At 70.6% G+C, this 44,153-nt stretch carries 39 protein-coding genes, 1 tRNA gene and 2 pseudogenes; 25 read left to right on the forward strand and 17 right to left on the reverse strand.

What is annotated here, in order from left to right:
• Nucleotides 1-59 precede the first annotated feature (59 nt).
• Nucleotides 60-545 (reverse strand): hypothetical protein, encoded by a 486-nt coding sequence (locus tag AB0F56_RS34920; protein ID WP_362017257.1) that lies wholly within the window; start codon nucleotides 543-545, stop codon nucleotides 60-62.
• Nucleotides 546-723: 178 nt separating this feature from the next.
• On the opposite strand from AB0F56_RS34920, the gene AB0F56_RS34925 reads away from it, so the two are divergent.
• Nucleotides 724-1,809, forward strand: coding sequence for an S-(hydroxymethyl)mycothiol dehydrogenase (locus tag AB0F56_RS34925; protein WP_362017188.1), 1,086 nt, complete (start codon nucleotides 724-726; stop codon nucleotides 1,807-1,809).
• On the forward strand, nucleotides 1,809-2,438 hold the full coding sequence (locus tag AB0F56_RS34930) for an MBL fold metallo-hydrolase (RefSeq protein WP_362017190.1): 630 nt from the start codon (nucleotides 1,809-1,811) through the stop codon (nucleotides 2,436-2,438). Before AB0F56_RS34925 ends, AB0F56_RS34930 begins: the two co-directional genes overlap by 1 nt.
• A gap of 269 nt (nucleotides 2,439-2,707) precedes the next feature.
• On the opposite strand, the gene AB0F56_RS34935 is transcribed toward AB0F56_RS34930, so the two are convergent.
• Both AB0F56_RS34935 and AB0F56_RS34940 read right to left on the reverse strand, forming a co-directional pair.
• Nucleotides 2,708-5,068 (reverse strand): FtsX-like permease family protein, encoded by a 2,361-nt coding sequence (locus tag AB0F56_RS34935; protein ID WP_362017192.1) that lies wholly within the window; start codon nucleotides 5,066-5,068, stop codon nucleotides 2,708-2,710.
• Nucleotides 5,065-5,772: an ABC transporter ATP-binding protein gene (locus AB0F56_RS34940; RefSeq protein ID WP_362017194.1), complete on the reverse strand. Its 708-nt coding sequence runs from the start codon at nucleotides 5,770-5,772 to the stop codon at nucleotides 5,065-5,067. Before AB0F56_RS34940 ends, AB0F56_RS34935 begins: the two co-directional genes overlap by 4 nt.
• A gap of 215 nt (nucleotides 5,773-5,987) precedes the next feature.
• Here AB0F56_RS34940 and AB0F56_RS34945 point away from each other — a divergent pair, with 215 nt between their 5' ends.
• From AB0F56_RS34945 to AB0F56_RS34970, 6 genes are all read left to right on the forward strand, one after another.
• A complete protein-coding gene (locus AB0F56_RS34945) occupies nucleotides 5,988-7,298 on the forward strand; it encodes a histidine kinase (protein WP_362017196.1) in 1,311 nt (436 codons plus the stop codon).
• Nucleotides 7,295-7,993 carry a response regulator transcription factor gene (locus tag AB0F56_RS34950; RefSeq protein WP_362017198.1) on the forward strand — a complete coding sequence of 233 codons (699 nt, stop codon included), beginning with the start codon at nucleotides 7,295-7,297 and terminating at the stop codon, nucleotides 7,991-7,993. The genes AB0F56_RS34945 and AB0F56_RS34950 overlap by 4 nt, the downstream gene beginning before the upstream one ends.
• A gap of 114 nt (nucleotides 7,994-8,107) precedes the next feature.
• On the forward strand, nucleotides 8,108-8,632 hold the full coding sequence (locus AB0F56_RS34955; protein WP_362017200.1) for a hypothetical protein: 525 nt from the start codon (nucleotides 8,108-8,110) through the stop codon (nucleotides 8,630-8,632).
• Nucleotides 8,633-8,650: 18 nt separating this feature from the next.
• Entirely contained in the window at nucleotides 8,651-8,779 is a 129-nt protein-coding gene (locus AB0F56_RS34960; protein ID WP_362017202.1) for a hypothetical protein, read from the forward strand.
• A gap of 313 nt (nucleotides 8,780-9,092) precedes the next feature.
• The gene (locus tag AB0F56_RS34965; protein ID WP_362017204.1) at nucleotides 9,093-9,356 is read left to right on the forward strand and encodes a hypothetical protein; all 264 of its coding nucleotides are present in this window, start codon (nucleotides 9,093-9,095) and stop codon (nucleotides 9,354-9,356) included.
• 50 nt (nucleotides 9,357-9,406) lie between these two features.
• A tRNA-Arg gene (locus AB0F56_RS34970) sits at nucleotides 9,407-9,487 on the forward strand.
• Nucleotides 9,488-9,591: 104 nt separating this feature from the next.
• Here AB0F56_RS34970 and AB0F56_RS34975 read toward each other — a convergent pair.
• Nucleotides 9,592-10,750 (reverse strand): annotated as a pseudogene (locus AB0F56_RS34975) (MFS transporter).
• A 38-nt stretch (nucleotides 10,751-10,788) separates the two neighbouring features.
• Complete coding sequence (locus tag AB0F56_RS34980) at nucleotides 10,789-11,367, reverse strand: Chromate resistance protein ChrB (RefSeq protein WP_362017259.1); 579 nt, start codon at nucleotides 11,365-11,367, stop codon at nucleotides 10,789-10,791.
• A gap of 302 nt (nucleotides 11,368-11,669) precedes the next feature.
• Between AB0F56_RS34980 and AB0F56_RS34985 the strand changes: the two genes are divergently transcribed.
• The gene (locus AB0F56_RS34985; protein WP_362017206.1) at nucleotides 11,670-13,130 is read left to right on the forward strand and encodes a lamin tail domain-containing protein; all 1,461 of its coding nucleotides are present in this window, start codon (nucleotides 11,670-11,672) and stop codon (nucleotides 13,128-13,130) included.
• A 203-nt stretch (nucleotides 13,131-13,333) separates the two neighbouring features.
• Here the strand turns inward: AB0F56_RS34985 and AB0F56_RS34990 are convergent, their stop codons facing one another.
• Both AB0F56_RS34990 and AB0F56_RS34995 read right to left on the reverse strand, forming a co-directional pair.
• Nucleotides 13,334-13,930 carry an NAD(P)-binding domain-containing protein gene (locus AB0F56_RS34990; RefSeq protein ID WP_362017208.1) on the reverse strand — a complete coding sequence of 199 codons (597 nt, stop codon included), beginning with the start codon at nucleotides 13,928-13,930 and terminating at the stop codon, nucleotides 13,334-13,336.
• Nucleotides 13,931-13,971: 41 nt separating this feature from the next.
• Nucleotides 13,972-14,790, reverse strand: coding sequence for a 3'(2'),5'-bisphosphate nucleotidase CysQ (locus tag AB0F56_RS34995; RefSeq protein ID WP_362017210.1), 819 nt, complete (start codon nucleotides 14,788-14,790; stop codon nucleotides 13,972-13,974).
• Nucleotides 14,791-14,927: 137 nt separating this feature from the next.
• On the opposite strand from AB0F56_RS34995, the gene AB0F56_RS35000 reads away from it, so the two are divergent.
• Complete coding sequence (locus AB0F56_RS35000; RefSeq protein ID WP_362017212.1) at nucleotides 14,928-15,833, forward strand: LysR family transcriptional regulator; 906 nt, start codon at nucleotides 14,928-14,930, stop codon at nucleotides 15,831-15,833.
• Nucleotides 15,834-16,252: 419 nt separating this feature from the next.
• Here AB0F56_RS35000 and AB0F56_RS35005 read toward each other — a convergent pair whose 3' ends face one another.
• The 5 genes from AB0F56_RS35005 to AB0F56_RS35025 all read right to left on the reverse strand — a co-directional run bounded on the left by AB0F56_RS35005 (nucleotide 16,253) and on the right by AB0F56_RS35025 (nucleotide 20,715).
• The gene (locus AB0F56_RS35005; RefSeq protein WP_362017214.1) at nucleotides 16,253-17,020 is read right to left on the reverse strand and encodes a hypothetical protein; all 768 of its coding nucleotides are present in this window, start codon (nucleotides 17,018-17,020) and stop codon (nucleotides 16,253-16,255) included.
• Between the two features lie 838 nt (nucleotides 17,021-17,858).
• Nucleotides 17,859-18,668, reverse strand: coding sequence for a hypothetical protein (locus AB0F56_RS35010; RefSeq protein WP_362017216.1), 810 nt, complete (start codon nucleotides 18,666-18,668; stop codon nucleotides 17,859-17,861).
• 36 nt (nucleotides 18,669-18,704) lie between these two features.
• Nucleotides 18,705-19,439 (reverse strand): SOS response-associated peptidase, encoded by a 735-nt coding sequence (locus AB0F56_RS35015; RefSeq protein WP_362017218.1) that lies wholly within the window; start codon nucleotides 19,437-19,439, stop codon nucleotides 18,705-18,707.
• The gene (locus tag AB0F56_RS35020) at nucleotides 19,397-20,119 is read right to left on the reverse strand and encodes a hypothetical protein (RefSeq protein ID WP_362017220.1); all 723 of its coding nucleotides are present in this window, start codon (nucleotides 20,117-20,119) and stop codon (nucleotides 19,397-19,399) included. The genes AB0F56_RS35015 and AB0F56_RS35020 overlap by 43 nt, the downstream gene beginning before the upstream one ends.
• A gap of 311 nt (nucleotides 20,120-20,430) precedes the next feature.
• A complete protein-coding gene (locus AB0F56_RS35025; RefSeq protein WP_362017222.1) occupies nucleotides 20,431-20,715 on the reverse strand; it encodes a cupin domain-containing protein in 285 nt (94 codons plus the stop codon).
• A 628-nt stretch (nucleotides 20,716-21,343) separates the two neighbouring features.
• On the opposite strand from AB0F56_RS35025, the gene AB0F56_RS35030 reads away from it, so the two are divergent.
• A complete protein-coding gene (locus AB0F56_RS35030; RefSeq protein ID WP_362017224.1) occupies nucleotides 21,344-22,705 on the forward strand; it encodes a hypothetical protein in 1,362 nt (453 codons plus the stop codon).
• A gap of 4 nt (nucleotides 22,706-22,709) precedes the next feature.
• On the opposite strand, the gene AB0F56_RS35035 is transcribed toward AB0F56_RS35030, so the two are convergent.
• Nucleotides 22,710-23,204, reverse strand: coding sequence for a MarR family winged helix-turn-helix transcriptional regulator (locus AB0F56_RS35035; RefSeq protein WP_362017261.1), 495 nt, complete (start codon nucleotides 23,202-23,204; stop codon nucleotides 22,710-22,712).
• Between the two features lie 307 nt (nucleotides 23,205-23,511).
• Here AB0F56_RS35035 and AB0F56_RS35040 point away from each other — a divergent pair, with 307 nt between their 5' ends.
• Entirely contained in the window at nucleotides 23,512-24,591 is a 1,080-nt protein-coding gene (locus AB0F56_RS35040) for an alkene reductase (protein ID WP_362017226.1), read from the forward strand.
• Nucleotides 24,592-24,651: 60 nt separating this feature from the next.
• Complete coding sequence (locus AB0F56_RS35045; protein WP_362017228.1) at nucleotides 24,652-25,650, forward strand: NADP-dependent oxidoreductase; 999 nt, start codon at nucleotides 24,652-24,654, stop codon at nucleotides 25,648-25,650.
• A 369-nt stretch (nucleotides 25,651-26,019) separates the two neighbouring features.
• Here the strand turns inward: AB0F56_RS35045 and AB0F56_RS35050 are convergent.
• A pseudogene (locus tag AB0F56_RS35050) lies at nucleotides 26,020-26,557 on the reverse strand (carboxylesterase family protein); the annotation flags it as partial.
• Between the two features lie 202 nt (nucleotides 26,558-26,759).
• Between AB0F56_RS35050 and AB0F56_RS35055 the strand changes: the two are divergent.
• From AB0F56_RS35055 to AB0F56_RS35065, 3 genes are all read left to right on the forward strand, one after another.
• The gene (locus tag AB0F56_RS35055) at nucleotides 26,760-27,608 is read left to right on the forward strand and encodes an MBL fold metallo-hydrolase (protein WP_362017230.1); all 849 of its coding nucleotides are present in this window, start codon (nucleotides 26,760-26,762) and stop codon (nucleotides 27,606-27,608) included.
• 3 nt (nucleotides 27,609-27,611) lie between these two features.
• The gene (locus AB0F56_RS35060; protein WP_362017232.1) at nucleotides 27,612-28,496 is read left to right on the forward strand and encodes a LysR family transcriptional regulator; all 885 of its coding nucleotides are present in this window, start codon (nucleotides 27,612-27,614) and stop codon (nucleotides 28,494-28,496) included.
• A 70-nt stretch (nucleotides 28,497-28,566) separates the two neighbouring features.
• On the forward strand, nucleotides 28,567-29,622 hold the full coding sequence (locus AB0F56_RS35065; protein ID WP_362017234.1) for a tartrate dehydrogenase: 1,056 nt from the start codon (nucleotides 28,567-28,569) through the stop codon (nucleotides 29,620-29,622).
• A gap of 46 nt (nucleotides 29,623-29,668) precedes the next feature.
• On the opposite strand, the gene AB0F56_RS35070 is transcribed toward AB0F56_RS35065, so the two are convergent.
• Nucleotides 29,669-31,102: a cytochrome P450 gene (locus AB0F56_RS35070; RefSeq protein WP_362017236.1), complete on the reverse strand. Its 1,434-nt coding sequence runs from the start codon at nucleotides 31,100-31,102 to the stop codon at nucleotides 29,669-29,671.
• Between the two features lie 94 nt (nucleotides 31,103-31,196).
• On the opposite strand from AB0F56_RS35070, the gene AB0F56_RS35075 reads away from it, so the two are divergent.
• A complete protein-coding gene (locus AB0F56_RS35075; protein ID WP_362017238.1) occupies nucleotides 31,197-32,204 on the forward strand; it encodes a LacI family DNA-binding transcriptional regulator in 1,008 nt (335 codons plus the stop codon).
• A gap of 7 nt (nucleotides 32,205-32,211) precedes the next feature.
• On the opposite strand, the gene AB0F56_RS35080 is transcribed toward AB0F56_RS35075, so the two are convergent.
• Nucleotides 32,212-32,907, reverse strand: a complete 696-nt coding sequence (locus AB0F56_RS35080; RefSeq protein ID WP_362017240.1) for a phosphatase PAP2 family protein — start codon at nucleotides 32,905-32,907, stop codon at nucleotides 32,212-32,214.
• A 257-nt stretch (nucleotides 32,908-33,164) separates the two neighbouring features.
• Here AB0F56_RS35080 and AB0F56_RS35085 point away from each other — a divergent pair, with 257 nt between their 5' ends.
• From AB0F56_RS35085 to AB0F56_RS35120, 8 genes are all read left to right on the forward strand, one after another.
• On the forward strand, nucleotides 33,165-34,859 hold the full coding sequence (locus AB0F56_RS35085) for an AMP-binding protein (RefSeq protein WP_362017242.1): 1,695 nt from the start codon (nucleotides 33,165-33,167) through the stop codon (nucleotides 34,857-34,859).
• A gap of 22 nt (nucleotides 34,860-34,881) precedes the next feature.
• Complete coding sequence (locus AB0F56_RS35090; protein ID WP_362017244.1) at nucleotides 34,882-35,379, forward strand: thioesterase family protein; 498 nt, start codon at nucleotides 34,882-34,884, stop codon at nucleotides 35,377-35,379.
• A gap of 103 nt (nucleotides 35,380-35,482) precedes the next feature.
• The gene (locus tag AB0F56_RS35095; RefSeq protein WP_362017245.1) at nucleotides 35,483-37,951 is read left to right on the forward strand and encodes a bifunctional salicylyl-CoA 5-hydroxylase/oxidoreductase; all 2,469 of its coding nucleotides are present in this window, start codon (nucleotides 35,483-35,485) and stop codon (nucleotides 37,949-37,951) included.
• A gap of 12 nt (nucleotides 37,952-37,963) precedes the next feature.
• The gene (locus AB0F56_RS35100; protein WP_362017247.1) at nucleotides 37,964-39,004 is read left to right on the forward strand and encodes a carbon-nitrogen hydrolase family protein; all 1,041 of its coding nucleotides are present in this window, start codon (nucleotides 37,964-37,966) and stop codon (nucleotides 39,002-39,004) included.
• Nucleotides 39,001-40,113 (forward strand): cupin domain-containing protein, encoded by a 1,113-nt coding sequence (locus AB0F56_RS35105; RefSeq protein ID WP_362017249.1) that lies wholly within the window; start codon nucleotides 39,001-39,003, stop codon nucleotides 40,111-40,113. The genes AB0F56_RS35100 and AB0F56_RS35105 overlap by 4 nt, the downstream gene beginning before the upstream one ends.
• 175 nt (nucleotides 40,114-40,288) lie before the next feature.
• Nucleotides 40,289-41,194 (forward strand): fumarylacetoacetate hydrolase family protein, encoded by a 906-nt coding sequence (locus AB0F56_RS35110; RefSeq protein ID WP_362017251.1) that lies wholly within the window; start codon nucleotides 40,289-40,291, stop codon nucleotides 41,192-41,194.
• Between the two features lie 72 nt (nucleotides 41,195-41,266).
• Nucleotides 41,267-41,974, forward strand: coding sequence for an Asp/Glu racemase (locus tag AB0F56_RS35115; RefSeq protein WP_362017263.1), 708 nt, complete (start codon nucleotides 41,267-41,269; stop codon nucleotides 41,972-41,974).
• 109 nt (nucleotides 41,975-42,083) lie between these two features.
• On the forward strand, nucleotides 42,084-42,914 hold the full coding sequence (locus AB0F56_RS35120) for a PaaX family transcriptional regulator C-terminal domain-containing protein (protein WP_362017253.1): 831 nt from the start codon (nucleotides 42,084-42,086) through the stop codon (nucleotides 42,912-42,914).
• 33 nt (nucleotides 42,915-42,947) lie between these two features.
• Here AB0F56_RS35120 and AB0F56_RS35125 read toward each other — a convergent pair whose 3' ends face one another.
• The gene (locus AB0F56_RS35125; RefSeq protein ID WP_362017255.1) at nucleotides 42,948-44,060 is read right to left on the reverse strand and encodes a M20/M25/M40 family metallo-hydrolase; all 1,113 of its coding nucleotides are present in this window, start codon (nucleotides 44,058-44,060) and stop codon (nucleotides 42,948-42,950) included.
• Between the last annotated feature and the right edge of the window lie 93 nt (nucleotides 44,061-44,153).

Below are 44,153 nucleotides of genomic sequence, written 5' to 3' on the forward strand. Positions count from 1 at the left end.
ATAGCTCCGCTATCGAGACGCTCCGGCGCCTTGCGATGCACCGCACCAGACGCCGCGGCCTATCCGACCCTGATCCGCCGGACAGGCCCTAGCCCGTCGTCCACGACGGAGAGCATCTGTACGCGGTGCCCGTGTTCGACGAAGCGCAGCATCTCCACGCCCTCGGTTCGCTCCAACGGTCCGTGCGGGAGTTGTCGGAACAGTCTGAGGGCCGTTCCGGTAAAGCCGTAGAGCCCGAATTGCCGCAGGTATCTCGGTCGGTCGCCCCGCGGGTAGGGGATGGGCTGGCGGGAGAACATCAGGGCGTTGCGATCTGCATCGACGACGACCTTCACGACGTTGTGGTCCAGGACCGCGCCGACGTCTGTCAACTCCGTGTACGCGTTCACCGCGAGTGTGTCCGGTGCCAGGTGCTCCAGGGCTTCGGAGACCGAATCGATCGCGGCGGGGGAGATGAACGGTTCGTCGCCCTGCACGTTGATGTATGCGTCGGCGTGCAGGCGCTGCGCGCACTCAGCGACGCGGTCCGTGCGAAGGTCGGCCAGGGTGCCCGGTCCCGCGGTGGTTCAGGCCGGCGGAGCCCATGTCACCGTGACGGGCAGCCCGATCAGCAGCGAGGATGGTCTCGCTGCGGATCGGGCGCAGTCCTGCGCGGTCGGAGTCGCTGCCTGCGACACGGCTTTGGCGCGCAGGCCCATTCACGACAACGGCAAGGTGGACAGGGTGTCCCAGCAAGTTCAAGCAGTGATCGCACCGGGCAGGAACGAGCCTGTCAGGGTGGAGACGATCATCGTTCCGGACCCCGGCCCCGGCGAGGCGGTGGTGAAGATCCAGGCGTGCGGGGTGTGCCACACCGATCTCCACTACAAGCAGGGCGGCATCAACGATGACTTCCCGTTCCTGCTCGGCCACGAGGCCGCGGGCGTCGTGGAGTCCATCGGTGAGGGCGTCACCGACATCGCGCCTGGGGACTTCGTGATTCTCAACTGGCGTGCGGTGTGCGGCCAGTGCCGCGCCTGTCTGCGCGGGCGCCCCTGGTACTGCTTCGACACGCACAACGCCAAGCGGAAGATGACTCTGCTGGACGGCACCGAGCTCGCTCCGGCCCTGGGTATCGGTGCCTTCGCCGAGAAGACCCTCGTGGCCGCGGGCCAATGCACGAAGGTCGACGCCGGGGTCTCCCCGGCCGTCGCCGGTCTTCTCGGCTGCGGTGTGATGGCGGGTATCGGCGCCGCCATCAACACCGGCCAGGTCGGCCGAGGCGACTCCGTCGCGGTCATCGGCTGCGGCGGCGTCGGGGACGCTGCGATCGCAGGGGCCCGGTTGGCGGGCGCGGCGAAGATCATCGCGGTGGACATCGAGGACCGCAAGCTGGAGATGGCCAAGACGATCGGCGCCACTCACACCGTCAACTCCCGCTCCACGGATCCCGTCGAGGCGATTCGCGCCCTCACCGGCGGCCATGGTGCCGATGTCGTCATCGAGGCGGTCGGCCGCCCCGAGACGTACCAGCAGGCGTTCTACGCCCGCGATCTGGCCGGCACGGTCGTCCTGGTCGGTGTTCCCACCCCGGACATGAAGCTGGACCTTCCGCTCCTGGACGTCTTCGGCCGCGGCGGCGCGCTGAAGTCCTCCTGGTACGGCGACTGCCTCCCTTCCCGTGACTTCCCGATGCTCATCGACCTGCACCAGCAGGGCCGCCTCGACCTCGCGGCCTTCGTCAGCGAGACCATCGGCCTCGGCGACATCGAGCAGGCGTTCAACCGGATGCACGAGGGCGACGTCCTGCGCTCGGTGGTGGTCTTCTGATGGCGACCCGCATCGACCGACTCGTCACCTCCGGCACCTTCGCCCTCGACGGCGGCGAGTGGAAGGTCGACAACAACGTCTGGATCGTCGGCGACGACACCGAGGCCATCGTCATCGACGCCGCCCACGACGCCGACGCCATCGAGGCCGCACTCGGCGGGCGTACGCTGCGTGCGATCATCTCCACCCACGCGCACAACGACCACGTCGACAACGCCCCCACCCTGGCCGACGCCACCTCCGCACCGATCCTGTTGCACCGCGACGACCTCCCGCTGTGGCAGCAGACCCACCCGGCCCGGCTGCCCGACGGCTACCTCGACGACGGTCAGATGCTGGAGATCGCCGGAGTCGCCCTCCAGGTCCTGCACACGCCCGGTCACACCCCCGGCTCGGTCTGCCTGTACGCCCCGGCGCTGAACACCGTCTTCACCGGCGACACGCTCTTCCAAGGCGGGCCCGGCGCTACCGGACGGTCCTTCTCCCACTTCCCGACCATCATCGACTCCATCCGGCACAAGCTGCTCACCCTCCCGCCGGCCGTCGTCGTACGCACCGGTCACGGTGACTCCACCACCATCGGCGCGGAGAGCCCGCACCTGGACGACTGGATCGCCCGCGGTCACTGATGACCGCGCAGCCGCCTGCTGTGCCAAGGACCTGCGGATCCCATCCTTGCGGTTCACCTGCGCATGACCGCCCTCTCCCCGCCGCGCACACATCCAGCGGGGAGGGGGCGGCCGGCTCTCCCGCCGCAAGGCCGGCGGCTTCGCCAGCTGCCCGTGGCGGATGAGGATGTTGCTGCCGAGGCCGCTGCCGACCAGGAAAGCGTCCTTGTACGGAGCGTACGCGTTGTGCAGGACCACGATCGCGAGGACTCGCTCCGGGGCCAGGGCTCCTATTCGGTGCGCAGGGCCGTGGCCGTTCGGGCCCTGGCGGCCCAGCCGGCGGGCAGGAGCGCACCGAGGACGGCGATGAGCAGGCCGCCGAGGGCGAGCGGGAGCAGTTCGACTCCTTGGTGGACGGCGATGACGGAATCGGGGAGACGGAGCCCGACGCTGTCGCCCATAGCGGGGACGACCCAGCCGTGCAGGGCTACGCCGAGCGGCACGCCCAGAGCTCCCGCGACCAGTCCGGTCAGGGCGACCGAGGTGAGGACCATGGAGATGGTCTGCCGGGGAGTCATGCCGAGCGCCTTGTGCACACCGATCTCCCGGACTCGCTCGCGGGTGTCGAGCAACACTCCGTTGAGGACGCCGAGCGCGGCGACGGCGACGAGCATCAGCGTGAGGATCGCGGAGAGTGCGTTGAGCGTGACGACCATGTCGCCGCCTGCGTCGAGCCCGCCGGCCCGGGCACTGACCCCCAGGGGTGCCAGCTTTTTGTTCAGCTCGTCTACGTAGGCGGTGACGTCGGTGCCTGACGTGACCGCGATGTGATGGCTCGTTTCCGTCGGTTCGGGATGGGCGGCCGTGAGGGTCGAGGCGTCGGTGAAGACCTGCATGCCGTCGTTGCGGGGGTCGAGGACCTCGCCGACGATCCGGACCGCGACCGGCTCGGCCAGGCCGTCCAGGGTGACGGTGTCGCCGATGCGGGTGCCGGTGGAGGCCAGGAAGGGGGTCGGGACCACGGCTTCGCCGGGGTTGTCGATCCAGCGGCCCGAGACCATCGTGTAGCCGCCCCAGGAAGCGTCGCCGGTGAAGGCGATCACGTCGACGGTGCCGGTCAGGCCGGACACGGCCACCCGTACCGTCGCGGCGCTGTAGTGCTTTCCGGTTCCGGCGGTGGCCTCGATCGACGCGGCGACCGCAGCCGGATCGGCCTTGGGTTGATTGTCGGGACCGGGACCCGGGCCAGGGCCTTGGGGTCCGAAGTCCGGCAAGGGCGCGGGCACGACGACATCGGCGGCGTCGTGGGCCTTGGCCTTCATCACCCCGCCGAGCGAGGCGCTCATTCCCCCGGTGAACGTGACGGCGATGGCGCCGAACACGATCGCCGTGCCCATGGCCAGCGCGCGGGCCGGCCGTGCGAACGGTCGGGTCAGACCCAGGGCGACCGGCTGCGGCAACGGCAGCCGTCCGGCCAGGCGGGCAGCCCACCGGCCGCGCCCCGCCGAAGCGGTGCGCCCGACGGCCAGCGCGTCGACCGTACGCAATCGGCCGGCCCGCCACGCACTCGCCCACGCGCTCGCCGCCACCAGGCCGAGCACCCCGGCGATCACCGCCAGGTCGACCCAGCCGGCGATGGCCAGGGACGAGGTGCCGTAGACCTCCTGGGTCTCGGCCAGTACGGGGACGGCGAGCAGGTGGCCGGCGAAGACGCCGAGGGCCGTGCCGACCCCGGCCGGGATCAGCGCCTGGCCGACGTAGGCGCGTACGACCTGGGCCGGGGTGAAACCGATGGCCTTGAGAATGCCGATGCGGCGCGTCCCCAGGCCGACCGCCGATGCGACGACGTTGCCGACGATGAGTACCGACATGGCCATGCCGAGGGCCCCGAACGCGGTGAGGAACGGGACGTAGACGGCGGTGTCGCGCTCGGCGGCCTTCTTGACGGTGAGCCACGACTGTTCGCCGACGGCCGCTCCCGGCGGCAGGGATTGGATCACGGCCTTGCCGCCCGCGGCGATCTGCGCGGCGGTGCCCGCGTCGGTGAAGCGGTAGAGCATCTGGTAGCCGCCGCTGCCGGGCGCGGTGAGCGCGGGCATCTGGGACGGAACCACCCAGGCGTCGGCGGTCCGCGTGACCGACCGGGCCACGCCGACCACCGTCAGTGTCGGACCGCCGGACAGACTGGGGAAGTCGATCTTCATGCCCATGGTCGGGATGAGGGAGGAGTCCGCGGACAGCACGATCTCACCGGAGCGCGTGGGCCACCGCCCGTCGAGCAGCACCACCTCGTCCACGTCCCGGCCGGGATCGCCCCGGCCGACGACGGTCATCGGCCACCCCGGGGTGGCCGAGCCCGGCCGCGGGGAGACCGTCGCCGTACGGAACGGCCCCGCCGCGCTGCTCACCCCTTCGGCGTCCTTGGACTTCGACAACTGCCCGGCACTCACCTCGCCCGCGTCGAACTGCACGGACAGGTGCGCGCCGTGCTGCCGGGCGAAGGCGTCGTCGAAGGGCGCGCCGGAGACGACAAGCAGCGATCCGCCGAGGACGGAGGCGGCCACCGCCATCATCGTGGCGAGCCCGATCACCAGCGTCTGCACCCGGCGTCGTCCCACGCCAGAGCGCACCACCTTGCCGAGCGCGCTCATCGGACGGCCTCCGAAGAGACGGTGTGCGACCGGTTGTCCTCGGTGATCCGGCCGTCGGCGATCCGGACCGTACGGTTCGTGCAGGACCGGGCCAAAGCCAGGTCATGGGTGACGACGACGATGGTCTGGCCCTCGGCATGGAGATCGGCGAGCAGCCTGCTGACGTCCTCTCCAGCAGCCGTGTCCAGGGCCCCGGTCGGTTCGTCGGCGAGGAGCAGAGCCGGCCGGTTCATCAACGCGCGGGCCACCGCGACGCGTTGCCGCTCGCCGCCGGACAGCCGTCCCGGGTAGGCGCGGGCGTGCCGGTCGATGCAGAGGACCTCCAGGAGCTCCGCCGCCCGACGGTCGGCCTCGCCACGTGCCACACCCGCGAGCCGCGCGGGCAGGACGACGTTGTCCGCCACAGTCAGATCGTCGAGCAGGTTGAAGAACTGGAAGACCATGCCGATCTTCGATCGCCGGTAGCGCGCCGATCCGGCTTCGCCCAGCTGGTCCACCCGCACCCCGTCCACGGTGACGGTCCCCGTATCCGGCCGGTCCAGGCCTGCGATCAGATTCAGCAGCGTGGACTTGCCGCTGCCGGAAGGGCCGAGGATCGCGACGGCCTCGCCGGGCCGCACGGTCAGCGACGCCTCGTGCAGAGCGGGCGGGCCGTCGTCGTATCGGCGGCTCACTCCGCGCAGTTCGATCACCGGCATGGTCATGGGAGGCTCCTTGGGCAGGGGCAGTTGGCTGCGTGAACGCTAGGAGCGGACCCGGCCCGCACGCGTCGCCCGCCCGAACCCCTTGCGGTACCGCGCTGGGACGAGCCCCGGAATCGTCATCCTTCCGATGTAGGCGAGTGATGTATCCGGTGCCGTGCGAAATGACCACCGGGACGGATTCCGCGGATCCGCGCGGCGGCGACAATGAACCGGTGATGGACGTACGTACGACGCTGGAGCGGCTGCGTGAAGTCGCCCGCCGGACGGTCCGCGACGCCAGGCTTCCGAGCGGTCCACCGCTGCGGCCCACCCGGCGCGCCTGGCAGTTCGACGCGCTGGTGGCACTGGCACTCGGAATCGCCACGGTCTACTACGGCATCGACAACGTCGACAACGTCGTTGTGCGTGAGATCGCACCCGGCGTGCAGCACGTCGTGCCGCGCCCGTCCGGTGCCGGTGGCCTGGCCCTCATGGTGACCCTCGCGGCCACCGCCTCGGGCGCCCTCGCGCTGCGTCGCCGCTACCCGCTCGCCGTGCTGTGCGTCGTGACGGCCGCGACACTGGCGACACCGCACAGCGTCATGCGGCTCACCTTCTACGCGTTCGTCATCGCCGTCTACAGCGCCGCCGTCTACAGCCCGTACCGGGTGGCGACCCTGGCGGCGCTGCCGGTGTCGGTCGTCCTGGTCGGCACCTCGGGGAACTCGGTGACACCGATCGTCCCCAACGAGTACATCGCCCTGCTGATCCTGGCCCCGATGGCCGTGGCCGCCGTCGGCCTGCGTACCTGGAAGCTCCGCACCGACGACGGCCGCACCCGACTGTCCGCCCTGGAACGCGAACAGGCCGAGGCCCTGCGCCGGGCCGTGGAGCACGAGCGGGCCAGGATCGCCCGCGAACTGCACGACGTCGTCACCCACAACGTCAGCGTGATGATCATCCAGGCGGGCGCCGCCCGCAAGATCATGAAGACCTCACCCGAGCAGGCCGGCGAGGCACTGCTCGCCGTCGAGGCGGGCGGACGGGCAGCCATGACCGAGCTGCGCCACGTCATGGGCCTGCTCACGATGGCTGACGAGGGCGAGGGGACGGACGGAGATGCGGACCTGGCCGACACGGCGGGGGAGTTGGCCCCGCAACCCGGCCTGGGCCAGCTGCAGGCGCTGGTCGGACGGGTCCGGGACGCCGGGCTGCCCGTCGACCTGACCGTGACCGGTCCGCCCCGTCCCCTCCCGCCAGGCCTCGAACTCGCCGCCTACCGCGTGGTCCAGGAAGCCCTGACCAACACCGTGAAGCACGCGTCCGGTGCCACCGCAGCGGTGACCGTCGCATACGGCCCGGAGCGGCTCCTGGTGGAAGTCACCGACACCGGTGGACGCCCGGGCGCGGGCACGCCCGCCGGAAACGGCCGGGGCCTGATCGGACTGCGGGAGCGCCTCGCCGTCTACGACGGAACCCTGCGCACCGGCCGACGCCTGTCCGGCGGCTACCGTGTGGAAGCGCTGATCCCCCTGGAGGCATCGTGACCGAGCCGCTGCGTGTGCTCCTCGCCGACGACCAGACCCTGGTCCGCACCGGATTCCGGATGATCCTCAGCGCCGACGGCATCGATGTCGTCGCCGAGGCGACCAACGGAGCTGAAGCCGTCGAAGCGGTCCGCCGCACCCGGCCCGATGTGGTTCTGATGGACATCCGGATGCCCGAGATGGACGGCCTGGAGGCCACCCGCCGCATCCTCACCGGCGCGCCTGGCGATCCTCGCGTCATCATCCTGACCACCTTCGACCTCGACCGCTACGTCTACGCGGCGCTGTCCGCGGGCGCCAGCGGCTTCCTCCTCAAGGACGTCACCCCCGAGTACCTGGCCGCGGCCGTCCGCACCGTCCGTACCGGCGACGCTCTCCTGGCGCCGGCCATCACCCGCCGCCTCGTGCAGCGGTTCGCCCAGCGCGGCAGCGACACCGCCGCCCTCCACCGCGACCTCGCCTCGCTCACCCCTCGCGAACTGGAGGTCCTCGGCCTGCTGGCCCGAGGACTGAGCAACGCCGAACTCGCCACCCGCCTCCACCTGGCCGAGGCGACGGTCAAGACCCACGTCGCCCGCATCCTCGCCAAGCTCGGACTCCGTGACCGTGTCCAGGCCGTCATCGTCGCCTACGAGACGGGGCTGGTCAGCGCCGGCGACCGCGAGGCCGCCCAGGAGTCCGCAGAGCGGACGTAGTTCAGTACGGTCCTGACGAAGGTCGCCCCGGACGAACCCACACCGGGTGAGTGGCGAGCGGATCGCCGCCCCTGGGCAACACTCCTAGGGAACGGTGCTGGCATCGTACGAGTCATGAGAACAGCAGGCGCGACACCGGAACCGGAATCCTCAACCCGGAGTGGTCTCACGTCTCTGGGTGAGGTGGCGTGCCGGTATCGGGTGGATGAGATCCGCCCGGAGGACCTGCCGATGATTGCTGCCGAGGCACTCGCGGCCGGCCTTGACACCCCGACGTTGTGCGAGCTCGCCGGTTTGCCTCGCAACGCGGATGCCCGCGATATCCGCGACGCGTTCGAACAAGCACTCTCCGATGCCGGAATCGAGTTGCCTGATCCGGGCCTGGCACGGCGTCACGGGCTGCGTCGGCTGGCGGCGAGGCTGATCCGTGGGGACATCGCTCCCGCTGATCTGGCGACAGATGACTGGTGGGAGACGGAGCCCGAAACCGTTGAGGAGCGATCGTTCGTATCGCTGATCCCGCCATGCGGGTGCTGCATCGAGTACTCGTTGGGGCTTGACCAGCGGACGTGGGCGGCCGAGCTACGGATCGCCGCGCTCGCCCTGACATCGTCTCCGGCGATCGGCCCTGGCTGCTGACTCTGCCCCTTCTCGTCCATGCCGAAGACGAGGGCGGGCGGCGGGGCCGCGTGTTCTCACCTGGAACGGCCCCCCGTGACGTTCAAGAAGCATTACGGCAACGACTGCGAGCTGCACGCACGCACCGGCGCCACCTTCCAGTTCTAGAGGCAACGCACCGGGCGGGGCGCTTCGCATATGCCGAAGGTTCTTTCATGCACGACCCTGTTGCCCACCCGGGGCGCGGTGGCAGGGTGTGCGCACGCGGTTCTCGCAGACCACCCCCGGAGAAGGATCGCGTACCTGGTCGGCCCCGCCTGCCGTCGAGCGGGCGGGGCCGCGCCGCCCCTTCCCGGCTCCCCACGGGAAGGGTCCAGGCGCACGCCCTGGTCACCGCTCGGAACGGCCGGACTGTCAGACCCCCCTCGTAGCGTCGTGAGCACAGGCCGGACGTGCCGGCCGCCGGAGCACGGGAGCGGTCATGGGCGAGATCAGGGTCGACAGGCAGCACCTGGACCACCTGCTGGCCGACAGCGCCAGCGCGTACGGCGCGCCCTATCAGGAAGCGTTCACCGAACTCGCCGCCACGCACCGCGGCCGGCCCACCGGTGAGATCCTCCCCCTGCTCCGTGCGGCCGCCGACCGTGCACTGCTCGGCTTCACCACGGCGGACCTCCGTGAACAGGCAGAGGCGATCAGCAACGGGCGGCCCTACGTTCTCCGTGTCCGCGTCGCCGGCCGCTGACCGATAGTCGGGTGTGGCCACGAGCTGCACCTTTGTACGCTGCGCGGGCAGCCGTCGTCGTCTAGCGGCCCAGGACGCCGGACGCCGGTTCGCCCGGCTTCGCAACCCAGGTTCGAATCCTGGCGACGGCTGCACCCAGCCACCCCCTGGTCACAAGCGCCAGGCTCCCAGCCGCAGGCCACCTCCTGGGCCGACCCCGTCGCGGCCCAGGAGGTGGCCGAGCTCGGCGTGGCTCTCAGTCTCGGGCCTGCGCGCCCGCCTCGGATACGGACGGGGAACGGTGTGCGAAGGCGAGGATGGCGCCGAGTGCGGTGAGGAGGGCCAGGGCCGCGTAGCCGTAGGTGAGCGTGGCGGCGGTCGCGACGGCGGCAACCAGGAGGCCCGCCGGCGTCGCCGAGTTCCCGGCCGAGTTCGGCGGCGCCCATGGTCTGCCCCATGCGCTCCTCAGGAGTGCGGGTCGCGAGGGCGGCGAAGCCGAGGGGGGTGATGAGTCCGGTGCCGGCGCCGATCAGGGTGGCCGCGGTCAGGACGCCCGCCAGTCCGGGCAGCATGGCGCAGGCGAGGCCGCCGGCGGTGAGGGCCAGGCCGGCCGCGAGGCCGGTGCCGGTGGTCAGGCGCCCGTTGTCGAGGGCGCGGCCCGCGGCGGGCTGGACGAAGGCGGCGGTGGCGGCGAGGACGGAGACCGCGGCGCCGGTGGCGATGGTGCCGAGTCCGGCCTCGGCGCCGGTGGCGGGCAGGAAGCCGACGCCGACGGAGAGGGCTGCGGTGGCCGCGGCGAGGGCGGCGGTGGGGCCGAGGAAGAGCGGGTCCGCCAGGCGTCGCCCGAGGTCGAGGACGGTCTGCCGCTGCTTGGGCAGGGGAGGCGCGGCCGGGACGGAGAGGGCGGCCCACAGGGCGACTGCGGCGCCGAGTGCGGCGAGCACGACGAAGAGGAGGCGCAGTCCGCCGGCCCAGACCAGGAGTCCGCCGAGGAGGGGTCCGAGGGTGTAGCCGATGGACTTGTAGAAACCGTAACTGCCGAAGGCCCGGCCTCGCTTGGCCGCCGGGTTGAGGCGGGCGACGAGCGCGGAGGCGGAGGGAGAGAAGGCGGAGGCGGCGGCGCCCTGGCCGAGGCGGGCGGCCCAGAGCCAGCCGGGACTGTCGGCTATGACGTAGAGGGCGGAGGCGCCGGCGAAGGCGACGACGCCGCCGACGAGGACGGGCTTGGCGCCGATCCGGTCGGCAAGGGTGCCGAAGACGGGCTTGAGGATGACCTCGGCGCCGTCGTACAGGGCGAGCAGTCCGCCCAGGACAAGCAGGGAAGTGACGGCATCGTCGGAGAAGCCGCCGAGGTTGGCGGCGATTCCGTGTGCCCCGAACGCGGTGGTGAACCCGGCTGCGTACAGAGGCCACATGCGGCGCGCGGGCGGCACTTCGGTGGGCGTGGTGGCGGTCATCGGGGGTCCTCCGCGGTCTCGTGCAGGGCGGCGAAGACGCGCTCGGCGTAGTCCTCACAGACTGCGGCGCAGGTCTTGAGCCGGGCCGCGGCCTCGGCGGCCTCCGGGGCGCCGAAGACGTCGCGCGCGGTCAGGTCGCGGTGCCAGCGGCGCAGCCGCTCCAGGGACTGCTCCTCTTCCTCCAGCTCGGCCAGGGTGAACGTGGCGTTGCGGATCTCCTTGGCGATCTCCTCCTCGAACTTCCCACAGTCGGCGCGGAACTCGGCCCAGTCCGCCGACCGGGCGGCGTTGAAGAGCTCCCGGAATCGGGCGGCGTCGCCCGGACCGCGCCCTGCGGCGTTGAGGGTGAGGGACTGCCCGCCTGCCTTCTCGGTCAGCTCCAGGGCTCGGGCGACCCCGTCGGCGAAGACGGGCACGTCGGGCACGGCCCACACGCCCTGCCCGATCGAGAGGGCTCCGATGCGGCGCAGTTCGCGCCAGACGGCGACCCGGTGGCGGGACGGTTCTGCGGGGATCTTGACGACAAGCACGAGCCACCGCTCGCCCGGCGCCGGTTCACTGTTCGACACGCACAGAAATGTAGCGGCCGTTACATCGGATGATGTGTTCCGGGGATGGGCCGGTATCCGAGGCCGTGGGGACAGGACGTGGGGAGCGCCCCTCAACAGCTGGGCCCCGTCGGAGGTATGGCGCCGCATAGACGCCCGGTGCACACTGCGCAACGCGCGTAGAAGTGACATGCGGAGGAAACCTTCCGGTCCCCCGCGTGCAACCCGGCCCGCCTAGAACTGCCCTGCCGCCACGGCGTGTCCCCCACACACACACACCCGGTGCGGTGCACCGCGACCGTCCGCAACCGCTCGCGAAAGGCACCCTCATGTCACCTCGTCACCTACCTGTCAGACGCCCCCGCCGCACCACCACGCTTGGCGCCGCCTGCCTGGCCGCCGCCGTGACGCTGGCCATGCTCACCACCGCCCCCGCGTCGAATGCCGCCGCCTCGGTTCCGTCGCAGGGATCGCCGACACAGCTCGACGTCGGCAACTGGAACGTCGAGTGGTTCGGTGCGCCGGACTTCGGCCCGACCGACGAGGCGCTTCAACAGCGGAACGTCCGCGACGTCATGGCGGGCGCCGACATGGACGTGTGGGGCCTCTCCGAGGTCGTCAGCACTTCGGCGTTCGACACGCTCGTGGCCGGCATGCCCGGGTACACCGGGGTCGTGGCCAACGACCCGATCGTGACGAACGGCGCGCAGTACTACTCGGACTTCGGCAACACCGAGCAGAAGGTCGCCCTCGTCTGGCGCTCCAGCATGGCCACCCTGGTGAGCGCGAAGGTCATCCTGACCAACCAGAACAGCAACTTCGCCGGCCGCCCGCCGGTGGAGTTCACGTTGCGCGGCACATTCGACGGTGTCACCCGTGACCTCGTCTTCGTCGTCCTGCACGCGAAGGCCGGGTCCACCCAGGATGCGTGGAACCTGCGCAACCCCGCGTCGCAGGCCCTCAAGTCCTACCTCGACACGACCTACCCCACACAGAACGTCTTCGTCATCGGTGACTGGAACGACGACGTCGACACCTCCATCACTCCCGAGAAGGCTTCGCCCTACGCCAACTTCGTGAACGACGCGGCCCGTTACACCTTCCCGACGCGGGCCCTGTCGCTGGCGGGCGTGCCGTCGACGGCGGGCTACCCGGACTTCATCGACCACCAGCTCACCACCAACGAGGTGCAGGCGAAGTACGTCGCCGGCTCGGCGACCGCCTTCCAGCCCCAGCCTTATGTCCCGAACTACCCGACGACGACCAGCGACCACTACCCGGTGCTGGCTCGCTACGACTTCGTCATCGGCGGTGGCGGCGGACCCGCCAACGTCATCATCAACGAGGTGCTGGCCAACGAACCGGGCAGCAGCACCGCCGGCGAGGCCATCGAGATCGCGAACACCGGTGGCACGGCAATCAGCATCGCCGGCTGGACCGTCCAGGACGGGTCGGCGGTGCGGCACACGTTCGCGGCCGGTACGACGCTGCAGCCCGGCAAGGCGATCACCGTGTTCGGTGCGGGCTCCTCGATCCCCGGTGGCATCGCGGCGGCGGCAGCCAGTACTGGCGGCCTCAACCTGTCCAACAGCGGTGACCAGGTGATCCTGCGGGATTCGGCCGGAGCGACGGTCCAGTCGATGAGCTACTCCTCGAGCCAGGCGAACTCCGACGGGGTGTCCATCAACCGAAGCCCAGACGGCTCGGCGACCGGCGGCTGGGTCAAGCACGACACCATCAGCTCCCTGTCCAGCTCGCCCGGCAAGCGCGCCAACGGAACGGTGTACTGAGCCCCGGTCCACCGGCGTGATTTCGAAGTGATGGATTGGCGGGGGCCCGGGCTGGTCGGCTGGTGGACGTCGCGCGGTCGTGGTTGGTCTGCCCGGCTCTTCCACATGTGCACAGACCTCGGGCCCTCGCGGGCGGGTCCACGAATCCGCCCGGGGAGGGCTCGGTGATCCACGTAGAGCGGGGGCGGTGCACCGTGTGCGGATCAGCGGGTGATCGAGATCGCGAAGGGCGTGAATCCGCTGGACCGGATCACGTGCGGTACGAACAGAATCGCGGCCTCCGTGGCGCGGGCGGTCTGGATCCCGCCGAGATCAGTGATCCACTCCTTGCGCCAGCCGAGGTTGACGAGCAGTTCGCGGACGATCTGCTTGGCCTGCGGGTCCTCGCCGGAGAGGAAGGCGTCGGGCGTCTGGGTGAGCGTGGCCGGCGCGGTCATCACCGGGAAGAGCATGGTGTTGAGTGTCTTGACGACGCGCGTTTCGGGGAGCGCTTCCTGGAGTTGCTCGGCGAGGCTCGAGCCGGGGTAGATCAGTTCGGCGGGCAGTCCGTCCGGTCCGTCGACGGTGGCGTTGGAGACGTCGACGAGGATCTTGTCGCGCAGTTCCTCGCGCAGGGCGACGAGCCGGTCCAGCGAGCCGGCGCCTGGGGTGGCGTTGATGACGATCTGGGCTGTCCGGGCAGCGTCGGCGGCGGCGCCCGGCGCGCGGTCCGCGACGGTCACCTCATGCCCTGCGCGGGTGAGGGCTCTGGCCAGGTTGCCGCCGACGCGGCCGTTTCCGAGAACTGCGATCGTGGTCATGATGATCTGGTCCTTCCGTGCGTGCGGGTTGTCGTGCGCGGTCAGCGTGAGAGCGTGGCGACGGCTTCGGCGTGGACACCGGGCGCGGCGGCCAGGAAGCTCTCGCTCTGCGGGGTCCACGGGCGGCCCTCGGCGTCGGAGATCTGTCCGCCGGCCTCGGTGACGAGCAGCGCCCCGGGCAGCAGGTCCGCGCGGGCGCCGGCGAACTGCCAGAAGGCGTCCATCCGGCCGGCTGCCACGTTCAGCAGGTGCAGGGTCGCGGGCACGGCGGTGCGGACGACGAGCGCGTCGAAGAGCATCGCGGTGATCGAGGAGCCGACGCGCCGCACGACCTTCTCGTCCTCGTCCGGCCGGGCCTGGCTGGTGGCCACGATGCTCAGGCCGAGGTCCTCGGCCCCGGAGACCTGCAGCGGCCGACCGTCGAGGAAGGCGCCCGCGCCGGTGAGCGCGGTGTAGGTCTCGCCGGTCATCGGCAGGTGGACCGCGGTGAGCACCGGCTGGTTCTCACGCACGAGGGTGGCGGTCACCGCCCACTCCGGCAGGGCGTGCAGGTGGTTGACGTTGCCTTCGGCCGGATCCACGACCCACCATTCGCCGGGCGGCAGCGCCCCGCCGTCCAGCTCGTCCTCCACCCAGCCGGCGTCCGGGCGCAGGCGCGTGAGGCGGGGGCGCAGGATGTCGAGGGCCGTGTCGTCGTTGGCGGCGAGCGCGCGCATCAGCTCTTCGCGGGTCTGGTAGCGGACCACGTTGCCGAAGCGCTCGCGCAGCGCCGAACCTGCCGCGCGCACGGCGATCGCGGTCTGGTCGAGCAGGTCGGCGTCGGAGGTGGCGACGTCAGTGGTCTGAAGTATTTCGGACATGGCGAACTCCCTTTTAAAGAGGCGGTGATGGGGCCGTTCGGGCCGAACTGTGCGCTCTGTTCAGCGCTCTGCTCTCGAAGGTACGCAGCCCCCGGATTAACTTCAAATGCATGTGAAGCACGGCTAGGATTACTCACATGCAATTGGACTTGAACCTGCTGGCCGCGCTCGACGCGCTGCTGGAGGAGGGCAGCGTGGCCGGGGCGGCCGCACGCCTGCACGTCACCGCTCCCGCGATGAGCCGGAGTTTGGGCCGGATCCGGCGCACGACCGGGGATCAGATCCTGGTGCGCACCGGGCGCACGATGACCCCGACGCCGTACGCGATCGCCGTCCGGGAGCAGGTGCACGAGCTGCTGCACCAGGTCCAAGGCGTGCTGGCACCGAGCCGTGAACTCGATCTGGCAACGTTGGAGCGCACCTTCACACTCCGCTGGCACGATTCCCTGGTCGCCTTGAGCGGTCCCGCACTGCTCTCGGCCGTGCGTGAAGAGGCGCCTGGCGTGCGATTGCGCTTCGTCGCGGAATCGAGCATCGACACCCCCGAGTTGCGGCGCGGCGACGTCGACCTGGAGGCGAACGCCAACGGCCCGAGCGCACCGGACATCCGTGCCGAGAAGGTGGGTGAGACCCGCCTCGTCATCGTCGCGAGGCAGGGGCACCCCCTCACCCGCGTCAGGACCGTCACCACAGAGCAGTACGCCGCCGCTGAGCACGTCACCGTCTCGCGACGTGGAAACCTCGGCAATGGCCTCGACGACGCCCTCGCGCGGCTCGGCCTCACCCGCCGCGTCGTGGCGACCGCGCCCACGGAAGCGGCCGCGCTGGAGTTCGCGCGCGGCTCCGATCTCCTGATCAGCGTCCCCGAAGCCACCACGAGGTCCGCGGTCGCCGACCTCGGCCTGGTCGTGCTCCCCCTCCCGCTCGAACTGCCGTCAGCACCGATCTACCTGTCGTGGCATCAGCGCTACGACACCGACCACGCCCACGCCTGGCTGCGCGAGCTCGCGCGAACCGCGCTGGCCACGTGCGGAGCGTCGTAGTCGGCGCCGTCCGGGCGCCTCACTCATACGTCCACGCGACCACCTTGATGCTGCACGGTCGGTCGCTGTGAGGACCCGCATCAGAACACCGGCCCCCGGCGGTAGGCGTACGACCAATCTGAATCTGGTCGCGAAGCCCGAGTGCGATCCGTACGGCCGTCGCCCACCTCATGCCCGACGGCCCGCCATCCAGCAGGAGGACGCCCCGGCCCCGGAACTGCCCGGTCGCCCTCGACATGCCGGGCAAGGTCACCGACTTCCCACGCCCCACGGGCTGCGCGAGTCGATTGCCCGGAGGGCGACTCGCCGCTGTGGAGCCCGCCCCCTCGTCCTCTCGTCGAACCGTCTCGGAATCGCCTTCCGGAAGCCGGACGCGGTGAGTCCGAGACGCCCGCTCGTTGGGCCTCCCCATCCCGCTCCTACGAGCGACCGCGTACCTTCCGGAGGATCTCCTCACGAAGCCTCGCGCGGTCTGAGTCTCTTCGGAAGCGGACACCCCTCTGGCTCTCCACTGTTTCAGCCAGCCTCCTGGCCTGGCCTCCGTCGAGTCCGTCGACCATCTGCACCGCGAGCCGCATCGCGTGGTACTGCTCGAAGGGGGTGCGCGGGTGCCTGATGGCGGCGAGGGTGGCTTCGAAGTTCTGGAGTTCAGGCTTGGCCTGCATCATCGCCAAGGCCGTGATGCGCTCTTCCTCCGTACCTTCCCGCAACCAGCGCGAGACTTCGGCCGACTCGAAGGACTGCTCCTGCGCCAAGCGGCGCGCGCGGGCAATCACGTCTTCCAGAGCCTGGGTGCGCGCGGCACCGGGGCGCATCGATCCACGCACTGAGCCGTAGTCGGCGGCGATGGGCCCCGCAGCGTCCAGCAGCGTCCTCGCCTCCGCACGCAACTGATGAGCCGTGGCAACGTCGCCCAGACGTTCGGACTCCTCCGCCAGTGCGAACCTCTCCGCTGCGGCGGCCCGAAGCCTCAGGGTGGCCCCTCCGAACTCGAGGCTCTCGACGCGACTGCCCAGTAGAGCGAGGAGAAGGAGGACGCCCCCGAAGACGATCAACGCTGCGGCGCCGGTCCCGTTCTGGGTCGCGAAGACCGCATGTGCCCCTAGTCCGAATGACCCCGCGCCGAGGAGAACTGTGAGCGTGCGCAACGCCGGCGTGAACCACACGGTCGCGGTTCTCGTCTTCACGGCCTCTCCGCCTCTGTTGGGATGGGATGGAAACTATCGGCGAACCAGGGCATACCAACCTGTAGAGGACTCGTGTTGGGGCTGCGCTACGCGCAACCTGGACCGGCCACCAGTGCCTGCTGCTGACTGTCCATCGGGCGGCCCTCTCCTGGGCCGACTCCGCAGGCCGCTATCCAGCAGCCACGACCGTGCCGGCCGTGACCTGAGGACGGTTGGGGAGCAGCGACGCGAGGTTGTCCCTCACGAAGTCCGCCGCCCGCTCGATCGACTCTTCGGCCCCGGATCGGTCTTCAAAGACGCTGGTGGAGACCATCACTCCGTCTCCGGCATCCACCCAGTAGTAGGCCACGAAGCCGGGGACTCGGCGGAGGAGAGGTACGAATCCCTCGTCCACTCGCCGTCCCGCCTCGGCAGAGTCGGTCACTCCTTCGTAACGTCGAATCACTGCATACATAGCTGATCTCCTCCTGGATCCCAAGGTCACCTTGTGCGAATCGACTTCCCCCACTTCGCGTCTCTCGCTCGGGGGACGTCCGGACGTGACCCGGATAGGCGCACCGGTGAACCAGACCGGGCTTCCGCTGTGGCCAGGGGCTGGGCGAACCTGGGCTTCACGGAAATCCGGTCAGAGCCGCGGAGCCCGGCGGCCCGGTCGGGCCCCCGGACACGGCCGCTTCGTCGTCGCGGAGAACCTCCGGCGGTTCGGGTGCCGTGCGCGGCACCGAACGTGCGTCGTGCCGCCGCCAGGAGAGGCTCCCGGGCGTCGGTGGCCAGGATGCCCCGGCTGACCGCCGAACAGGTCACGCCCACTCGCAGCGGATACCAGGCGTCTGCCGGCTCAGACCAGCCGTGCGATGAGGTACGCGAGGGCGGCCGCGGCGCCGAGACAGCCGAGGACGAACACAGTGCGCCACGAGATGCCGCCCTGACCGTGGGTGTCTCCACCGCCGGCCGGCGCGGGGGCCGGGGCCGGCGGCGGCTGAGCAGGCGGGTTGAGCGGCCCTGAAGGCGGGGCCTCAGGCCGCAGGACGGCGCCGCCGCCGGTGTGGCTGTGTCCGGCTTCCGGAAGGGGGTTCCGATAGGGTTCGACGAGCGGGACGATGGGCGGGCCCCACAGCGGCGGGTCGCTCTCGGGGGAAACCCGCTCGCGGAGCCTTCCATCGGCGGTGCGCCGCCAGGCACGGCCCGCCACATCGGTGAACTCCACGGCCATCCCTGCGGGATCGAACTCGCGGCCCGTGCCCTCCGGGAGAAGGGCGAACGTCGAGCATCCGCCCGGCATCAGCAGCCGGACGCGGTCCGGTCGAAGTGCAACCTCCCCGGCGAAGACACGAACATCTCCGACAGGCTGGCTACTGCCGTTGCACACCGTGACACGATCGCCGTCGGCCTCGATGTAACTCGAGATCCAGCTCGCCTGCCGGATCCGTTCCGTCCGCGCCGCCTCCTCCTCGCGCCGTCTCCGAGTCCGCTCCTCACGCTCATCGCGCATCCGCTGAGCTCTCTCGGTGCGGTGGCCGTGGCGGTAGCCGACAACAGCGGTTGCCACCGACACGACCAGGCCGAGGATCGCGATGACGGTCCCGATCATGCCCCCCACCATGCAGTCTGCGGCGCCGTCCAGTCGGTTGCAGCGCCCGACCTCCACAGCCCAATCGCCCTATTGGGGGACTGCGTGAGCGTGTCAGGTGACTTGGTCCAGGAGGTGCGGGCCGTTGTTGCGGACGTTGTTCACGGCCATGGAGACGGGCCGGGCGTCGAGTTGGCCGTTCGCGGGCTGGGAGAGGAGGGCGCGGAGGTCTTCGGTGTTCTGGTGGTGGGGGTCGAGCCAGGCGTCGTAGTGGTCGGGGGTGAGGGCCAGTGGCATGCGCGGGTGGACGCGGCCTGCTGCGTCGGTTGCCTCGGTGGTGATGATCGTGCAGGTCATGAGCCAGGCGGTGGGGTCGTCGTTGCTGGTGACGTCGGGGTTGCGCCAGTACTCGTAGAGACCGGCCATGGCCATCAGCCGGCCGTCGCTGGGGTGGATGAAGTACGGCTGCTTGCGGGTCTTGCCCGTCTGCTCGTCCTTCACCGGCTCCCATTCGTAGAAGCCGTCGGCCGGCAGTACGCAGCGGCGCCTGGCGAAGGCACGCCGGTAGGCGGGCTTCTCATGGATCGTCTCGACCCGTGCGTTGATCATCCGGGAGCCGACTTTCGGGTCCTTCGCCCACGACGGCACCAGACCCCACTTGAGCGCCCGCAGTTCACGGTGCACTTCGTCACCGTCATCCCGCGCGGCGCGTTCGAGGACCGCGTAGACCTCGTCGGTCGGCGCGACGTTCCAGCTGGGCTGCAGTGCTTCGTCGGGGCGCCAGTCGGTGACCTGGAAGAGCCGGGTCAGGTCCTCAGGACTGCGGGTGGAGGTGTAGCGGCCGCACATGGTGCCACTGTGCCACGGCACCGGTGCTGGGGAACGGTGGACGAGGTCAGGCGGCAGCCGCGGCGTGCCGCTCCTGGACGCGCCGTACTCGGCCCGTGTGGCCAGGTACGGCGCTCAGAGTCCTGGCTGTGCCCGGTTCGGGGAGTGTGGCTGACCGGGGCGGTGCGGGTGGTGCGGGAGACGTTGGAGTCGAAGGCCTCGTCGGACTCCAGGAGCCGGCCGTACTGGTTGTTGCCCCAGCCCCAGACGTGGCTGTCGCTGGTGGTGACGTAGTTGTGGAAGGCGCCGGCCTCGATGTCCGAGACGCCTTCCACCCAGTCGACGTCGACGGGTTCGGTGGCGGACTCGGTGGAGGAGTTGCCGAGCTGGCCGGAGGAGTTGTGGCCCCAGGACTTGACCGTCGTACCGGTACGGGCGAGGGCGAAGGAGTCGGCCGAGGAGGTGCCGCCGGCCCACATCTGGTCGACGTCACTGCGCACGAGGTCGGTGACCGAGGACGGGGAGAGGCTGTCGGCCAGAGTGCCGTTGCCGAGTTGCCCGGTACGGCCTGCCCCCCCCCAGCTCGGCACGGCCGGATCGCCCGCATGGGCCGACGCGGCCACCGGGGCCGCGGCAAGGGCAGCGGCCGCCACCACAAGGACGGACGAGCGACGCAGCGAGCGCCAACCGGATCGGGGCATGCTGAAGACCTTCCTGAACAGAGGGATGGGCCGACTGACACCACAGAGGGGACATACAGCCCAAAGGCGCCGAAAGGCGGCCGCGCATGTGCCCCGACCTAGATCATTTACGGGCGAGCGGGACGGCCACTTCACTCATCAGGGGGACCCTCAAACGGGTGCCGGACGAAACACCGTGTTCTGCATTGGCCGGGCTACGCCCACCTGCAGCCGGGCCTGCCGGGGCCAACAGCAGCACACACCCCCCGGCCCAATCAGACCGCCAACCGGCCGGCTGACGCCCTTCCGGTGGGTGAGTGCGGAGTCGTCGGCTACTTCTGTTCGATCTCGACGAAGGTCAGCGGGCCGGTGCCGCTGTTGACGACTTCGTGTTCGCCGCCGGCCGGGCGGGCGTAGGACTCGCCCGACCGCAGTTGTGAGGAGGTGGCGGTGCCGTCGGGAGTGATCACGTCGATCGTCCCGTCGGTGACGGGTACGACGACATAGGCGTACTCGTGCACATGGCGGCCGGTGCTCTCCTGCGGCGCGAAGTCCCAGCGGGTGACGCGTACCCGCTCGTCCTCGTGCTGCAAGGTGGCGCGGGCGGTGGTCGTCATCGGTGTCTCCTCGTCGTCGGTTGCCCAGGTGGCAGGCTAGCTCCCGCGTGCGCGGTGGCGCGGTAGCGCTGCCCAGGGATGTGAGCGTGGATCGCGGGGGATCGGATCGGCGATCAGGGCGGGCGAGAGCCAGGCGATCCGGCTGGGGCGTGCGACTGCGTCGGCCGGCGCCGCCGGAGGAATGTGCGTGCCCGGCTTCTCGGCCGCTAGCGACCGCCGGCGGAGGTCACCAGAGCGACCAGCACGAGAAGGCTCACGGTGAGCGTGATGACATGCTGCGCATCCCACCCTTGCTGGACGGCCACGACCACGACGGCCGTCACCACGTACGGCCACGAGCGAGACTGCGGCTGAGGCGAGTTGGAACCAGGCACGGTGAACCCCTTGGATCGACTGATCGGCTGGAGGTCCACGTTCACCCGTGGTGTCATTGTTCGCTGTGAGTGGTCGGCGTTCCCACAGGCCGTCGCCATAGATCTGGGACAACTCGTCATTGTCTGCGGACAAGTTGCGCGTCAGGGGGCAGCAAATGGGGCGACCGCTGGGGCCCTTGAAGGGACGCACGGAGCAGGCTGACGCATTCGCCAGGTGGCTGCGGAAGGTCACGGCCGGCGTTGCTGTACGCACCTTGGAGACCGACTTCCGCTACGGCAAGTCCTCTTGGAGCGAGTTCCGCGACGGCAGCAGGCTTCCGCCCGTCGGCCTCGTCGAACGGGTGGCGGAACGCTATGTGCGCGAGCCGACCCAGCGTGCGAGGTGTCTGGTCGACGGGTTACGCCTGCTGGAGGCCGCGCAGGAGGCGGCCAGAGCTCTGGACAACGAGCGGCAGCACGAGCTCTCGGTCCGGTCATCTGCGCCGGGGCGGGCCGACGACCCTGCCTTGGCCGCCTATCTGCGGCTCGACGATGCGCGTGTCCAGCAGATCGAGGCCATGGAGAGGCTCGCCGCATCTGAACGTCAGCGCCGGGAGTTGGAGGACACCGTGTCGTTCCTGCAGGAGCGATGCACCCTGTTGGAGAGTGAGCGAGACCGGGCCCGGGAAGACGTCCACGCGGAACTCCAGCAGGAGTTGCAGATGTCGCTGGAGTACAAGCGGCAGGCGGATGAGAAGCTCGAACAGGCTCGTCGGGCTGAGGAGAAGGCGTACGTACTCCGCCTGGCTGCCGAGAAGCAGGTGACCGTCGAGCGCGTGGCTCTCAGGGAGATCTCCGAGCAGGACCGCCTGCAGGGCGGTGCCCCGCAGGATTCTGCCGGGGCCTCGATCATCGATGAACTGAAGCTGCCGCCGTTGAACCAGATCCACGCGTTCCTCGAGGCCAAGCAGGAACAGCTCGACGCTCAGGACCACGACCTGGCGCACCTCGACGAAAGAATCGGCCGTAGCGGCGGCCCTGCCGACCCCTCTTCCCCGTCCACCCGCCTCGTGCGGGGTCACGTGGTGCGCGACGCTCTGCATGAGGGCGGGTTCGATGTCCAGGACCCCGAACAGGACATCACCGGAGAACCGCTGACCAGCCACAATGCTGACAGGATCGCAGGCGGCGTCCAGCCCGACGGCACCCGGCACACGCCGGCGAAGCGGGGCGGGGAGGAATTGGTCCCCGGCCTCGAAGCCGTCAGAACCCCAGCGGCACTGTCCACCGCGCTCTCGCAGCTTCTGCAGAGGGCAGGGAGGCAGTCGATCATGAACCTGACCAAGGAGGCGTTCCCCGGAAGCCTCCGGGACGACCTGCTCCTCATGACCGTCATGCGCTGGATCGACGGGAACGTCCTGCCCGACACGTGGCCTCATCTGGAGTCCCTCGTCCGTGTCATGGGGGCGACAGACCGCGAGGTAGCGGCCTTCCATCAGGCCTACACCCGCATCGTCGGGAACTTTCCCACCAGTCCTGAGGCCTCGCCCGACCTCTCCGAGCTCCCACCGCCCACCGGCAGGCTGGCTCGCACCATCGACCGGTTGCGTCGCATGGCGGGTAGAACGCCCGACTGACTCGCTAAGCGGAGGCGTCCGCCGGGGGAGTCTGTGCTGGGGTGTCCGCCGGGGCAGTCTGCGCGGCGGTGCGGGCGAGGCTGTCCTCGATGCGGCGCAGGATGTGCAGAGCCTCGGCTTGCTGATCGGGGGCGAGGTCGCCCGTGGTGGCGGCTTCGAGTTCGGACCAGATGCGTTCGACCTCACGCCGCAGCGCTTGGCTGGCCGTGGTGGGTTCGATGATGACGGCGCGTTTGTCGTCGGGGCAGGGGCGGCGGCGGACGAAGCCGGCGTTCTCCAGGCGCTTGATGCTGCGGGTCATCGTGGCGGCGTCGGAGTCGAGCAGGCGTACCAGGTCGGTCTGCCGCTGGGGGCCGAGCTCCCACAGGTGCATCATCACGAGCTCCTGGCCGAGGTGGAGGCCGACGCGGCGCAGGAGCTGTCCGGCGATCATGCGGTGCAGGCGGGCCACTCGGAAGATCGCGTGACTGACGGGCCCCGCCTGTGCGGAGGCCGGCACTGTCACGGTGGAGGGCCGCGCCGTTTCGAGTGACTCGTTTTGCGTGTCCCGGTGTGTCGCCCGGCTCATCGTTTCCGTCCCTTTCTCGGCCGATCACTGGCCGGACAGTAACCAGGATAGCCGCCCCTGTCGTCCTGTGGTACCGGGCATGGAGGACCGCTTTCCCAGCGTGAGAGCCCCTGGTGTGACGTGGATCACATGGCGACGAGGGAAGGGTTCGCGGTGATTTACTTGTTCGGACAGGTAAGTCTGGTGCAGTCGGTATCGCACACCGATGGAATGCCTCTCCCTGAACAAGGAAATGATCATGACGACCGCTTTTGACCCGATCGAGCTGGGCGGCAAGCGCCTGGCCAACCGCATCGCCATGGCACCGATGACCCGCAGCCGCGCCTACGGGCCGGGTGCGAGCGTGACGGAGCTGACGGCGACCTACTACGCGCAGCGAGCGAGCGCCGGGCTGATCGTCACCGAGGGCATCCAGCCGTCGGTGATCGGCCAGGGCTACCCCGACACCCCGGGCCTGCACTCCGCCGAGCAGGTCGCCGCCTGGCGGCGGGTGACCGACGCGGTCCACCGCGAGGGCGGGGTGATCTTCGCGCAACTGATGCACACCGGCCGCATCGGTCACCCCAGCCTGCTGCCCGACGGTCTGATCCCGGTGGGTCCCTCCGCCGTCGCGGCGAAGGGCCAGGTGTTCACCCACCAGGGCCCCAAGGACTTCGTCACGCCCAAGGAGCTGGAGCACGACGAGATCGTCCGGACGATCGTCGACTTCGCCGACGCGGCGCGCAACGCGATCGCCGCCGGCTTCGACGGGGTCGAGGTCCACGGGGCGAACGGTTACCTGATCCACCAGTTCCTCGCCCCCAACGCCAACCAGCGCAACGACGCCTGGGGAGGCGATGTCGCGGGCCGGGTGCGCTTCGCTGTCGAGATAGCCGAGGCTGTCGCGGAGGCGATCGGCGCCCACCGCACCGGTATCCGCATTTCGCCCGGCACCCCCTTCAACGACGTCTCCGAGACCGACCAGGCAGACCTGGAGGAGACCTACACGGCCCTGGTGGCCGCTCTCGCCCCGCTGGAGCTGTCCTATCTGCACGTGCTCGAAGGCCCCAACCGCAGTCTGACCGAGCGCCTTCGCAAGGACTGGCCCGGCGCGTTCGTCCTCAACCCGTTCACGCACCCCGAACCCACGGGTCAAGCCTCCCTCGGTCTGATCGAGGACGGCGCGGCGGACATGATCGCCTTCGGCGCGCTGTTCCTGGCCAACCCCGACCTTCCCCGCCGCCTCGCGGCCGGCGGCCCGTACAACACGCCGGACGCGGCCACCTACTACGGCGGCGACGAGGGCGGCTACACCGACTACCCGGCCCTGACCGCCTGAGCAGCCGCACTCCTCACCCCTCTCCAACCTCTCCCACACGCGCCAGAAGGAGATCCCCTCATGACTGCCACGATCGCCCGCAGGCTCCAGCACGCCGCCTACGGCGGCCCCGAGGTGCTCGAACTCGCCGAGGTGCCGCTCCCGGAGCCCGGCCACGGCCAGGTCCGCGTCCGCATCCACGCCGCCGGTGCCAACGCCCTGGACTCCAAGCTGCGCCGCGGCCTGTTCACGCCGGGCCAAGAGGCGCCCGCCGAACCCCAGCCCCTGGGCCTTGAGATGGCCGGTGTCATCGACGCCGTCGGCCCCGGTGTCACCGAGTGGGACCTCGGCCGGCCGGTGCTGGGACGCACCGTTCGGCCCGACGCCCTCGCCACCCACGCCCTGGCCTCGGTCGACGGCATCGTCGCCAAGCCCGGCTCCCTCACCTTCGAGCACGCCGCCGCGCTGCCGGTCGCCGCGGAGACCGCCTACCGCACCCTGCGCGAACTCGGGCTGCGGTCCGGCCAGACCCTGCTGGTCCACGCCGCCGCCGGCGGCGTCGGCCTGATGGCCGTCCAGCTCGCCCGCGCGTGGGGAGCCACCGTCATCGGTACCGCGGGCGAAGCCAACCACGCCTACCTCCGCGAGCTCGGCGCCACCCCGGTCACCTACGGCGAGGGCCTGGCCGACCGGGTACGCGCCGCGGCCCCGCAGGGTATCGACGCCGTCCTCGACGCCTCCGGACGCGGCGTCCTGCCCCTGTCCGTCGAACTCGCCGGGAGCCCGGAGAACGTCGTCACCATCGCCGACCTGGACGCCGCTCGGCACGGTGTTCGCTTCTCCAAGGGAGGCCTGCCCCTCCCGCAGGTCTGGGCCGACGTCCTGCCGCTGATCGAGGACGGCCGGCTGCGCATGCCCATCGAAGCGGTCTTCCCTCTGGAGAAGGCGTCCGACGCCTACCGCCGCCTCGAGGGCGGCCACCTGCGAGGCAAGATCGTCATCACCGCCACGACGCCTGTCGATCCGGCGGCCCGGTCGGTAGACGCGGCCGACCAGCCCGGAGTTCCCCCGCTCAACTAGCTCCCCGTACTTGCGGCACGCAAGGCGACCGACCAGATGCCGGCCGACCTCGCGGGAGAGCCCGCCGAGGTAGCCCGCGTCGAGGAGGCCATGGCCGGCGAGTTGCCGTCCGGCTGTACTGGCCGGAGGGGAGGGCCCGCACCCCGTACTGATCTGGATCCACGGCGGCGGCCGGACGGTGGGCAGCGCCGCCGGATCCGACGGGACGGCCCGGGAGATCGGTGCACTCGGCGGCTACACCGACCGGATGGCCGTCGGCGGGGACTCGGCGGGAGGCAACCCTGAGCGCCGCCCTCGCCAGCGAAGTCCCAGCGTGCCGGCAGTCGTACCCGACGCCACCCCCAAACCGTCGCCCCATCCGAACGCACTCTACGGATGGAATGGGGTCGCCGGTGCGGATGAACGAGCCATGCCGCTCACCGCGAGCACCTGCTCCCTGGTCGTCGCCGCGTACGTCTCGCCCAGCGCGAAGCTGAAGGCGGCCTCTTCCCTGGTCCAGCCGATGAGGACGTCGATGTCGGCGCCCGGGCCGTCGAGCAGGTTGTCGACCGGTTGCCGCGACGCCGTCGAGCCGTCGAGCACCGGCATGAACGGCGCGGTCCAGTGTCCCCATTCGGCGGTCGCCGCGAGGAGTCCGGCGGTGGCCTCGACCAGGCGCGGCCACGGCACCGTGCGCAGCTCGTCCACGTCCTTCGCGCCGACGATCTCCAGATACGCGGCGGTACGGGCAAGGGGCTCGGCAGGCGTGGCGAGGGGCATCGCGAGCGGGACGCTCTGGAGGATGGCTCGCCGGAAGAGGCGGCCATCGCGCGAGCGCGGCGGTGGAAACGGCGCCGGCGGACTGGCCGGCGACGGTGACGTTGTCGGGATCGCCTCCGAACGCGGCGATGTCGCCGCGTACGGCACGCCCCTGAACACCGCCAGGCCGTCCTCGACGGCCCCGCGGACCGGGCCCGAGCGCGTGTGCACGACGGGCGCGGTGCGGCCCTGAGTGAAACCCATGCGGTGCGTCCTTCCAGTCCGGGGATCGAGAGCGTTGGACACCGCAAGTTATTGCGAAATTGTGGCGGACGTCAATATTATTCGATCCATCATCAAGGGAGGCTCGCATGGCGACGTGGCGCATCGGTACGACGACGATCCACAAGGTGCTGGAGGCTGAGGTGCCGGTTCCTGTCGTGGGGGCCCTGCGTACGGATGACACCGCGCTCCTGAAGCGGTACGCGTGGCCCACTCCTGACTTCAGCGGGGCGGACGGCACGTTCCTGCTGTCGGTGCACGGGCTGGTCGTGGACACCGGTACGCGCAGGATCCTCGTGGACACCTGCGTGGGCGACGCGCGGGCGTCCGTACCGTTCCTGAGCATGCTGGACACGGCGTGGCTCGAAGACCTCACCGCCCTCGGCTACGCGCCCGAGTCGATCGACACCGTGGTCTGCACCCGCCTGCACTTCGACCACATCGGGTGGAACACGCGCCTGGTGGAAGGCAAATGGGTGCCGACCTTTCCCCGTGCACGTCACGTGGTCACGCGCGTGGAATGTGACCACTGGGCGGACGAAGCGGACACCAACCTGCCCGACACGATGCAGCCGTTGATCGACGACGGTCTCGTCGACTTCGTCGGAACCGATCACCGGGTGTGCGACGGTGTACGTCTGGAAGCGGCCCCCGGGCACACCCCGGGCCAGGTCGCCGTCGTGGTCGAATCCGGCGGAGAACGTGCCGTGATCACCGGTGACCTCGTGCACCACCCCGTGCAGTTCATCGAACCGGATGTGGCCGGCGCCGCCGACGCCGACGCGGCCCAGGCCGCCGCCACCCGGAGGGCGTTCGTCGAGCGGTACGCCGACACGGGAACGCTTGTGATCGGCACGCACTTCCCCGCCCCCACGGCCGGCCTGCTCCGGCGCGGCGGTGACGGGAGCGTACGGTTCGTCGCCGACGGCTCGCGCTGAACCGTGGACTTTCGGCAGCTGACGTACTTCCTCGCCATCGTGGACCACGGCGGCTTCACCCGCGCGGCCGCGTCGCTCTACGTGTCGCAGCCGTCCCTGTCCCAGGCCATTCAGGCCCTGGAACGTGACGTGGACGGCCACTTGTTCCATCGGATCGGCAGGAGAGTGGTCCTGACCGAGGCCGGTACGGCACTGGTTCCACGGGCGCGGGAGGCGCTGCACGCCCTGGAGCTGGCCAGGGCCGGCGTCGGCGCCGTCCGTGAACTGCGCGGTGGGCGGCTGGAGATCGCCGCGATGGCCTCTCCGACCATCCAGCCCCTCAGCGCCATGGTCCAGCGGTTCACCGAGCGCTTTCCAGCGGTGTCGCTCAGTCTGCGCGTAGCCCTCACCCACGAGGACGTGGTCGAGAGGGTACGCGGCGGAGGCTGCGAACTCGGACTGCTGACGACCTCGTCGCCGCTGCCGAGTCGGGACGTCGTCGCGCACCCTGTCGGAGACGACCGGCTCGTCCTGGTCACCCCGAAGGGCGGCCCCTTCCCGGCCGGTCAGGCAGTTCGACGCGAACAGCTCGCAGGGCACCGGCTGATCGTCGGGCAGCGGGGGACCGGGATCCGTGCCTATGTCGACGACCTGCAGGCACAGGGCATCGACGTGCGCATCGCGGTGGAGACCGAACACCGCATGGCCTTCCTGCCTTTGGTGCTCGGAGGGGTCGGACTCGCGGTGGTCACGGAATCCTGGGCCGACCTGTCCGAGCGGGCCGGAGCCCTCGTCCTCGACCTGGAACCGGCCTGTGTCCAGTACAACGTCCTCGTGAGTCGCAGGGACCAACTGACGCCCGCTGCCCGTGCCTTCCTGGAGATCGCCGTCCCACCGGCCTGCTCATAGGAGATGCCTATGAGACAGATCGGGGATACGTGTTGGACCCGGGTTGTGGACGGTTGTTGGAATGCTTGCCATGACGAACCACAGCATCGCCCTCATTCCCGGTGACGGCATCGGCACCGAAGTGCTTCCGGCGGCACGCGAGGTCCTCGACACCGTCGGAAAGCGCCACGGCATCACGTTCACGTACGAGCCCTTCGACTGGTCCTGCGAGCGCTACCTCCGCCACGGATCGATGATGCCCGAGGACGGCCTGGAGCAGCTCCGCCGGCATGACGCGATCCTTCTCGGCGCCGTCGGCTACCCGGGTGTGCCGGACCACGTCTCCTTGTGGGGGCTGCTCATCCCGATCCGCCGGGCCTTCAGCCAGTACGTCAACCTCCGCCCGATCCGCGTCTTCGACGGCCTGCCCAGCCCCGTACGCGCGGCCCTGCCCGGCGAGGTGGACTTCGTGGTCGTCCGGGAGAACACCGAAGGCGAGTACAGCGAGATCGGCGGCCGGATGAACCGAGGGTTCCCCGATGAACTGGCCGTGCAGCAAGCCGTGTTCACCCGAGCCGGAGTGACCAGGGTCGTCGACTTCGCGTTCCGTCTCGCCGAACGACGCGGCGGCCCCCTCACGTCGGCGACGAAGTCCAACGGCATCGTGCACACCATGCCGTTCTGGGACGAGTTGGTGGCCGAGCGTGCCGCCGAACACTCCGCGGTCGAATGGCACCAGGAGCATATCGACGCGCTGGCCGCCAAGTTCGTCCTCGACCCCGCACGCTTCGACGTCGTCGTCGCGTCCAACCTCTTCGGCGACATCCTCAGCGACCTGGCGGCGGCGGTGGCCGGCGGCATCGGCATCGCACCGTCCGCCAACATCAACCCGGAGGGCACGTACCCCTCCATGTTCGAACCGGTCCACGGATCGGCCCCCGACATCGCCGGTCAGGGGATCGCCAATCCGATCGGCGCGATCTGGTCAGCCGCCATGATGCTCGACCACCTCGGCCACCCCGAGGCCGCGGCCGACGTCACCGGCGCCATCGCCCGCGTCCTGGCCACCACCCCGGTACGCACCCGTGATCTCGGCGGCTCCGCCTCCACCGCCGAGTTCACGTCCGCCATCCTTCAGCACCTCTGACGGGAGGCAGGGGCCGGTGACCTCCGGAACTGCCTCTCCCCTCGCATCACCAGCCGTTCATCGAGTTCCACCAGCCCCACCGCTGCACTGTCGGGCCGCTGTCGGCGGCCGCCCGCTCCTCCTGCCGCCTCTCCGGTACGCCCATCACCGTGTGGGGCGCAGGCGCTGCGGTGACGGCCATCGGGTCGGGCAGGGGCGGGGGGAACGCCACCGGCAGCGCGACCGGGGTGCCGCGCCAGAGGGTCGGCTGCCAGCGCAGATCTGAGTCGGGTACGCCGGCGCGGACCGGGCTCAGCCGACTCAGCAGCACGTCCACGGCCGTCTCGACGATCGACCGGGCCACGTCCTTGGCGGGGCATCCGTGAGAACCGGTGCCCCAGGCCAGGTGGGCGCGCGTTCCGGCGTCGTGCGAGCTGTGGACGAGGAGGTCGGCGTGGGCGGCCGCCAGGCAGGGAATGAGCAGGTCCGCGGCGCGCACCCGACAGCCCGCGAAGTCGATGTCGCCGCGCGCCCAGCGGCCGGCGATGTTGGGGACCGGCGAGCCGTCCCACAGTGCGCGATCGGCGACGTCCGTGACGGTCAGCCGACCCGTGGCCATCGCCGAACCGAGGCGGGCGTCACCCAGCAGCAGGCGCATCGTCCCACTGATCCAGCCGACGGTGCTCTCTCCTCCCGAGCGGAGGATCGACGCCAGGTTGTGGGCCACCTCGTCCTCCGTGAGGTGCGTGGCATGAGCCAGCAGCCATGACGTGAGATCCGGGCCGGGCGCCTCACGCTTCTCGGCGACCAGACGGTGCAGCGTCCGCATCAGCTCGGCCTCGGCGCGGTCCGCGTCGTGGGCGCCGCCGGTGATCGAACCGAGCAGGGCGGCGAGCGTCCGCTCCCCGGGCGCCGGAAGTCCGATCAGCACCCTGAAGGCGTACCACACCAGGGGGCGGGCGTACTGGGTGATGAGATCCGCGTGGCCGTTCATGCCCCAGCCGTCCAGCAGCGCCTCGGCCTGCTGCCGGACGGCGCCGCGCAGCCGGCGCAGGTCGATGCCGTTCAAGGTCTCCGTCACGACCTGGCGCTGCCGGCCGTGCGCCTCGTCGTCGAGGCGGTTCAGGGCCGGACGCCAGCCCAGAACCGTCAGCAGCGGGGAATCCTCGGGCAGGGAACCCTCGGCGATCGCGCTCCAGCGCCGTGCGTCGCTGGAGAAGGCCTGCTCGTTCCAGACGAGCTCAAGCACCTCCTGGTAGCCCATCACCAGCCAGGCCCCGACCCCCGGGCCGATCTCCACGGGGGCGATCGCACCCCAGCGCCGGCGCAGGGCCTCGTAGACGCGGCGCGGATCCTGGGCAAGCAGGTCGCCGTGCAGAGGAACCAGACCGTGGTGTTCCGGGACCGGGGATTCGTACGGCGATGCGTGCGGCGATTCGGACGGGGATTCGTGCGGCGATGCGTGCGGCGATTCGTACGGTGACTGATCGCGCTGATCCATCGGGGTCCTTTCAGGCGTCGTTACGGGCTATAACACGTGTAACCTTGCCGGGGGAGCGGTCGGTCGACCGGAAAGGCGAGCGAAGAAGGACGACATGGCGAGAGAAACGCCCGGTGCCGCCTCGGTCACGAGCACGGACGTAGCGCGCCTGGCGGGGGTGTCCCGCGCCACCGTGTCCTTCGTGCTGAACAACACCCAGGGCCACCGGGTCGGCGACGGCACCCGAGCCCGGGTCCTCGCCGCGGCCAACACGCTCGGTTACGTGCCGCACGCCGCTGCCCGCTCCCTGCGGGCCGGGCGGAGCAACCTCGTCCTGCTGCCCGCATCCGTCTCCGCGATCGGCAGCCTGGTCAGCAGCTGGGTGGACGAGCTGCAGAGCGAGCTCGAACGCCACGGCTACACGACCGTGCTGCACACGGGCCGATTCCCCGACGCGGCGAGCGCCGCCCGCTCGTGGGCGGAGCTGAGGCCCGCCGCGGTGTTGGCCATGAACGGTGACCGGATCACCGGAGAGGCCGGGGACATCCTGCGTCGCGCCGGTGTGCGCGGGCTGCTCGCCGTCGCCGCCCGTCCGGTGGAAGGAGTCCACACCGTGGTGTTCGACCACGGGCGCATCGGTGAGGCCGCCGTGGAGCACCTCATCGCCCGCGGACGCGGCAGGATCGGTGTGGTCATGCCGCAGGAGCGAGGACTCGACGCCTTCGGTCGACCGCGGCTGGCCGGCGCCGAGAGGGCCGCCGCCCGACACATGGCCACCGTCACGCCGGTGGAACTCGCCTACACGCGCGAGTCCGCCACGACCCTGGCCGCGCGCTGGCCGGACCTGTGTCTGGACGCGGTCTTCGCCTTCAACGACGAGTACGCCGCTCTCCTCATGCACGCACTGCGGAGTGCCGGCATCGCCGTCCCGGACGAGGTCGCCGTCGTGGGCTGTGACGACCTCGTACCCTCCGCCCTCCAGCGGCCGCCGCTCACCACGGTCCGCCTGCACCTGCCCGCCGCGGCAGCCATCGCCGGCACCCTTCACGCGCTGATCGAGCAGGGTGCCGCGCCCGCGGTGTCCGAGGTCCAGGCCGAGTTGGTGCACCGGCTGAGCTCCTGAAGGGGCCTCAGTCCCGGGAGACGGCGCCCTCACGGGCCAGCCCCCGCCTGAAGAGCCACCAGAGCAGCAGGCCGGCGCCGGCGCCGACCGAGGCGCCCGCCACGGTGTCGCTGAGCCAGTGGGCGTGCAGCCAGGTACGGCTCCACATCATCGCCACGGTGAACAGCGCGCCCGCGATCCACCATGCGCGCCGCCGCGCCACCGGTACGAGCAGGGCGCCCACGACCACCACGAGGAGCGCCGCTCCGGCTGCGTGACCGGACGGGAACGAGCCGTGGTCCACGCGGACCAGGGGGTTCGCCGGACGGGGCCGGTCCACCAGGTGCTTGAGGAGCTGAACGACGGCCATGCTCCCCACCAGGTAGCTGGTGAGCAGGTAGGCCGTGGACCACCAGCGCTTCCGCACGATCAGGAAGATCAGCAGGCCGACGGGAACGACCACCCCCAAAGGCCCTCCGAACCAGTTCAGCGCGGCCGCCAGGACGGCCTGGAGACCGCCGTGGGGGCCTGACATCCAGGTCAGCCACTGCTGGTCCAGCCCCTGGAAGGGCGGACGCTCGGGATGCCGCAGGACGGCGATCCCCAGCAGCGCGGTGACGAGAAGGAAGAAGATCCCCAGGTGAAGCGCGCCGGCCGGTGGGGGAGCCGGGACGGTTCTGCGGTGCCGGGTGGCGGCCGGGGGAGCAACGGAAACAGCGGACATGGAAGCCTCTCGCGACCGGGGCGGTACCCGCGACCCGTATCGGGTGTCACACGAGGGAAGAGCGCCGGGAAGGATGCCTGGCATGTTACACGTGTAACAGTTCCCTGTCGGTGCGGGCGCCCGACATCCTCGCACCGGCGGGTGTCGACGTAACGCGCTGTTGCCGAAAATCGAGTATTGCGAATCATTGACGGTCGGAAGATTAGCGAGATACTTTCCCCACTCTCCCTGCTGCCCCGAGATTGAGGTGCCGCCCCATGGAGCTCTCCCCGTCCTCCCACGTCGACACGTTCTGTCGCGATCGACTCCCGCCCGCTTCCCTCTGGCCCGAACTGCACTTCGACCTACCGGAGTTGCGCTACCCGGACCGGCTCAACTGCGCCGAGCGACTCCTCGACGAAGCCGTCCGGCGCTGGGGCGCCGACCGGCCCTGTCTGTTGAGTCCCACGGAGCGGTGGACGTACGGCGACCTGCTGGAACGGGCCAACCAGGTCGCCCAGGTGCTCACCGAGGACTTCGGTCTCGTTCCCGGCAACCGGGTTCTGCTGCGCGGCCCCAACAACCCATGGCTGGTGGCCACTTGGCTCGGAGTCCTCAAGGCCGGCGGGGTCGCCGTCACCACCATGCCGCTGCTGCGCGCCGGCGAGCTCGCGGAGCTCTGTGAGATCAGCCGGCCGACCGTGGCCGTCAGCGACCATCGCTACCTCGAGGAGCTCGCGGCCATCGGCCCGTCCGGGCCGGCCGTGCTGGCGTACGGCGGCCCCGGCGAGGAAGACCTGGTCGCGCGCTGTACGACGAAGGACGGGCGGTTCTCCCACGTCGCCACCGCGGCGGACGACGTGGCCCTGATCGCCTTCACCTCGGGAACGACCGGGCGGCCGAAGGCGACCCTGCACTTCCACCGGGACGTCCTGGCCAACGCGGACACCTTCTCCCGCCATGTCCTACGGCCCCACCAGGACGACGTCTTCACCGGAACCCCGCCCCTGGCCTTCACGTTCGGCCTCGGGGGGCTGGTGGTCTTCCCGCTCTCCGTGGGTGCGTCCACGCTGCTGATCGAGCAGGCCACGCCGCGACAGTTGGCCGACCTCGTGGCGGAACACGGAGTCACCGTGCTCTTCACCGCGCCCACCGCGTACCGGGCCATCATGGCGGCGGACGCGGTGCGCCGGTTGGCAGGGCTGCGCCGCTGTGTGTCGGCGGGGGAGGCGCTGCCCGCGGCCGTGTGGGAGGAGTTCCACGCCGCCACCGGGCTGCGCATCATCGACGGCATCGGCGCCACCGAGATGCTCCACGTGTTCATCTCGGCCTCCGATGACGAGATACGCCCCGGCTCGACGGGCAGACCCGTCCCCGGATACCGGGCCCGCGTCGTCGACGAGGCGGGTGAGCCCGTCCCGGACGGGCAGCCCGGCCTGCTCGCCGTCACCGGACCCACGGGCTGCCGGTACATGGAGGACCCGCGTCAGAGCGTGTACGTCAGGAACGGCTGGAACATCACCGGCGACACCTACATGCGTGACGCCGACGGCTACTTCTGGTACGTGGCCCGCAGCGACGACATGATCGTCTCCTCCGGCTACAACATCGCGGGCCCCGAGGTCGAGAAGGCGCTCGCCACCCATCCGTACGTCGAGGAATGCGGTGTCGTCGGAGCCCCGGACGACAAGCGCGGAATGCTCGTCAAGGCGTACGTGATCCTCCGGCCCGGTGTCGCACCCGACGGGGCGACGGTCAAGGAACTCCAGGACCACGTGAAGCGAACCGTCGCGCCCTACAAGTACCCGCGCGCCGTCGAGTTCGTCACCGAACTCCCGCGGACGAGCAACGGAAAGCTCCAGCGCGCCGAGCTGCGCAAGCGCGCCCACGACGCCGCCCATCAATCCACCCTGCACACAGCCGAGCAGACCGCCCTGCGCTCAGCCCGGCCGACCGCCCACCACACCGCCTAGCGGCCGAAGGAAAGGCACGATCATGGACAACTCCAGCCCGCTGCAGGCGGATTCCCCGGTGACCGGCAGCTGCGCCGCGGGATGCCCCGAGGCCCTCGCGCAGAACCTGCCCAGCGTCGTCATCGAGCGGCGCGTCGAATGGCCCGACACGGACGCGGCCGGCCACTACCACCACTCCACGGTGGTGCGCTGGGTCGAGGCGGCGGAGGCCGTCCTGCTACGGCGACTTGGCCTGGCCCATCTCTTCGGCAGTACGCCCCGCGTCCACTTCGAGGCCGACTACCGGGCCCGGCTCTGGTTCGGCGAGACCGTCCGTACCGAACTGAGGGTCACCAAGGTCGGAACCAGCTCCGTGCACTACGCCTTCACCGTCCGCGGTGAGGGGGAGGAGCCGGCTGCCACCGGGCACATGGTCATCGCCCACTCCGCTTCACGGGCCACCGGCTCCACGGCCTGGCCCGACGACGTGCGGGAGGTCCTCACGAAGGCCGGTCCGCAAGCCCCCGAGCTCTTCGCGTGACGCGGGGCGACGAGTCGAACGTACCCCGCAGGATGTGTCGACTTCTTGACGCTCGCCAAATCAGCGACATATTCTGCTGTTCGGAACCACTAGGAGGAACACCGTGCGTGTAGCAGTCATCGGAGGAGGGCCCGGCGGGTTGTACTTCGCGGCGCTGGCCCAGCAGCTCTCACCGGAGTGGGAGATCACGGTCTGGGAGCGCAACGCCCGCGACGACGCGTTCGGCTTCGGCGTCGTGTTCTCCGACGAGACCCTCGACGGCATCGCGCAGGCCGATCCCGCCGTGTTCGCGGCGATGTCCGCGGAGTTCGCCCGGTGGAGCGACATCGATGTCCGCTACGGCGGCGAGGTCCACGTCTCCGGTGGCCACGGCTTCGCCGCGCTCGACCGCAACCGGCTGCGGGAGATCCTGCAGAAGCGCTGCGCCGAGCTCGGGGTGGAGGTGCGCTACGGCACCGAGGCGCCGCCCGTCGAGGAACTCTCCGCCGGCTACGACCTGGTGGTCGCCGCGGACGGAATCCGCTCCACGGCCCGCGCGACGTACGCCGACAGCTTCCGCCCGGAACTGGACGAGCGCCACTGCCGCTACATGTGGCTGTCCACCGACCGCGTCTTCGAGGCGTTCACCTTCATCGTCGAGAAGGGGGAGTTCGGCAGCATCCAGGTCCACGCCTATCCCTACGACGACAAGCGCAGCACGTTCATCGTGGAGATCGCGGAGGACGACTGGCGGCGTGCGGGTTTCGAAGCGCTCGCCGACCGGGAGTTCGCGCGCGGCGAGAGCGACGAGGCGAGCGTACGACGGTGCGAGGAGATCCTGGCCGACCACCTCGACGGCCACCGCCTGATACCCAACGCCTCGAAGTGGATACGTTTCACCACCGTACGCAACGCCTCCTGGCGCCACGGCAACGTGGTCCTGCTCGGCGACGCGGCCCACACCGCGCACTTCTCCATCGGCTCCGGCACCAAGCTCGCCATGGAGGACGCCCTCGCCCTGGCTGCCTGCCTGCACGAACACCCGGACGTGGCCTCCGCGCTCGCCGCCTACGAGACCGAGCGCCGACCGGTGGTCGAATCCACCCAGCGAGCCGCCCAGGCCAGCCTCGAATGGTTCGAGAACGTCGGCCGCTACACGGCCCAGGAGCCCCCGCAGTTCGCGTTCAACCTCCTCACCCGCAGCCGCCGCGTCACCTACGACAACCTGCGTGTACGCGACGAGGAGTTCACCACCGCGGTCGACTCCTGGCACGCCGACGGGAGCGCCCTGACGGCCACCCGGCCCGGCACCGCCACGGGCTCCGCCGCCACCGTGCCGCCCATGTTCCGTCCCTTCCGGCTCGGCGGGCTGCTCCTGCGCAACCGGGTCGTCGTACCGCCCACCGCCCTCTACACCGCACGCGACGGAGTTCCCGGCGACTTCGACCTCGTCCACCTGAGCACCCAAGCGCTGGGCGGCTCCGGACTGGTCCTCGCCGGCATGACCGCGGTCAGCGCGGACGGCCGGGCCTCCACGGGCTGCCCCGGCCTGTACACGGACGAGCAGGAGGCCGCCTGGCGGCGCGTCACCGCCTTCGTGCACGGCCAGTCGGACACCTGCCTCGGCATCCAGCTCACGCACGCCGGCCGCCGCGCCGCCACGAGCGTGCCCCGCGCGGACGGCAGGTCCGTCCCGCTCGGAGCAGCCGGGTGGCCGCTCGTCGCCGCCTCCCCGCTGGCCTGGACCGACGGCGCCGTCGTCCCCCGGGAAGCGACCCGGCAGGACATGGACGCCATCGCAGGCGACTTCGTCGCCGCAGCCGAACGCGCCCACCGCGCAGGCTTCGACGTGCTGGAACTCCAGTACGGGCACGGCCACTTGATGTCCGGGTTCCTCTCGCCGCTCACCAACGTGCGGACGGACGCGTACGGCGGCAGCCTCGCCGGCCGCCTGCGCTTCCCCCTGGAAGTGCTGCGCGCGGTGCGCGCGGTCTGGCCCGAGGGCAAGGCCCTCGTGGTCCGCATGTCCGCCGCGGACTGGGCCGACGGGGGCACCAGCGAGGCCGATGCCGTGGAGATCGCCCGCGCGCTCGGCGCGGCGGGCGCGGACGCGATCGACGTGTCCACCGGCGAGGTCGTCGCCCACGAGCGGCCCCGGTTCGGGCGCAGTTACCAGACCCCGTACGCCGACCTGATCCGCAACGCCACGGACATCCCCACCATCGCCGTCGGCGCGATCTCCACCTACGACGACGTCAACTCGATCATCCTGGCCGGCCGGGCCGACCTGTGCGCCGTCGGCCGCGCCCAGATCCACGACCCCCTGTGGACCCTGCACGCCGCCGCCGCCCAGGGCTACCACGGCCCGGCGGCACCCTGGCCCGCCTCCTGGCGGGCGGGCAGCGGACGCCCACCGGGCGCGCGCACCGACCGCGTTCCGCCCCGCCTCGAGCTGCTCCGCGTGGCTTCTGCCCCTGTGCACCAGCGCTGGGTCCCACGCCTCCCCGCCGCCGCGACCGCCACCCCCGACATCGCCGCCGCGACCGCCACCCCCGACATCGCCGCCGCGACCGCTGCCGTATCCGCCTGCTGACCTGGAGAACCGATGGACAATCTGCCACGCTTCACCGCCGCGGCCGTACAAGCGGCTCCCGTGTACCTGGACCCCGCGGCGACCGTCGACAAGGCGATCGCCCTCATCGCGGAGGCGGCCGCCGCGGGCGCCGAACTGGTCGTCTTCCCCGAGGTGTTCGTCCCCGGCTATCCGTACTGGAACTGGACGATGAACCCGGTCCAGGGATCGCCCTGGTTCGAGCGCCTCTACCGCTCGGCCATCGACGTCCCCGGGCCGTACGTCGATCAACTGCGCGCCGCCGCACGCCAGTACGGGATCGTCCTCGTCATCGGCGTCAACGAACGCGGGCCGCACAGCCTCGGCGTCCTCTACAACACCCTGCTCACCATCGGCCCGGACGGCGAACTCCTCGGGGTCCACCGCAAGCTGGTGCCGACCTGGGCCGAGAAGCTCACCTGGACCGGCGGGGACGGCAGTTCGCTCAAGGTGCACCAGACGCCCGTCGGCCCGCTCGGCGCCCTCGCCTGCGGCGAGAACACCAACACCCTCGCCCGCTTCACGCTCCTCGCCCAGGGTGAACTGGTCCACGCCTCCTGCTACATCGCCCTGCCGGTGGCTCCCGCCGACTACGACATGGCCGAAGCCATCGCCGTCCGCACCGCCGCCCACAGCTTCGAGGGCAAGGTCTTCTCCGTCGTGGCCTGTTCGACGATCTCCCCGGAGATCGTCGACGCCCTCGCCGGCGACGACGAGGAGCTGCGCAAGCAGTTCACCCGCCCGCGCAGCGCCCTGTCCGGGATCTTCGGCCCCGACGGCCGCCCGGTCACCGAACCGCTCGTCGACGACGAGGGAATCGTCTACGCCGAGATCGACCTGGCCCGGTGCATCCAGCCCAAGCAGATGCACGACATCGTCGGCCACTACAACCGGTTCGACGTCTTCCAGCTCCACGTCGACAACCGCCCCCGCACCCCCGTGACCTTCGCGACGGATCCGGCGCACACCGGGGTACCCCAATCCACTTCCACGGACGTCACCGGCATCACCGGCATGACGAAGGAGGACGCATGACCACCGAGTACGACGACAGCCAGTTGGGCCGAGCACGGGTGTCCGACTCCCCTGAACTCACCGCGTTCTACGGCGAACTCGCCCAGCTCGAGGCCGGTGCGCTCTGGACCGTGGCCAACGACATCGAGCCCTGGTACCCCCAGCCGAAGTCCGTGCCCGTCCTGTGGCGCTACAGCGAACTGCGGCCCCTGGTCCGCAAGGCCCTCGACCTGGTCAAGGCCGACGACGCCGGCCGCCGCGTCGTGATGCTCGTCAACCCGGGCCGCAAGGACGTCAGCGCGGCCGTGGGCCTGCTCTACACCGGGCTCCAGATCATGGGCCCCGGCGAGGCCATGACCGCCCACCGCCACCAGGCCGCCGCCCTGCGCTTCGTCCACGAGGGCACCGGCGCCTGGACCATCGTCGACGGCCAGAAGCTGAAGGTCGGTCCCGGCGACTTCGCCATCACCCCGAACGGCACCTGGCACGAGCACGGGAACGAGTCGGACGACGCCCCGGTCATCTGGCAGGACGGACTCGACATCCCGCTGGTCAACGCCCTCGACGCCGGCTTCTACGAGGTGCACCCCGAGCTGTACCAGACCCCCGGAAAGGTCATCAACTCCTCCGTACTGACCTACAGCGCGAACCTCCTGCCCTACGGCGCGGAGAAGTGGACCCGCCCCTACTCACCGCTGCTCGCCTTCCCCTGGGAACCCACCTACGAGGCCCTCCTCGGCCTCGCCAAGGCCGGCGAGGGATCCCCGTACGACGGTGTGATCGCGGAGTACACCAACCCGGTCACCGGCGGTTCCGTCATGCCCACCATGGGCGCCCACATGCAGCTCCTGCGCCCCGGCCAGGCCACGCGGGCGCACCGCCACACCGGGTCGGTGATCTACACCGCCGCCAAGGGGCGCGGTGTCTCGGTGATCGCCGGTCAGCGCTTCGAGTGGCAGCAGGGTGACATGTTCTGCGTCCCGTCCTGGGCTTGGCACGAGCACGCGAACCTCGACCAGTCCGAGGACGCCTGCCTGTTCTCCTTCAACGACTTCCCCGTCATGCGCTCGCTCGGCTTCCACCGCGAAGAGGCGTACACCGACAACGGCGGGCACCAGCCCACCGCCTGAACCGCTCCGCCGTACCGGAGGCCGCCGGCCCTGACACCGGCACCGGTACGGCGGAGCACCGAGCCGGGCGCGGTTTCCTCCCCCGCTCCGCCCCGGACCGGGGCGGCGGCGGAGCGACCTGAGTTCCACCGCCGCCCCCACCCCTCAGCAACCCATCACACGCAAGGAGCACCCGATGCGACTGGTCACCTACAGCCTCCCCGAGACCCCCGAGCGCCTGGGCGCGCAGGTCGACGACCTCGTCGTCGACCTCGCCACCCTGGCCACCCAGGCGGATGTCCAACTGCCCCTGAATCTGCTGTCGTTCATCCGGGCGGGCGCGACCGCCCAGGACACCGCGCGTGGCCTGCTGGCCGACGGTCCCGCGGCCTGGCCGGCCGAGGCCGTGCACCGGCTCGACGAGGTGTCGCTGCGGGCCCCGCTGCGCCCCGGCAAGATCATCGGTGTCGGACTGAACTACGTGGAGCACGTCGAGGAGTCCAGCCGCAGCCTGGACACCGACAGGGAGCGCCCCTCGCGCCCCGTGCTCTTCAGCAAGCCCGCCACGGCCGTCACCGGCCCCGGCCAGCCGATCCTGCACAACGCGGACCTCACCACTCAGCTGGACTGGGAGTGCGAACTGGCCGTCGTCATCGGCCGCACCGCCTTCCGGGTGAGCGAGGAGGAGGCGTACGACCACATCTTCGGTTACAGCATCGTCAACGACATCAGCGCCCGCGACCAGCGCCGCTCCGGCCAGTGGTTCTTCTCCAAGGGCCAGGACTCCTACGCCCCCTTCGGCCCCGCCGTCGTCACCGCCGACGAGATCGCGGACCCCATGGCCCTGGACCTCTCCCTGCGCGTCAACGGTGTCATCAAGCAGAAGTCCAACACCCGCCACATGCTCTTCCCCATCGCCCGCCTCATCGCCGACATCTCCTCCGGCGTGACCCTCGAACCCGGTGACGTCATCGCCACCGGATCGCCCGCCGGTGTCGGAGCGGGCATGGTCCCGCCGGAGTTCCTGCACCCCGGCGACACCGTCGAGGCCACCGTCGAAGGCATCGGCACCCTGACCAACCCCGTCGTCGACGCCCGCTGAGGAGCGACCGTGACCGACCGCAACCCCCGCACCTACCGCATCGGCCAGATCGTGCCGAGCTCCAACGTCACCATGGAGACCGAGGTCCCCGCGATCCTGCGCGCCCGGGAGACCGTCGCGCCGGAACGCTTCACCTTCCACTCCAGCCGGATGCGGATGACCCACGTCACCCGGGAACAGCTCAAGGCCATGGACGCCGACTCGGACCGCTGCGCCGTCGAACTCTCCGACGCGCACGTGGACGTCCTCGGCTACGCCTGCCTGGTCGCCATCATGAGCATGGGGCTCGGCTACCACCGCACCTCCGAGGAGCGGCTGCACCTGCGTACCGTGGAGAACGCCGCGCCGGCCCCCGTCGTCACCAGCGCCGGCGCCCTCGTCCACGGTCTGAACACCCTCGGGGCGAAGAAGATCGCCCTGATCGCGCCGTACATGCGCCCGCTGACGAAGACCGTCGTCGACTACCTCACCCACGAGGGCATCGAGGTGCTCGACTACCAGGCCCTGGAGATCCCCAACAACCTCGACGTCGCCGCGCACGACCCCGCACGCCTTCCCGGGCTCGCCAAGGCCCTGGACCACAGCGACGCCGACGCCGTCGTGCTCTCCGCCTGCGTCCAGATGCCGTCTCTGGGCGCGATCGACGAAGCCGAACAGCTCCTCGGCAAGCCGGTCGTCTCGGCGGCCGTGTGCACGGCCCACCAGATGCTGCGCGCCCTGGACCTTCCGGCGACGGCCCCCGGAGCGGGCCACCTCCTGTCCGGCGCCTACGCGGAGTGAAGAGGGCGCGCCGCCCCCGTCGTCGCACACCCGGCCGTGACCCGAACCTGGACGGTGCCCCGTCCTTCCGGCTCGGTAGGATCGCGACCGCGTACGACGGAAGGCGATCATGGCGGACACTCCCCTCAGGCCCAGCTCGTTGATCAACACGGTCTACGGGGCGTTCCTGCGACGCCTCGGAGGCTGGATCTCCGTCGCCGACCTGATCACCCTGATGTCGGAGCTGGACGTCGACGGCCCGGCGGCGCGCTCGGCGATCTCCCGCCTCAAGAAGAAGGGCGTACTCGAACCGGAGCGCCGCGGCGCGACCGGTTACCGGCTGAGCCCCGCCGCGCGCCCCGTCTTCGACGAGGGCGACCGGCGCATCTTCGGCAGCCTGGAACCGGCGAAGCTCAGCGACGGCTGGGCGATGGCCGTCTTCTCCGTACCGGAGTCCGAGCGCTCGTACCGCTACCAGCTGCGCACCCGGCTGACCTGGCTCGGCTTCGGCAACATCGCCCCCGGCGTGTGGCTGGCCCCCGGCCGGCTCCTCGGCGACGCCCGCGAGATGCTCGTCCGGCGCGGGCTCAGCGAGTACGTCCACCTGTTCGCCGCGGACTACGCCGCCTTCAGCGACCTGCCGGGGACGGTCAGCTCGTGGTGGGACTTCCCGGCGATCCAGGAGCAGTACGCCACGTTCACCGACGCGTACGGCCCCGTCGCCGCCGGCCTCGCGCGGCAGCGCGACATCGACGGCGCCGAGGCCTTCCGCCACTACGTCCCGATGCTCACCCAGTGGCGCCGCCTGCCCTACCTCGACCCCGGCCTGCCCAGCGAGCTGCTCCCCGCCGACTGGAACGCGGTCGTCGCGCGCCAGATCTTCCAGGAACTGCACGACGTCCTCGCCCCGCCGAGCCTGCTGCACGTACAGCAGGTCACCGGCCTGGCGGATCCGTCGTAGAACGACACCCTGCCCGGCAGAGGATGGCTCCCTTCAGGTCGCGAATCTGAGGACCGCGTCGAGCAGGCAACTCCCGCCGAGCATCAGGTCGGAGATCCGGGCATGCTCGTCGGGGGCGTGGATGAGTCGCATGATGTCCGCGTCGCCCGCGGAGGAAAAGAAGCCGACGACCTTCGTCTCGGGGAAGGCGCGGGCGTCCGTGGCCGCCGGATTGATGTACGGCAGGACACGCGCGCCCGGTTCGTGGGCGGCGACCGCGTCGCCCAGCAGCCCGGTGACGACGAACTCCCGTAGGACGGGGTCGATGGGCAGGGCGTGCGCACCCGCCCAGGTCGGCTCCTTCAGCAGCCGCCCGATCGCCTCCGCGCCCGCGCCTGGGTGCAGGTCCGCCAAGGTACGCAGCATGCGCCGCGAGGCCGGATGCAGCACCGACTCCGGGGCGAACGCGCGCAGCCTCAGCAGGGCCTCGGCCAGGGTGAAGACCGCGGACTCCGCGCGCGGGACGGACGCGTGACCACCGGGCCCACGCGCGGTGACCCGCATCCGGGCGCTGCCCTTCTCGGCCACCTGCACGGTGTACACCGGGCCGCCGGGCGTCATGAAACGCTGTCCGCCGCCTTCGTTGAACGCCAACTCCGCCTCGACGAGGCCGCGGTGGTGCTCCCAGAGCCAGTACGCCCCCAGTCGGCTGCCGGCCTCCTCGTCGGCGGTGACCACCATCAGCACATCGCGGGTCAGCCGGAACCGGTGCGCGGCGACCTGGCCCTTCATGTCGAGCGCCCCGCGGCCCCACACGCGGCCGTCGGCCACCTCGCCCGAGAAGGGCGGACGACTCCACCCCTCGGGCGGCCCCGTGCCGACCACGTCGGCGTGGCTCAGCAGCATGAGCGGCGGCTTCTGCCCCGAACCGGGCAGCCGCGCGACGAGGTTGGCCCGTCCGGGCTCGGACTCCAGGACGGTGTGGGTGATGTCGGCGCGAGACAGCTGATGGGAGAGGTAGCGGGCGACGGCGATCTCGTTGCCCGGCGGGTTCGAGGTGTCCAGGCGGATCAGCGCCGAGAGGTGGCTGACGAGGTGTCGTTCCTGGTCGGCCCAGGAGAAGGGCACCGGCACCGGAATCGGCATCGGCTCGGGTGAGGTGGACATCTGCGCTCCTGAGTTCCCTGGAACCACTTGCGGGCACGGTCGAGGGGCCCCGCCGGGGGGGGGCGCCGGGCCCCCGCCGGGCGCGGGCGCGGG

It is taken from the genome of Streptomyces sp. NPDC026092 (assembly GCF_040638605.1).
Lineage (GTDB): Bacteria > Actinomycetota > Actinomycetes > Streptomycetales > Streptomycetaceae > Streptomyces.

Excerpts from the sequence above, each read along its gene's own strand:
- AB0F56_RS34930 (WP_362017190.1), top strand. The coding sequence starts at position 1,809 with ATGGCGACCCGCATCGACCGACTCGTCACCTCCGGCACCTTCGCCCTC.
- AB0F56_RS34935 (WP_362017192.1), bottom strand. The coding sequence starts at position 5,068 with ATGAGCGCGCTCGGCAAGGTGGTGCGCTCTGGCGTGGGACGACGCCGG.
- AB0F56_RS34940 (WP_362017194.1), bottom strand. The coding sequence starts at position 5,772 with ATGACCATGCCGGTGATCGAACTGCGCGGAGTGAGCCGCCGATACGAC.
- AB0F56_RS34945 (WP_362017196.1), top strand. The coding sequence starts at position 5,988 with ATGGACGTACGTACGACGCTGGAGCGGCTGCGTGAAGTCGCCCGCCGG.
- AB0F56_RS34955 (WP_362017200.1), top strand. The coding sequence starts at position 8,108 with ATGAGAACAGCAGGCGCGACACCGGAACCGGAATCCTCAACCCGGAGT.
- AB0F56_RS34960 (WP_362017202.1), top strand. The coding sequence starts at position 8,651 with ATGCCGAAGACGAGGGCGGGCGGCGGGGCCGCGTGTTCTCACCTGGAA.
- AB0F56_RS34965 (WP_362017204.1), top strand. The coding sequence starts at position 9,093 with ATGGGCGAGATCAGGGTCGACAGGCAGCACCTGGACCACCTGCTGGCC.
- AB0F56_RS34985 (WP_362017206.1), top strand. The coding sequence starts at position 11,670 with ATGTCACCTCGTCACCTACCTGTCAGACGCCCCCGCCGCACCACCACG.
- AB0F56_RS34990 (WP_362017208.1), bottom strand. The coding sequence starts at position 13,930 with ATGACCACGATCGCAGTTCTCGGAAACGGCCGCGTCGGCGGCAACCTG.
- AB0F56_RS34995 (WP_362017210.1), bottom strand. The coding sequence starts at position 14,790 with ATGTCCGAAATACTTCAGACCACTGACGTCGCCACCTCCGACGCCGAC.
- AB0F56_RS35000 (WP_362017212.1), top strand. The coding sequence starts at position 14,928 with ATGCAATTGGACTTGAACCTGCTGGCCGCGCTCGACGCGCTGCTGGAG.
- AB0F56_RS35015 (WP_362017218.1), bottom strand. The coding sequence starts at position 19,439 with ATGTGCGGCCGCTACACCTCCACCCGCAGTCCTGAGGACCTGACCCGG.
- AB0F56_RS35020 (WP_362017220.1), bottom strand. The coding sequence starts at position 20,119 with ATGCCCCGATCCGGTTGGCGCTCGCTGCGTCGCTCGTCCGTCCTTGTG.
- AB0F56_RS35025 (WP_362017222.1), bottom strand. The coding sequence starts at position 20,715 with ATGACGACCACCGCCCGCGCCACCTTGCAGCACGAGGACGAGCGGGTA.
- AB0F56_RS35040 (WP_362017226.1), top strand. The coding sequence starts at position 23,512 with ATGACGACCGCTTTTGACCCGATCGAGCTGGGCGGCAAGCGCCTGGCC.
- AB0F56_RS35045 (WP_362017228.1), top strand. The coding sequence starts at position 24,652 with ATGACTGCCACGATCGCCCGCAGGCTCCAGCACGCCGCCTACGGCGGC.
- AB0F56_RS35055 (WP_362017230.1), top strand. The coding sequence starts at position 26,760 with ATGGCGACGTGGCGCATCGGTACGACGACGATCCACAAGGTGCTGGAG.
- AB0F56_RS35065 (WP_362017234.1), top strand. The coding sequence starts at position 28,567 with ATGACGAACCACAGCATCGCCCTCATTCCCGGTGACGGCATCGGCACC.
- AB0F56_RS35070 (WP_362017236.1), bottom strand. The coding sequence starts at position 31,102 with ATGGATCAGCGCGATCAGTCACCGTACGAATCGCCGCACGCATCGCCG.
- AB0F56_RS35075 (WP_362017238.1), top strand. The coding sequence starts at position 31,197 with ATGGCGAGAGAAACGCCCGGTGCCGCCTCGGTCACGAGCACGGACGTA.
- AB0F56_RS35080 (WP_362017240.1), bottom strand. The coding sequence starts at position 32,907 with ATGTCCGCTGTTTCCGTTGCTCCCCCGGCCGCCACCCGGCACCGCAGA.
- AB0F56_RS35085 (WP_362017242.1), top strand. The coding sequence starts at position 33,165 with ATGGAGCTCTCCCCGTCCTCCCACGTCGACACGTTCTGTCGCGATCGA.
- AB0F56_RS35090 (WP_362017244.1), top strand. The coding sequence starts at position 34,882 with ATGGACAACTCCAGCCCGCTGCAGGCGGATTCCCCGGTGACCGGCAGC.
- AB0F56_RS35100 (WP_362017247.1), top strand. The coding sequence starts at position 37,964 with ATGGACAATCTGCCACGCTTCACCGCCGCGGCCGTACAAGCGGCTCCC.
- AB0F56_RS35105 (WP_362017249.1), top strand. The coding sequence starts at position 39,001 with ATGACCACCGAGTACGACGACAGCCAGTTGGGCCGAGCACGGGTGTCC.
- AB0F56_RS35110 (WP_362017251.1), top strand. The coding sequence starts at position 40,289 with ATGCGACTGGTCACCTACAGCCTCCCCGAGACCCCCGAGCGCCTGGGC.
- AB0F56_RS35115 (WP_362017263.1), top strand. The coding sequence starts at position 41,267 with ATGGAGACCGAGGTCCCCGCGATCCTGCGCGCCCGGGAGACCGTCGCG.
- AB0F56_RS35120 (WP_362017253.1), top strand. The coding sequence starts at position 42,084 with ATGGCGGACACTCCCCTCAGGCCCAGCTCGTTGATCAACACGGTCTAC.
- AB0F56_RS35125 (WP_362017255.1), bottom strand. The coding sequence starts at position 44,060 with ATGTCCACCTCACCCGAGCCGATGCCGATTCCGGTGCCGGTGCCCTTC.